Raw genomic sequence first — 57671 nt, forward strand, 5'->3', positions numbered from 1 at the left:
ACCATTTTTAAGAATAATGGACGAGGAACTCCAACGAGTCGTTTAAATTCCCCATCATTAAATCGAGTTAAATTTTCATATTTCATGGGGCTAGTATAAACAATTTTTTACTTTCGCAAGAGATCTACTGATCCCATTTGAAGTTTAATTTGCCCACATGCTTTATGTTCTAGTATCTGAGAATGTGCATCATATAAATCAGAAGAAAGTCTCCAGCACCCTGAGCGATTCAAACTCTTGGCAAAAAGTTGAGTATCAGGTCTTTTGATTTCAACAAAAGTAGTAAATTTTTTATCGCCAAGCAAGAAGTCTGCTAATACTGCATTTGTTTGATCTAAACAAGGCGTATTTAGATGTACTTCCCTTTGAAGAATTGCTTGAAATTTATAATCTAAGCCATATCCAAATATCCATTCATTGGTTTCAAAAAAATGTTGCCAAACTTTTTCTAAATTCGATTTGTCTAAATTATTATCCCTCTTATAAATTTGGATATACTCTTTATCATTCAAAAGTTTTTCAAATTTTTGCAATGCTAATTTACGATAGCCTGTATTTACTAAATCGCGATCTGAGATTAAACCTTCTTCTAAGAAATTTTGGATTAATTCTGCTTGATCTGTAGAAATCAAACTTTTAGTGATTAGATTGGTAATAGATGTTTTGGGGTTATTGTCTGAATCTAATTTTAAAGAAATTTTACGTTGACTGAGTTCAGCAATATTGAGTGCTTTTAGTATCTCTAGAAATTCAATGATATGGCTTAAAGTAAAAGAGGAAAGGAGTATTTCACCTTTTTTCAATCCATTATTATAGGTAGTTAAAGTTAAACCTTTTACGTCATTTTTACAGTAAGCAAGTTTTAGTCGTATCCGGGGACTTATTTGAAACATTAAATCTTCTGAATTTTTTTCGGGAAAAATTATACTTAAAAGTTTACCTGTTTGATTTGTAAGATTTGCTTGATATAAGGTAAATAAATCTGAGCTATGTACATATTCTTCATCAGTGGTTTTTAGTGAGCTCATAAATGGTTCATATTTCATAAATTCATCTCATTTATTTGATTTATATAAAAATATTTTTTTAATTTGAATCACAATAAAAAAGGGAGGGATAAACCCTCCCTTTTTTTAGAAATAAATCTAAAAAAACCTTACCAGCTTAACGCACCACCAGTTTGGTAATCTGTTACACGCGTCTCGAAGAAATTCTTCTCTTTACGCAAGTCCATCATCTCTGACATCCACTGGAACGGGTTGTTCACACCAGCGAACTGTTCAGGCAAGCCTAACTGCGCCAGACGACGGTTGGCAATAAACTTCAGATATTCTTCCATCATGCCCGCATTCATACCCAATACACCACGTGGCATCGTGTCACGTGCATATTCGATTTCCAGCATTGTGCCTTCAAGAATCATCTGAATGATTTCTTCCTGGAACTCGGTTGTCCATAGACCCGGGTTTTCGATCTTGATCTGGTTAATCATATCAATACCGAAGTTCAGGTGCATGGATTCATCACGCAAAATGTACTGGAATTGCTCGGCAACACCATTCATCTTGTTACGCCGGCCCATCGACAGGATCTGGCTGAAACCGCAGTAGAAGAAAATCCCTTCAAGTACACAGTAGAATGCGATCAGGTTGCGCAGCAGGATTTGATCATTTTCAGGTGTACCGGTTTTGAAAGTAGGATCACTTAAAGACTGGGTATATTTCAGACCCCACGCTGCTTTACGTGCCACTGACGGAACTTCGCGGTACATGTTGAAGACTTCGCCTTCATCCATACCGAGCGATTCGATACAATACTGGTAAGCGTGTGTATGAATCGCTTCTTCAAATGCCTGACGCAAGATGTACTGACGGCATTCAGGGTTGGTAATGTGACGGTAAATCGCCAGTACCAGGTTGTTTGCAACCAGTGAATCGGCAGTCGAGAAGAAACCGAGTGAACGCATGACAATGGTACGTTCATCTTCAGTCAGGCCGTTTTCAGATTTCCAAAGTGCGATGTCATGGTTCATGTTGACTTCTTGCGGCATCCAGTGGTTTGCACATCCATCAAGATACTTCTGCCAAGCCCATTCGTATTTGAACGGAACAAGCTGGTTCAAGTCGGCACGACAGTTGATCATCGCCTTGTCGTCAACCTGTACACGCTGTGCACCCATTTCAAGCTCTTCCAGACCTGGGGCAACATCAAGCTGCTCTAGGGAAGCAGATGCTCTTGCCAGCGAATCGGTTGGATTTGATCCTCGGTTTTGAGTGGCTCTAAGGGGTTGTGCAGTTGCCACATCCGGCGATGCGTTGCCTGCATCAGATACCATCTGTGAATTAGTCGCTTTTTGCGGCTCGACGGGCGCAGGCTGCTGTTCAGGAGCAGCCGGTTTTTGCGAATCATCTTCGAAATCGTCCCAACTTAGGATAGACATATCAATTCTCTCTACGTTGCTTCATATCTTTTATGAGACATTCAGCTTGGCTGAGATGTCTTACTATACGCTTAATTTGTGTAAGCAAAATTAAGTTTTGTCGATGAATGCTGTGAATTTATACAGCAGCACTATCCCCACTACTTATTTTGTTTACGCTGCTGGCGTAGTTTGAACCAGAAATAAGCAAGTGGTGCGTAAAAGGTAATAGCAAAGGAAATCAGCAATGCCGCAAGTCCTAACATGTAGTTGTGGGTCATATGGGGCATTGAGGTTTCCTTTGTTTGTTATTTTAATCTCCCTAAATCCCTCTTTTAAAAAGAGGGACTTTCACATGTCAGATGACTGAGCTGTGATCCCCCTCCTTTTAGGAGGGGTTAGGGGAGGTCAAGCGAAGCTTATTGACAAGCTTCACAATCAGGATTGTCAATTGAACATGCCATTGGCACTGGAGCTGCTTGCGCAAAACCTTCTTCCTCTACAGAAGCCTCAGGTTTTTGTGCTTCAACGACAGGAGCTGCTGCTACAACAGGAGCAGCAACCGTGGTTGCTTTAACCGCATTCAAGGCGCCAGTATTAATAGTCGATTTCTCAGCAGAAGTCGCACCCAATGCACGTAGGTAATAAGTCGTCTTAAGACCACGTAACCAGGCCATCTTGTAAGTGATGTCCAGTTTTTTACCATTTGCACCAGCGATGTAAAGGTTCAGAGACTGAGCCTGATCGATCCATTTTTGACGACGTGACGCAGCATCTACGATCCAACGTGTATCTACTTCAAACGCAGTCGCGAAGATGGCTTTAAGCTCTTCAGGAATACGGGAAATCTTCTGTACAGAACCTTCGAAATGTTTCAGGTCATTGACCATTACTGCATCCCAAAGGTCACGTTCTTTCAACGCACGTACTAGGTACGGGTTGATTACAGTGAACTCACCAGACAGGTTAGATTTCACATACAAGTTCTGGAATGTAGGCTCAATCGATTGAGACACGCCACAAATGTTTGAAATCGTTGCAGTCGGAGCAATCGCCATCACGTTCGAGTTACGCATACCGTCTTTTTGAACTTTGGCACGTAAAGTGTCCCAGTCCAGACGTTGTGTGCGATCCACTTCGAACATACGTTCTGGACGAGTTTTCGCAACCAGATCCAGTGAGTCGATTGGTAAAATACCCTGATCCCACAATGAACCTTTAAATGTCTCATAGGTACCACGTTCAACAGCCAAATCACTTGAAGTTGAAATCGCGTAGTACGAAATCACTTCCATTGATTCATCAGCAAACTCAACCGCAGCATCAGAACCATACGCCAGGTTCATTTCGTATAAAGCATCCTGGAAGCCCATGATACCCATACCGACTGGACGATGTTTCAGGTTTGAATTACGTGCTTGTGGAACAGCGTAGTAGTTGATGTCAATCACGTTGTCGAGCATACGCACAGCAGTTTTTACTGTACGTGCCAGTTTTTCGCGATCCAGTACACCGCCTTGCACGTGTTGAACCAGGTTAATCGAACCTAAGTTACATACCGCGATTTCTTCTTTGCTGGTGTTCAACGTAATTTCGGTACACAAGTTAGAAGAGTGCACTACACCTACGTGTTGCTGTGGTGAACGTAAGTTACATACGTCTTTGAATGTGATCCACGGGTGACCAGTTTCAAACAACATCGACAGCATTTTGCGCCACAAATCTTTTGCACGGATTTTCTTGTGCAGCATGTTTGTTTCTTTGGCAATGCCTTCGTAGTAAGCATAACGCTCAGCGAATTCTGCACCGGTCAAATCATGTAGATCTGGGGTTTCAGAAGGTGTGAACAATGTCCATTCCGCATCTTCGAATACACGTTGCATGAACAGGTCAGGAACCCAGTTCGCTGTGTTCATGTCGTGGGTACGACGACGGTCATCACCGGTGTTTTTACGAAGTTCCAGGAATTCTTCAATGTCCAGGTGCCAGGTTTCAAGATATGCACAAACTGCACCTTTACGCTTGCCACCTTGGTTGACCGCAACAGCCGTATCGTTCGCGACTTTAAGGAATGGAACTACACCTTGCGACTTACCATTGGTGCCTTTGATGTAAGAGTTTAAAGCACGCACTGGTGTCCAGTCGTTACCCAAACCGCCTGCCCATTTAGACAGCATGGCGTTATCACGCATTGCGCCATAAATATCATACAGGTCATCATCAATGGTGGTTAAGTAGCAGCTCGACAATTGTGGACGAAGCGTACCTGAGTTAAACAGGGTAGGCGTCGATGCCATATAGTCGAAGCTAGACAACAAGTTATAGAACTCGATGGCACGTTCTTCACGGTTTTCTTCATTGAGCGACAAGCCCATAGATACACGCATAAAGAACAATTGCGGCAATTCGAAACGTACGCCATCGGAATGGATGAAGTAGCGGTCAAATAAAGTCTGTAGACCTAGGTAGGTAAACTGGTTTGAGCGTTCTGGTTGAATCGCTGCTGCCAGTTTCGCCAGATCAAAGTTAAGCAGTTCTGGTGAAATAAGCTCAAGCTCAATCCCTTTTTTCAGGAAAGTTTCAAGTGCTTCACCTTCATGCGTATCCGTAGGCAGACCCAGGAATTTCAAACCAGTCGCCACCAGATCATCACGCAACAAACGTGCGGTCACATAGGTGTAGTTCGGCTCTTGCTCGATCCGGGTACGGGTCGCCATCATCATAGTGGTGGAGATGTCAGACTCTTTTACACCGTTGTACAGGTTTTTCACGGTCTCATCGACAATGGCTTGTACATCAATTCCTTCAAGGCCTTCTGCTGCTTTAGTAACATGCGCAGTTAAAGCACTTAAATCAAGTGGCTTAAGTTGGCCTTCAGCATCGGTAATTTGCAGGGTCGGATGATGGTGTGCACCTAACTGTTTACGTGCTTCAGAACGTTGTTCACGGTAAATGACATAAGAGCGTGCAACTTTCTGTTCGCCCGTACGCATTAGCGCAAGTTCAACTTGGTCTTGAATTTCTTCGATATGAATCGTTCCGCCAGAAGGTAAACGACGTTTAAAGGTATTCAGTACCATTTCCGTCAGTTGCTCGATACGATCATGGATTCGGCTCGAGTCAGCGCTTTGCTGGCCTTCAACCGCCAAAAACGCTTTACCAATTGCGACAGAAATTTTTTCTGCATCAAAAGCGGCAACATCACCGGTGCGTTTAATCACCTGAAGTTGACCAGGAGTTGAAGTGATTACGCTCATGTTAGCATAGCTCCATTGTCATCTATTTTTATGTTTATGGACCGTTTGAACTGGGCAAGTTTCATGCACAGTGTTTGAGGAATAAACACAAGACCTAGTGGTTTTAAAATTAATTGAACACAAGATACGGGAAAATTTAGGGTAGATCAATATTGACATTTAGCTAAATATTTTTCTTAAGTTTTGCTTTAATCCTTGTAAAAATATCGCTATTTTTATTGATTTTTGTATAAGCCTTATCAGGCAAGGCATAGCATAACAAAGTCCCGGGAAAGTGCTTATAGATAACATTGTGGATAACTAAAAAGTGCTGAATCAAGCAGTCATATTTTGTTCATGTAATAGTTGTGTAAATCACAAATCAGATCTAAAACACTGTTTCAAGCATAGTTGCCCAAAAAATGCACGATAAAATATTACAAAATGCTATCTTGATGTATCAGTTTGGTGAACGCTATCTTGTTTACAATGTAAACGTGTGTATATTGCAAGCATATTAAAAACGTATCTATTGGATTTCAAAAGGATACGCCTATAGCGTAGATCCACCAAATAAGGGGCAATACATGAGCCAAGAAGAAAAGTTACCCAAGATTTTAATTGTTGAAGATGATGAGCGTCTTGCTCGTTTAACGCAGGAATACCTCATTCGTAATGGACTTGAGGTTGGGGTGGAGCCAGATGGTAACCGGGCCATTCGCCGGATTATCGCTGAGCAGCCAGATATGGTGGTGCTGGATGTGATGTTACCAGGAGCGGATGGTTTGACCATTTGTCGTGAAGTGCGCCCGCATTATCATCAACCGATCTTGATGTTGACTGCGCGTACTGAGGACATGGATCAGGTCTTGGGTCTGGAAATGGGTGCCGATGACTATGTCGCTAAACCGGTACAACCACGTGTATTGCTGGCACGTATTCGTGCATTACTGCGTCGTACGGACAAGGTGCCTGAAGATGAAGTGGCACAGCGTATCGAATTTGATGATCTGGTCATCGACAATGGTGGTCGTTCAGTCACTTTAAATGGTGATCTGGTTGATTTTACCAGTGCGGAATATGACCTGTTGTGGTTGCTTGCATCAAATGCTGGCCGTATTCTTTCTCGCGAAGATATTTTCGAGCGTTTACGTGGCATCGAATATGATGGTCAGGATCGTTCAATCGATGTGCGTATTTCGCGTATCCGTCCAAAAATTGGTGACGATCCAGAGAATCCGAAGCGTATTAAAACCGTGCGTAGTAAAGGTTATCTATTCGTTAAAGAAACTAATGGTATTTAAGCAAATGTACGTTGTTGCTTGAACGAGCGGGATAAACTATAGGTGTTTAAACACAGTATATTTTTACGTATATACGCAGGACTCGTCATCCTTGTTGTGTTGGTGGCTGTGTTCGGCTATCTGTTGGTACAGATTATCAACTATCAGCGTGCGCAAGAATATCGTGAGTCTCTGACTGATGGTATGGCCTATATCATCAGTGAGGGTGTCGCGCGCCAGCCAAATCTTCAGCAAAAGATGGATTGGGTTTCCGATGCTTCTGATTTGCTGGAATTGCCAATTCACTATGTAGAAGCCAGTAAGGTGGATATCACCCGTGCTGAAGGTCGCCGTATTGCAGATCGTAAAGCCGTGGTGCGCTGGGATGCCAAAACCGGCATTGCCTATATTGTGGTGGGGCTGCGCGATGACCCGAATCATTACCTGTATATAAAGGCCGACAGTATTACCGAGCGCCAGATGAAGGCGCTTCCGGTCTTTATTCTGGATTATCTGGTCTATTATCCGGGTCAGGAAAAAGAATATCTGTCCGCTATTCAGGATCATTTTTCTTATCCGGTATCGATTGAAAACGTACAGAGCTTACCTTTAGATTCCGAGCAGATCGGGCGCTTGCGTCTTGATCACAGTATTATCCTGTATCGGGATAGTGCCTCAATCCGTGGCACCACCATTTCAATTATTTCGCCAATTCCAGGTTCGACCTCACAAGTCTTGGTGATGGGACCGGTGCCATTGTTTAACTGGATGCCATTCCAGTTAGCGACTGGTATTACCTTATTGAGCCTGTTTGTGCTGAGTCTGGGGGTGTATGGTTTGCTGGTGCCAATGCAGCGCAAGTTGCGTGAAGTCAGCTATGCCTTAAACAAAATGAAAACCGGTAATATGTCATTGCGTCTTCCTGTAGAAGGAAGTGACGAAATGGCAACGCTGGCCTCTAGCTTTAACAATATGTCTGATCATATTCAGCGCCTGATTGAAGCCCAACGTGAATTGATGCGTGCGGTGTCGCATGAACTTCGTACACCAGTGGCGCGGATTCGTTTTGGTGTGGAAATGATGGCAGATGAAGATGATTACGATTATCGTCTGCAACAGGTCGAACAGATTGATAAAGATATTGAGGCGCTGAATACCCTGATTGACGAGATCATGACCTATGCCAAGCTAGAACAGGGCATGCCTTCGATCGAGTTTGAAAAGGTCAATCTGTTTGAAGTGCTGAATCAGGTAGCTCTGGAGACTGAAGCATTAAAAACCCAGAAAATCATTGAGCTACATTCAATGCCTGATGTGGTGGTTGAGGCAGAACGCCGTTATCTGCATCGCGTAATTCAGAATCTGGTCGGCAATGCGGTGCGTTATTGCGATAATAAGGTGCTGATCAGTGGTGGTCTGGATCAGGATGGTCAGGCCTATGTCTCTGTTGAAGATGATGGCCCGGGAATTCCGGAAGTGGATCGTGCCCGGGTCTTTGAAGCCTTTGCCCGGCTGGATGACAGCCGCACCCGTGCTTCGGGTGGTTATGGTTTGGGTTTATCCATTGTCAGCCGGATTGCGTACTGGTTTGGTGGCAAGATTCACGTGGATCAAAGTCCGAGCTTGGGTGGTGCGCGCTTTATCATGAGCTGGCCTGCACAGCGTTATGTAAAGAAGAGCAAGCGCAAGTTGGCAGAAAAGACTGAGGAAATCAGTGATCATTCAGCTTGATGTTATATAAATGCTTTTGAGTTATAAAAAAACGATGCCTGAGCATCGTTTTTTTTATTGGGGAAGAATTTTATTCCTGAATGGTGGCATCCGGCTCAATCAATGGTTTGCCTTCTTTTAGGCCATGCAGGGCTTCAGGATTGAAGTCGATCATTAGCTTGGTATTTTTTCCATCAATGCTATAGCGCTGGATCAGCCTCTGATCACCAGATAAAGTTTCGACTTTATATTCATCGGCAATATTCATGATGCCATCCAGATTAATGCTGGAAGAGGCATGATCCTCTTGAAACAGTGCATGGATATCGCGCAAGTCAAAAGCGACCTGACTCATATTGGGGTGTTTCTGAACATAATCTTGGATATGTCGCACCAGTAACTGGGCAAATAAAAAATAATTTGGCTTATGCGAGAAGCGTAGAGACATGCAAGGACTCCTTATTGTTACTTTATTAATGTCATTATGTGGCTTAGAAATACAAATAACATATTCTGAATCAGTCTGTTGGGTGTGTTGCAAAAAGATACAATTGCTTGCCTTGAGTGAGGCTGGGCTTAAAGTGCTGTAATCCAAGTTAAAATGTGAAAATCATGTTAAATATCAAATTAAATCAAAAGCTTTATCCGCTGAAAGTTATGGATAGAATAAGTTTTTGTCTGATTTTTCTTTGCTTTGGTCGTGAAAGGGGCTATATCTAAGCCAGAGGCCAAGCAAGAATGATCTGAAATGGATTTATTTTTCAGGAATACTGTTTATAGAAAAATTAATAGAAAATTAAAACTTAATCCAATAAAACGATTAAATCGGATGTTGAGAGATCAAACGCAAATTAAATGCTGAAATGCCTAAAAAATCATCCCAAAGACTAAGGCTTATAAACTAGCAAGTGAAATCCAAAATCAGGTACAATTGGCGGGATTAATTTTGTGTTTGGTGTATTTGAAGGCCAATACATACATTCTTTGTTAACAAATAGGCCTGCCAGGAGTTATCCCCGCATGAGTGCTATTACTCCATACGAATGGGCAATTATTGCCTTCGTGATCGGCGTTACATTTTTATGCGTCTTTATGCTGACCGTCCCATTACTCCTCGGGGGTAAATCATGGGGCCGTGCCAAGCAGGAGCAGTTTGAGTCAGGTGTTGTTGGTGCAGGTGGGGCTCGTATCCGCTTGTCTGCAAAGTTCTATTTAGTTGCAATTTTCTTCGTGGTGTTTGATTTAGAAGCACTTTATCTATATGCATGGGCGGTTTCTGTTCGTGAAGTAGGTTGGATTGGTTTTGCAACTGCAGCTATCTTTATTTTAGTTTTACTTGTTGGTTTGGTTTACGAATTATCCACAGGCGCACTCAACTGGGCACCTTCAGACAAACGTAAAGCCGCAGGAATTAAAGCTAAGATTGGTTCGCCAAATATGGATCTAGCAGAAATTACGCGCTTTAACTCAATTGAAGAATTGGTAATCGACCCTACAGGTCAAATCCCAGCTCAATCCTCTGGTCGTGTGAAAAGCTCACCGGCTAAATCATCTGATAAGGAGTAAGACGGGATGAAATATACATTAACCCGTGCGAATCCGGATGCTGATCAATATCCACTTCAAGAGCGTATCCTTGTAGAAGATCCGTTACTTGAAGAAGAAGTGAATAAGAATGTATTCATGACTCGTTTAGAGGATGTGGTACATACAGCAGTCAACTGGGGTCGTAAAAACTCAGTTTGGCCGTTTAACTTTGGTACATCATGCTGCTATGTAGAGTATGCGACGACCTTAACCGGTGTGCATGACTTGTCACGTTTTGGTGCCGAGGTGATTCGTGCTTCACCGCGTCAGGCGGATTTAATGATTGTGGCGGGTACCTGCTTTGTGAAAATGGCGCCTGTCATTCAACGTTTGTATGAACAGATGCTTGAACCGAAATGGGTCATTTCAATGGGGGCATGTGCCAACTCAGGTGGGATGTACGACATTTATTCAGTGGTACAAGGTGTGGATAAAATCATCCCGGTCGATGTTTATGTTCCCGGCTGCCCACCACGTCCTGAAGCTTTGATTCAGGCATTAATGCTGTTGCAAGACCAGATTCAACTCGAGCGTCGTCCGCTTTCTGCGGTGATCGGTGATGATCTTAAGCCAGTGTATAAGCCAAAGATGATGCCGGAACGTGACCGTAAGAAAGATCAGCGTGTTGCTGTGAAGAACTTGCGCTCTATGGATGAAATTAAATAATTTAAACGACTGGTCTTTTTTGCTGCACCCGCTATGGGTGTAATTGTCGTTTAGGTTGACTGAATTTGTATTAAATAGGAAGCCAAGCCAATGGCTGAAACTGACATTGCTATGCCAGAATCAACACCAGTTGATTCACGCCCAGCATTTGCCATCATTGAAGAACTCAAAACCAAATTTGGTGAGAACTTCTATGTGCAAACGACTTTCGAGGATTTCCCGACAGTCTGGGTTGAGCGCGCACGTGTACAAGAAGTTTTAATGTTCTTGCGTACAGTATCACGTCCTTACGTGATGTTGTTCGACTTGTCTGCGGTAGATGAGCGTCTGCGTACGCACCGCGACGGTTTACCTGCGTCTGACTTCACAGTGTTCTACCACTTGTTGTCGCTCGAGCGTAATACTGACATTCGTATTAAGGTTGCCTTAGCTGAAAGTGATCTGAATCTTCCGACGGCAACCAACATCTGGCCAAATGCCAACTGGTACGAACGTGAAGCTTACGATATGTTTGGGATCAATTTCGAAGGGCATCCAATGCTCCGTCGTATCTTGTTGCCAACCTATTGGGAAGGTCATCCGCTACGTAAAGAATATTCTGCACGTGCGACTGAATATACCCCGTATTTGCAAGACAAGGCCAAGCAGGACTACGAACAGGAACATCTGCGTTTCGTGCCTGAAGATTGGGGTATGAAGCGCGGTAATGCCGATGAAGACTTCATGTTCCTGAACTTGGGGCCTAACCATCCATCTGCGCACGGTGCATTCCGTGTGATTTTGCAGCTGGACGGCGAAGAAGTGAAAGACTGTGTGCCTGATATCGGTTATCACCACCGTGGTGTGGAAAAGATGGCTGAACGTCAAACCTGGCATTCATTCATTCCGTATACAGACCGTGTCGACTACTTGGGTGGTTGTGCACAAAACATGCCTTATGTGATGGGCGTGGAGCAAATGGCGGGCATTACTGTACCGGACCGTGCGCAATGTATCCGTGTGATGATGTCGGAATTGTTCCGTATCAATAACCACTTGTTATTTATTGGTACTGCAATTCAGGATGCCGGCGGTATGACCCCAGTATTCTATATGTTCGCTGACCGTCAAAAGATTTATGACGCGATTGAAGCGATCACGGGTTACCGTATGCACCCAGCTTGGTTCCGTATTGGCGGTACTGCGCACGACCTTCCAAACAACTGGCAGCACCTCATTCGCGAAATCCTGGACTGGATGCCGAAGCGTATGAATGAATACTACACAGCTGCATTACGCAACTCTGTATTCATGGGTCGTACCCAAGGTGTAGCGCAATATGACGCTAAATCTGCATTGGCTTGGGGAGTAACCGGTACAGGTCTACGTGCTACAGGCATTGATTTTGACGTTCGTAAATATCGTCCATACAGTGGCTACGAAAATTACGATTTCGAGGTTCCTTTAGAGTACGAAGGCGATGCTTATGCACGTGTCATGGTTCACTTCCGTGAAATCGAAGAATCACTGAAAATCGTCAAGCAATGTCTAGACAACATGCCGTCTGGTGCGTACAAAGCAGACCATCCACTGGCTGTTCCACCACCAAAAGACAAGACATTACAAGATATTGAAACCTTGATTACGCACTTCTTAAGCGTATCTTGGGGTCCTGTAATGCCGGCAGGTGAAGCATCTGTGATGGCGGAAGTGGTGAAAGGTGCGTCGAACTACTACTTGACTTCAGACAAGTCAACCATGAGTTACCGTACCCGTATTCGTACACCAACCTTCACGCATTTACAGCAAATGCCTTCTGTGATTAACGGCAGCCTCATGTCTGACTTAATCATTTATTTAGCGACCATTGACGTCGTAATGGCTGACGTGGATCGCTAAGGGGTAAACGCATTATGATGATTTTGACTGATAAAAAGCCACGTGTGAACGTTGAAGGAATTTTGACTGCGGACGAAATTCACGATATCGAACATCACATGGGGCACTATCCATACCCACGTGCGGCGTGTCTGGACGCGCTAAAGTGTGTACAACGCCGTAATGGCTGGGTAGATGATGCGCAAATGAATGCCATCGCGCAAATGCTGAACATGAGCGTTGCAGATCTGGAAGGTGTGGCAACCTTCTATAACCGTATTTACCGTCAGCCGGTCGGGCGTCACGTAATTTTGTTATGTGATTCGATTGCGTGCTTCTTGATGGGTGCGGAAACTTTGGCAGAAGCATTCCAGCGCGAATTAGGCATTCAGTTTGGTCAAACGACTGCAGATGGTCGCTTTACCTTGTTGCCAATTTGCTGTCTGGGCAACTGTGACAAAGGCCCAACCTTAATGATTGATGAAGACACGCACGGTCTGGTTGAAGTGACTTCGGTGAAACAGCTGTTGGAGAAGTATGTATGAATACTGAACCAAAACCAATTTATGGCGACGGTAACCCGGAAACGCATCCACTCACATGGCGTTTAAGCAAACAAGCGAACGTACGTAATGCAGATGATTACGAAGCGCTCGAAGGTTATGCAGGCTTTAAAAAAGCCCTGTCGATGTCGCCTAAAGATGTATTGGACGTGGTGAAGGCAGCGACTGTTAAAGGTCGTGGTGGTGCAGGCTTCCCGGCAGGCATCAAATGGTCACTAATGGCGCCAAATGACAATTCAGGTCCACGTTACCTGATTTGTAATGCCGATGAGATGGAACCAGGTACCTTCAAAGACCGTTTGTTGATGGAAGATCTTCCACATCAACTGATCGAAGGGATGCTGATCGCGGGTTATACGCTTGAAGCAACCCATGGTTATATCTTTATCCGTGGCGAGTACATCGAAGCGGCTCAGTACTTAAATGAAGCGCTTGAGCAAGTTCGTGCCAAAGGTTACTTAGGGGATAACATCCTGGGTACCGGCTGGAACTTCGAGTTACACGTGCATACCGGTGCAGGTCGTTATATCTGTGGTGAAGAAACTGCATTGATTAACTCGCTTGAAGGCCGTCGTGCCAACCCGCGTACCAAACCGCCATTCCCGCAAGTTGCAGGTGCTTGGGGTCGTCCTACGATTGTCAACAACGTAGAGACCTACAACAACTTACCCGCCATCATGCTGCGTGGCCCTGAATGGTATATCGGCTTGTCTGCGGGCAAATCGAAAGATCCAGGTACGAAAATCTATGGTGCATCAGGTAAAGTGAAATTCCCAGGTCTATGGGAATTGCCTTTTGGTACGACTGCGCGTGAAGTGATTGAAGATCACGCGGGTGGTATGCGCGATGGTTTAACGCTGAAAGCATGGTTACCGGGTGGTGCATCAACGGACTTCCTGGCGGCCGAGCATATCGATCTTCCGATGGATGCGGAAAGCATCATGAAAGCAGGTTCTCGTTTGGGAACATGTCTGCTCATGGTGGTTGATGAAACCCAATGTATGGTTTCAGCAACACGTAACCTAGAAGAATTCTTTGCACGCGAATCATGTGGTTTCTGTACCCCTTGCCGTGATGGCTTGCCTTGGGCAGTGAAAGCGTTAAAAGCGCTGGAAAATGGCACAGGTAAACAGGAAGATATCGATCACTTACAAGAGTTAACGCGTAAGCTTTGGATCGGTAAAACTTTCTGTGCCCACGCACCGGGTGCAATGGAACCGCTCATGGGCGCACTCAAACATTTCCGTGGCGAATTTGAAGCGAAGGTGGTGAATGCCGCTGCTCAAGTTAGCTCCGTAGAACAAGCTTAAGGAATTCGACTATGGCTACAATTCATGTCGATGGCAAATCGTATGAAGTCAACGGCTCGGAAAACTTGCTACAAGCATGTTTGAGTCTTGGCATTGATATCCCATACTTTTGTTGGCATCCGTCCTTAGGTTCTGTCGGTTCTTGCCGTCAATGTGCCGTGACTCAATACGCGAATCCGGAAGATACCCGTGGTCGTTTGGTCATGTCATGTATGACGCCTGCATCTGACAATACCTACATTTCGATTGAAGACAAAGAAGCAAAAGATTTCCGTGCTTCGATTGTTGAATTCTTGATGACCAACCACCCGCACGACTGTCCGGTCTGTGAAGAGGGTGGTCACTGTCATTTACAAGATATGACCGTAATGACGCAGCATGACCGTCGTCGCTACCGTTTCACCAAACGTACCCATTACAACCAAGAGCTTGGCTCATTCATTTCTCACGAAATGAACCGTTGTATCGCCTGTTACCGTTGTGTGCGTTATTACAAAGACTATGCAGGTGGTACGGACTTCGGCGTGTATGCCAACGCATCACGTGTGTATTTCGGTCGTCCGGAATCAGGCACTTTAGAATCTGAATTCTCGGGTAACCTGACTGAAGTTTGTCCAACAGGTGTATTTACCGATAAAACTCATTCGGCACGTTATAACCGTAAATGGGACATGCAATATGCGCCAAGCGTATGCCAAGGCTGTTCTTCAGGTTGTAACATCTCTCCGGGTGAGCGTTATGGTGAACTTCGCCGTGTCGAAAACCGTTTCAATGGTGAAGTTAACCAATACTTCCTATGCGATAAAGGCCGTTTCGGTACAGGTTATGTGAACCGCGAAGACCGTCCGCGTCAGCCACAATTCCGTAAAGGTGCGACTGTAGAAACTGTTTCAGTAGATGCAGCACTTGATACGGTCATTGCAAATATCCAGGACAAAAAAGTTTTGGGGATTGGTTCACCGCGTGCATCACTTGAATCAAACTTCGCGCTGCGTGAGTTGGTGGGTCAAGAGAACTTCTCAACAGGTTTATCTCAAAAAGAGCAAAATCTGGTTGAACTTGCAGCTTCAATCATGCAAACCGAGGGTGTTTACAACCCGAATATGCGTGAAATTGAAAGCTATGATGCAGTTCTGATCTTAGGTGAAGATTTAACCCAAACTGCGCCTCGTATGGCTTTATCTGTTCGCCAAGCTGCGAAAAATAAAGGCAAAGAGATGGCAGCGGAACGTCGTACCCAGGAATGGCTGGCTGAGCCGGTACAACGTATTGCTCAAGATGCGAAATCTCCGATTTACATCCTGGCTGCGACACAAACCCGTTTGTCTGACGTAGCGGAAGGCGAAGTGGTTGCTTCTCCAAACGACATCGCGCGTTTAGGTTTTGCTGTTGCTGCGGGCGTGAAGGGTGAAGCAATTCTCGGTTTAGATGACGATGCGAAAGCATTTGCACAAACGATTGCCGACACCTTAAAAGCTGCGAAAAAACCATTGATCATCTCGGGTACCAGCTTACAAGATGCATCAATCATGGAAGCTGCTGCACAAGTTGCACAAAATCTGGGTAATGCAGGCTTGACCTTGACAGTTCCTGAAGTGAACTCGATGGGTATGGCAATCTTCGGTGGTCAAAGCTTAGAGCAAGCCTTTGCACAAGATTATGATGCAGTGATCGTGGTTGAAAACGATCTGTATCGTCGTCTACCTGCTGCACAAGTGGATGCTGCACTGGCAGGCAAAGACCTGATCGTACTGGATCACTCTGAAACTGAAACAGTGAAAAAAGCCGACATCGTGCTTTCTGCTGCAAGCTTTGCTGAAGGTGATGGTACGGTGGTATCGCAAGAAGGCCGTGCACAACGTTTCTACCAAGTGTATGACCCGAGCTACTACAATCCTGAATTGGCAATCAAAGAATCTTGGCGCTGGTTACACGCTTTGGAAACAGGCGTGAAAGGCAAAGCGATTTCTTGGACGTTGCTGGATGATGTGATCGAGTCAGTTGCGAAAAACGTACCTGCACTTGAAGGCATTCTGGATGTTGCGCCTGATGCGGGCTTCCGTGTCCATGGTCTTAAAGTAGCACGTGAACCACGTCGTTACTCAGGTCGTACTTCGATGCGCGCGCCATTGTCTGTCCATGAGCCAAAACAGCCAGTGGACAAAGACTCTGCATTAACCTTCTCGATGGAAGGTTATGTCGGAACTCAAACACCTTCAGCACTGGTACCATTTGCATGGTCTGCCGGCTGGAACTCGCCGCAAGCCTGGAACAAATTCCAGGACAATGTCGGCGGTCATTTGAAAGGTGGTGATTCAGGCGTTCGTTTATTCGACCGTTTGGCAAAACTTCCGGCACGTACCTTTGTTGCACCGGCACCTGTTTTGGTTAATGCTGAAAGCTTCCGCCTAGTTCCAATGCACCATATCTTTGGTTCAGGTGAATTCACCGTAAAAACACCGGCAATGGAAACACGTATTCCTGAAGCGGTATTTGCGGTCGGTGAACAGGATGCAGCCCGCTTGAATGTTCAAGATGGTCAAACAATGACAGTAAAAGCAGGCGAGACCTCTATTGTTCTGCCTGTACAAGTCATTGAATACTTACCGACAGGTTATATTGGCTACCCAATCGGTCTTGCACCGACGGTATCTCTGGCAGAGCCTGTTTCAGTCGCGGTTGGAGTGTAATTCATGGAACAAGAATTAATCCGTCAAACGCCGTTGTGGGCTGAAAACTGGCCAATCGCCTATTCAGTCATTCAAGCGATCGTGATCTTACTGGTTGTGGTATTGATCGCTGCGTTGATGTCTTTTATTGAACGCCGTTTACTCGGCTTGTGGCAAGACCGTTACGGTCCGAACCGTGTCGGTCCGGGCGGTATGTTCCAGATTGTTGCCGACATGCTGAAAATCATGTTCAAGGAAGACTGGACACCAAAATTTGCTGACAAACTGACTTTTCGTATGGCGCCAGCAGTTGCGATGGCAACTGCTGTGCTGTCGTTCATGGTTATTCCTGTTTCACCTTATCTAGGTGTGGCAGACATGAGCATCGGCCTGTTGTTCTTTATGGCAATGGCAGGTATTGCAGTCTATGCAGTACTGTTCGGTGGCTGGTCATCCAACAACAAATACGCCTTACTCGGTGGTTTACGTTCTGCGGCTCAGACCATTTCTTATGAAGTGTTCCTGGGGATCTCGCTGATGGGTGTGGTGGCAATTGCCGGCTCATTCAACATGCGTGAAATCGTTGAAGCACAACGTGATGTCTGGTTCGTGGTGCCTCAGTTCCTTGGCTTCCTGATCTTCGTGGTTGCGGGTGTTGCGGTGACGCATCGTCATCCATTTGACCAACCAGAAGCAGAACAAGAACTGGCTGAAGGTTACCATGTCGAATACGGCGGCATGAAGTGGGGGATGTTCTTCGTTGCGGAATACGTCAACGTAGTACTAATCTCTGCTTTAATCGTGACGTTATTCTTCGGTGGCTGGCTCGCGCCATTCAACCTTGAAATTCCGTTCCTTCCAGCAGCATTCTGGTTCATTATCAAAACAGCATTCTTTGTAATGATGTTCGTGTTGGCACGTGGTTCATTAATGCGTCCACGTTATGACCAGGTAATGAATTTTGGTTGGAAAATTTGCTTGCCATTAGCTCTAGTCAACCTGTTGGTGACTGGTGCCGTGATCTTGTGGTAAGGGCAGGGAGAACAAAATGTTTAAATTTCTAGCTGGATTTGGATCGATTGTTCGTTCGCTTTGGATGGTGTTTAGCCATGTAACGCGTAAACGTGACACGATTTTATATCCAGAAGTGCCGGCCGAAGAAATCGTGCCACCACGTTTCCGTGGTCGTATTGTATTAACGCGTGACCCTGATGGCGAAGAGCGTTGTGTCGCATGTAACCTGTGTGCGGTTGCCTGTCCGGTAGGCTGTATCTCATTACAAAAAGCAGAACGTGAAGATGGTCGCTGGTATCCGGAGTTTTTCCGTATCAACTTCTCACGTTGTATTTTCTGCGGTATGTGTGAAGAAGCCTGTCCAACCACAGCCATTCAAATGACCCCGGATTTCGAACTCGGTGAATATGTTCGTCAAGACCTGGTCTATGAAAAAGAACACTTGCTGATTTCAGGTCCTGGTAAATATCCTGACTATAACTTCTACCGTGTCACCGGTATGGCAGTTGCAGGCAAGGACAAAGGTCAAGCACAGCGTGAAAGTGCACCTGTTGATGTACGGAGTCTATTACCATGATGTGGCCATTTTATTTAATGGCCCTTGTGGCCATTGTCTCTACGGTTCGCGTGGTGACTAACGCGAATCCGGTACATGCTTTATTAAGCCTGATTGTATCCTTGCTTGCTGTTGCAGGCATGTTCATGATCGTTGGTGCGCCGTTCGCGGCTGCCCTCGAAATTATTGTCTATGCTGGCGCGATCATGGTGTTGTTCGTGTTCGTGGTGATGATGCTGAATCTGGGTGAACAAACCGTTGAACAAGAACGTAAATGGTTAACTTCATCGGCGTGGGCTTATCCGGCGCTGATGAGCTTCCTGATCGGTCTGGTACTGGTATGGGTATTAAACTCTGATTACGCACAGCCTTCACTGGTAATGGGTGTGGAAATGGTGGGCCCGAAAGCCGTGGGTCAAGCACTCTTTACGCAGTACTTGTTGTTGGTTGAAGTTGCCGCGATGTTATTGCTTGCTGCATTAGTAGCTGCATTCCATTTGGGTAAACGTGAGCCAGATGCAGAAGAGGAAAAAGAATAATGGGCAACATCCCTTTAGAGCATGGTTTGATCGTTGCATCTATTCTCTTTGCACTGGGTTTTTACGGTGTAATGGTGCGACGCAACCTACTATTTATTTTAATGAGCCTTGAAATCATGATGAACGCTGCTGCTTTGGCGTTCGTCCTGGCGGGCAGTGCATGGGCACAGCCAGATGGTCAGATCATGTTTATCCTGATCCTGACGCTTGCTGCGGCAGAGGCTTGTATTGGTCTTGCGATCGTCCTTCAGTTCTATCATCGCTTCCATCACCTGGATGTGGATGCTGCTAGTGAGATGCGCGGATGAGTTATTTATATCTAACAATTTTATTTCCGCTCATTGGTTTTGTCCTGTTAGCGGCGGGGCGCAACAAGCTTCCTGAAAATGTTGCAGCGATAATTGGTGTCGGTGCTGTTGGTTTATCGGCACTGTTTGCACTGATTGCAGGTCTGGACTTTGTTAACAATGGTAAAGAACTCTATGTTCAGCACCTGTGGACCTGGTTCAATGTCGGTGGTTTTGCACCGGGCATCAGCTTGCAGCTCGACGGTTTGTCTTTACTAATGCTGGGCATGGTGACAGGTGTGGGTTTCTTAATTCACATCTTTGCTTCATGGTACATGCGCGGTGAAGAAGACTTTGCACGTTTCTTCTCTTACTTCAACCTGTTCGTTGCAAGCATGTTGCTTCTCGTGCTTGGCGATAACTTGGCGTTATTGTTCTTAGGTTGGGAAGGTGTAGGTCTGTGTTCATACCTGCTGATTGGTTATTACTACCAGAACCCTGCAAATGGTCTGGCGGCAATCAAGGCGTTTACTGTTACCCGTATCGGTGACGTATTCCTGCTGATTGCCATGTTCCTGATCTTCCAGCAATTCGGTACTTTGAACATTCAGTACATCGTTGAAAATGCAGCGACTGTAATGACGCAAAGTTCTTCGCTGACCATCTGGACAGCATTGTTATTGTTCTTGGGTGCGGCAGGTAAATCTGCACAGATCCCATTACAAACATGGTTGGCCGATGCAATGGCAGGTCCAACACCTGTTTCTGCATTGATCCATGCTGCAACCATGGTAACGGCGGGTGTTTACCTGTGCTGCCGTCTGTTTGCAGTCTTTGAACTTGCGCCAGAAGTGATGGTGTTTATTTCGATCACAGGTGCGGTGACCTTGCTTGTGGCTGGTTTTGCTGCATTGGTTCAGACCGACATCAAACGTATTCTGGCTTACTCAACCATGAGTCAGCTCGGTTATATGTTTATGGCAGTAGGTGCTGAAGCATACCAGGCGGGTTTATTCCACATGCTGACTCACGCATTCTTCAAGGCACTCTTGTTCTTGTCGTCTGGTGCGGTGATTTTGGCTTACCATCACGAACAAAACATCTTCAAGATGGGCGGTTTGTTCTACAAGAACAAATTCCTGTTTGCATGTTTCGCGATTGGTGGCGGTGCCTTGGCAGCGATTCCATTCCTGACCATTGGTTTCTTCTCAAAAGACGCAATTCTTGCTGCAGTCTGGACGCAAAGTCATATTGCTGGTTTACCAGTGTATAACACGCTGTACTGGGTCGGTGTTGCAGGTGCTTTCTTAACCTCGATTTATACATTCCGTCTAATCTGGGTGGTATTCTTCGGCAAAGAAAACACGCCTTATCATGAAATCAAAGGTGCAACTTACTGGGCGCCACTGGCGATTCTTGCTGTCCTTTCGACAGGTCTGGCAATCGTACTGAAAGCACCCGTGATGAGCATTCTGGATGCAGCCCAAATTCCAGCCTTCATTATTCCTGAAGCGCTTGAAGCAGGTGCACATGGTGCTGAATACATCGCCATTGCTGTTGCATTGACGGGTCTTGTGGTCGGTGTGGTGCTGTTCGCTTTTGCTTACAATGCAGTCAAACGTTTTGCTGCCACTTCTGTGGGTGCGGGTCTGGTCAATATCTGCCGTAATGCATTAGGTTTCGACAAGCTTTATGACCTGATTTTCGTCAAGCCATATTTGCTGTTCGCTAAACTGTTCGGTCGTGATCCAATTGATGGCTTATGGCTGGTACTTCCTGCACTGGTCAAAAGTGGTCACAGCTTTACAAGTTCACGTCAAACCGGTTCACTGCGTGAATATGCATCTAGTATGGGGCTCGGTGTCGTTGTCCTACTGATGATCTTGATCGTGATTCAGGTCGTGGGGAAATAAAATGGAAGCTCCAAACAATATTATTTTGCCGGCTCTGATCCTCATTCCGTTCATTGCAGGTTTCATATGCTGGTTGGTCGATAAACTCGACCAACACTTGCCGCGTTATATCGCGCTAATCGGTATGCTGGTGACTTTGGTTTTGACCATCGTCCTTTGGCAGACTGGTACCTATAACTATGAATTAGGCGCTGCGACACCTTCGTGGGCTGCCGAATTCAAACTGCCTTGGATTCAGACCCTTGGCATTAACATTCACTTAGCCGTGGATGGTTTATCACTTCTTATGGTTGGTTTGACTGCACTCCTGGGTGTGCTGGCAGTCGGCTGTTCATGGGGTGAGATTCAAAAGAACGTTGGTTTCTTCCACTTGAACCTTTTATGGTCTTTGGGTGGTGTGATCGGTGTATTCCTGGCGATTGACCTGTTCCTGTTCTTCTTCTTCTGGGAGATGATGCTGGTGCCGATCTACTTCCTGATTGCCCTTTGGGGTCATAAAGGGGCAGAAGGCAAGTCACGTGTTTATGCAGCAAACAAGTTCTTCATTTACACGCAGGTTGCCGGTTTGGTGATGCTGATTGGTATCCTGGGTCTGGTGACTGTAGGCTATACCATGACTGGCGAAATCCGTTTCGACTACAACTATTTATTAGGTGTGGCGAATACGCTTGACGCTCAGGTTCCAGCGCTTGCTTATGCATTCATGATCTGTTTATTCATCGGTTTTGCGGTAAAACTTCCAGTTTTCCCATTACACGGCTGGTTACCAGATGCGCATGCGCAAGCACCAACCGCGGGTTCTGTTGACCTTGCAGGTATCTTGATTAAAACTGCGGCGTACGGTTTATTGCGTTTCGTGATTCCGTTCTTCCCGGCAGCTTCGGCTCAGTTTGCAGATATCGCGATCATTCTGGGTTTAATCGGTATCTTCTACGGTGCTTGGTGTGCTTTCCAGCAAACCGACATGAAACGCTTACTGGCGTATACATCTATTTCCCACATGGGCTTTGTTTTACTTGCGATTTACGCAGGTAACATCCTGACCTTCCAGGGTCTGATGATCATGATGTTGGCACATGGTATTTCCTCTGCTGCACTGTTCATTATGTGTGGTCAGGTATATGAGCGTGTGCATACGCGTGACATGCGTTTGATGGGGGGTATGCGTGGTCAGTTCCCGTATCTTGCATTCTTCCTGATGTTCTTTGTCGCGGCGCTTGTCGGTATTCCAGGTCTGGGTAACTTCATTGGTGAGTTCCTGATCTTGATGGGTGCTTATGCACAATTCCCGGCGTTCACTATTCTTGCGGCAATCAGTCTGGTCTTTGCAGGTCTGTATGGTCTGATCCTGATTCACAAAGCCCTGTTTGGTGTGCCAAACGAAGCGCAAAAACAGCACTATACACATCCGTTAAAAGATCTAAATGCACGTGAAATCGCATTATTGTTGCTGTGTGCATTTGGTCTACTTTGGCTTGGTCTATATCCACAAAGCTTCCTTGACGTTTCTAACTCAAGCATGGCGTGGTTAGCGAATAGCTACATTCCAGTTCAAGAAGTGGTTGAAGTTGCTGATCAGGTAACGACTCAACTTGAAAATGTGGAGATCCAATAAGCCATGAACTTCACAATGTCTTTTTCTGAGCTTATGCCTCTAGCACCTGTGATGATCGTGTCATTAACTGCGATCGTCGTGATGTTGCTGACCGCAATCAAGCGTAACCATAACCTGGTGGCTACCACCACGGTAATTGGTTTAAACCTTGCTGCGTTTTATATCATTTTCGTTCTGTTGGCAGGCACATTTGCACCTGCCAATGTGATGAATCTGTTCATCGTAGATCCATTTACGATGTTGTACCAGTTTGTGATTCTGATTGCTGCACTTGCCTGTAGCACCTTGTCACACGCGTATATCGAAACTTATAAAGATAACCGTGAAGAGCTGTATATCTTGATGTTGATATCCGTCGCGGGTGCAATGTTAATGGTGGCAAGCTCGCACTATGCATCATTCTTTATTAGCCTTGAGTTGATGTCGATTCCTGTATACGGCCTGTTGGCATATACACATCAACGTTCTCAATCGCTTGAAGCAGGTGTGAAATATCTGGTGCTTTCAGCAACTGCGTCTGCAATGCTGCTGATGGGTATGGCATATATTTATGCCTATACCGGTACTTTAAGTTTCGTTGCTGAACCGGGCAAACTATTTACTGTATTCAGTCAGCCAGCTGTGGTAATTGGTCTGGCCTTAATTGTATTTGCTGTGGCATTTAAATTATCGTTGGCACCATTCCACAAATGGACACCAGACGTCTACGCAGGTGCACCAGCACCAATCGCGACTTTCCTTGCAACTGTGGCAAAAGTGGCGATGATTGGTCTGTTTGTTCGTTATGTTTTGTCTTCAGGTTTGATCCTGGCAGACAGCTTCGTAACGATCATTTCGATTATTGCAGTATTGTCGATTCTTGCAGGTAACTTGCTGGCTGTTCGCCAAGTGAACCTGAAACGTATTCTGGCATACTCTTCAATTGCGCACTTTGGTTATTTGCTGGTTGCCATCGTCAGTTCACGTAATACCGATTTCTTACAGGTTCAAGGTTTTGTGACTTTTGAAAGTGTAAACGTGTATGTGATTACTTATGTATTAACCACGATTGGTGCTTTCGGTGTTGTGACGCTGATGTCGAGTCCGTATAACAATACGGATGAAGCGGGTAGTCTGGCTGAATACCGTGGTCTGTTCTGGCGTCGTCCAGTCCTGACTGCTGTATTAACTGTAATGATGCTGTCTCTTGCTGGTATTCCTTTAACTGCCGGCTTTATCGGTAAGTTCCTGGTGATTAAAACTGCAGTTGCAGGCGAGGCTTGGTTCCTGACTGCAATGGTTATTCTGGGTTCAGGTATTGGTTTGTATTACTACCTGCGCGTGATGGTCGTGCTGTACATGACACCACCTGAAACACCACGTCTAGATGCGGTGAATCATTGGGGTCAAAAAGTCGGTGGTATCATGGTATTACTTGCTGCACTTGCGGTACTTGTGATTGGTGTTTATCCAGATCCAGTGATTGCGATTTCTAAATATGCGTTCTTCGCAATATCACCTGAATTACAGCAATTCATTTTCACTTTGGTTCAAAGTGGTTTTAACTAATATCTGTGAAGATTGACGTTATTACAAAAAAGCCTCCATGATTGGGGGCTTTTTTATTTATACAAATCAATAAAAGCCTTTATAATAGCGGAAATTTATCTTTAACCTTTTAGGTGTTCTCCTGTGGCAATTCATGAAATCCGTCATCCGCTCATCCGACATAAGCTCGGCTTACTCCGTCGTGCAGATATCAGTACCAAAAACTTCCGCGAGTTAGCTCAAGAAGTGACCATGCTTCTGACTTATGAAGCGACTAAAGACCTGCCAATGGTTGAACATGATATTGATGGCTGGAATGGTGCTGTCACAGTTGACCGTATTGCCGGTAAAAAAATCACGGTTGTGCCGATTCTACGTGCCGGTATTGGCATGCTGGATGGTTTCTTAAATCTGATTCCAAGTGCAAAAGTATCTGTACTCGGTTTAGAGCGTGATGAAGAAACCCTGGAAGCCCGTACTTATTATAAAAAACTGGTTCCAGACGTACAAAACCGTATCGCGATGATCATTGATCCGATGTTGGCGACAGGTTCTTCTCTTGTAGCTGCAATTGATGTACTCAAAGCCAGTGGCTGTAAAGACATTCGTGTTATGGTTCTGGTTGCCGCACCGGAAGGTATTAAGCGTGTAGAGGCTGCACATCCTGATGTGATCATGTTCACTGCATCAATCGACAGCGGTTTAAATGAAAATGGTTATATCGTTCCGGGTCTTGGTGATGCTGGCGATAAAATCTTTGGTTCAGTTCAGAAAGACTAATTTTTGAACAGGACGAAAAAAGGGGCTACTACAGCCTCTTTTTTATATAATGTAGATCGGGCATTTTCAGCATAGGACAACAGCATGAAAGATGAATTATATCAGGGCAAAATCAAACAGTACGACCCTGCAAAAGGTTTTGGTTTTATTGGTTCAGCTGAGGGAGATGTGTTCTTCCATATTTCAGACTTTCCTGCGGCAGAAGGCGAGCCAAAACGCAATGAACGTGTGAAATTTAATGTGGTAGAAAATGGCGATAAGTATAAAGCCATTAAGATTGAACGTGTTGAGGATACTTCAAAGAAAGCTAAAAAATCTAAGGTCGCTGCACATAACCAGTCAATTACTTCCGCATTACTATCAAATCTCAAGCGTTAATTAACCGTGAATTTGACTAAATGAAGAGGCGTTTTCGCCTCTTTTTTTATCTAAAAATTCATGAACTATAGTCTTACCTCAGGTTTTGTAACTTAAAGCTTATACTTCGTTACGCAAACAATAAAACGTCTACCAAAGCGCTACAATCATCTCTATTTCTTCTCACTTAAAATACTATCTGTTGATTTATAGGGATAAATGTCATGTTTAGGAATGGAAAAATTAAAACTTATGATTCCGAACGTGGTACAGGCAGCATTGAGTTAGCAGATGACGCTCAAGAACTAAGTTTTAGGCTACAGGATTTACCTTCACCTGAAATTGATCCTCAAATTGGAGAACTGCTTAAATTTAGAATGATTCCTCATCAGGAAACCATAATATTGGACAATATGGTACGCCTAGATGTCAAAGTACAGGACGAGTTTGTAGCGGAAGTTGTGGCATTACCATCTTTGGCACCCACAATATCTGTTCCGTTAAAGCGTTCAATTCTTTTTAGCCCAACGCTATGGTTGGCACTGGTATCCGCAGTTGGTTTTATAATTTTGGGTGAAGTATAAATTTAAACCAGAAATTTTTAATTTTCTATTTTTAACTCGGTATTTCTCTATTCTTCAATTTAAAAAAGCGCCTATAAGTGCTTTTTTGGTTTTTCTATTAAAGAATTTCATAAAAGCTTTTCGATGTTTTTTTATTACAATTATTAAAAATATCAAAGACAAGAGTGAATTATGTTTCAAGAGGGGAAAATCAAAACCTATCACGAAGCGCGTGGTTTTGGTTTTATTCAAATCGAAGGGGAATCTAAAGACTTATTTTTTCACATTAAAGACTTTCCCAATCAAAATATTCCACTAAAAATTGGGGAAAAATTAAAGTTTTTAATGGTTGAAGATAATGGAAAGTTTAAGGCAGACCATATTGTCCGGCTGGATATTAAATCAAAATTGGTTATTAAGCAGAATAATGATTTATATGAAGATCCTGAAGCACATGTTTCTCCACGTTATGAAAAGACAAAATTATCAACTCGATCCAAACTAATCACAATATCGGGATTAATTATTATTGCGATTCTTGTTGGGCTTGTTTATAACAAATACCAAAGCTACCAAGTTCAAAAACAGCAAAAGCTTGAAGGACTGATGGTAGAGCAGCAACGAATTGTCGCTGAGCAGCGAGCAGCGCAAGGCGATCTGCCAATACAAGGATTATCGGAGCAGGGCCGGAAGAACTTGGAAAATCACGGGACTGATCTACGAAGTCAAGTCAACTCCGTCAATCTGAAAACTTCAGAAATGACTTCGCCATCTGTTTCTCAATTTAAATGCGATGGTCGAGAACACTGTAGTCAGATGGGTTCTTACGAAGAGGCTTTATTTTTTATCCGGAACTGTCCAAATACTAAAATGGATGGCGACGGCGATGGTATTCCATGTGAAAGTCAGTTTTAATGAGTCATAAAAAAAAGCACCTTCAGGTGCTTTTTTTATTGTTAGCTTTCACAAAAATTCATAAAGGCTCTCAGGCCTGGCCCCTGATATTTCTGGCGATGTACCAGCATAAACAATGGACGCGTTAGAGACCAGAACGGAGTATTGAGAATCACCAGTTGACCTTTCTCGCGTAAAGGCTCAATCGCAAGTTTGGAAATACAGGACATGCCGATTCCGCCGGCTACGATTTTCAAAATTGCTTCATTATGGCCAAGTGTCAGACGGATATTGGCATCCGGCACATCTTTCAAAATGGCATTATCAAAGACTTCACGAGTACCTGAACCTTCTTCGCGCAGAATCCACTCTACAGATTTGAAATCTTCCGCGGTCAGCTCACGGTTCAATTGCGCTAGGGGATGATCCGGTGCACAGCACACCGCCAGCTCATCATCGCGCCAATGGATACATTGCAGTTGTGGCAGATGACAGGAGCCTTCGATCAAGGCCAGATCCAGCTGGAACTGATTCACCGCTTCAATCATTTGACGGGTATTACCAACTTGCAGCTGTAAATGCGCTTGAGGCTGAATTTTTAGAAAATCGGCCATCAGGTCAGGAATCAGGTAATCTGAAATGGTCAGGGTTGCACCTAAACGTAAATCGATACTTTGAAGCTCACCTTTCGCAACCTGTTCAAAAGATTCGCATCGACCTAAAATTTCCAGCGCTTGAGGGAGAAGAAAGCGCCCCAAGTCATTGAGCTGTAAACGTTTGCCTAGACGGTCAAATAATGGAGCACCCAGACCATCTTCCAGATCTGCTAAAGCCATACTAGCCGCACTTTGAGTAAGTTTGACGGCATCGCTAGCCTTCGTTACGGTACCCTCTTGTGCCACTGCTACAAAAACAGCCAATTGGCGTAAAGTCATGCGCATGAGTAGAGCCTTAACATTTAAAAAATATTAATAAATTATATTGCCATGCTACCATGAGCACAGTCTTTCATGCCACGTTGAAATCATGTCAATTGAAAAATTTAGCCTAGAAAAAGTTTTATCTGTACACCGCTGGACCAATACATTATTCAGTTTCACCATGACACGCCCGGCACACTTCAAATTCACTGCGGGGCAATTTGCGCGTATTGGCCTGCAGGTGGGAGATGAACTGGTGGTTCGTGCCTATTCGGTGGTGTCATCTCCTTTTGATGAAACTCTGGAGTTTTTTTCGATTGTGGTTCCAGAAGGTAAATTTACCTCCAATTTACAGCACCTTAAAGTAGGGGATGAGCTGTTTCTGGAAAAAATTCCCTATGGTTATCTGACGCTGGCCCGTTATCAGTTGCCCTTACCCAAAGACTTGTGGTTATTGGGCACTGGAACTGGTCTGGCACCTTTTCTGTGTATGTTGCAAGACTTTGAAACCTGGAGCAAATACGAAAAAATCAATCTGGTATATAGCGTGCGTAGCCGGGCTGAACTCGCTTATGTGGAACGGATTCAGGAAATTGCCGAAACCTTTGGCGAAGGACATAGCGGATTTAAATTTATTCCGATTATTACCCGTGAGCCTGATGCACCTTTGCACGATCGTTTACCGGTGCTGATTGCCAATGGTGAACTGGAAAAAGCCGTAGGTATGCAGCTCAATCCGCAAACCACCCATGTCATGCTTTGCGGTAATCCGGAAATGGTCGATGATACCAAAGAAGCCTTAAAAGCCCGTGGCCTGATCATGAACCGGCGTGGCGAAGGCAATATTGCAGTAGAGAATTATTGGTAAGTCTGAATTGCAGATAAAAAAGCTCATCCTTGGATGAGCTTTTTTATCTGCAAGGTGAATAATGACAGCTTAGTGCAGAATCTTGTTCAGGAATTGCTGGGCACGCTCACCACGCGCTGTATTAAAGAAATCATCTTTACTGCAATCTTCCACAATTTTTCCCTGATCCATAAAGATGACCCGGTTGGCAACCTGTCGGGCAAAGCCCATTTCGTGGGTGACACACATCATGGTCATGCCTTCTTTGGCCAGACCGACCATGACATCGAGCACCTCATTAATCATTTCAGGGTCAAGCGCAGAAGTTGGTTCATCAAACAACATGGCAATCGGATCCATGCTCAGCGCACGGGCAATCGCGACACGTTGCTGTTGTCCGCCAGAAAGTTGTGCCGGGAATTTATTGGCCTGTGCACTTAAGCCGACACGATCCAGATAGGCAAGTCCTTTCTGTTTGGCTTCGGCTTCAGAACGACCCAATACCTTGATCTGGGCAATGCTCAGATTTTCAGTAATACTGAGATGCGGGAACAATTCAAAATGCTGAAACACCATGCCCACGCGACTTCTTAGTTTATTTAAATTGGTTTTCGGATCATTAATTTTAATTCCATCGACCAGAATACTGCCTTGCTGAACAGGTTCCAGACCATTGACAGTTTTAATCAGGGTGGATTTTCCTGAACCAGAAGGACCACAAACCACCACCACTTCACCTTGCCGAATCTGGGTGGTGCAGTCGGTCAGTACCTGAAAATCTTTATACCATTTACTGACATGCTGGAGGTCAATCATGACTTTGGCTTCGTTCATACAGTTAACCTCTGCTGTAATTTTTTAACAATATAGGTGGCGATCATACTGATGGTGAAATAGACCAAACCGGCAAAAAGAATATATTGGGTGAGTAAGCCCATCAGGTCACCACGTACATAATTGCTGCGGAAAAAGTCCAACAGGCCAATTGCATACACCATGGTGGAATCCTGAAACAAAATAATGGTCTGTTGTAATAATAGCGGTGTCATTTTGCGAAAGGCCTGAGGCAGTACAATCAGGCGCATGGACTGGCCATAGCTCATGCCGAGGGCAGAGGCCGCATCTGTTTGTCCCTTAGGAATAGACTGGATTCCGGCACGGACAATTTCGGAAAAATAGGCGGCTTCAAACAGCATAAAAGCCACAATACTGGACACCAGTGCCGTATCCATGGTCAGATATTTTCCAGTCACCCCAGTATAGATAAAAGGCACAGCGAAGTAGAACCACATCAGTACCAGCAGCAGGGGAATCGAACGGAACAGATTGACATAACCCTTGGCAATCCAGTTCAACACCTTGATTGAAGACAGCCGCATCAATGCCAGTAAGGTGCCAATAAAGACCCCGCCAATGGTGGCAAAAAATAAGACTTTTAAAGTAATACTCAGACCATGCCATAGAGCAGGTGCGGATAATTGTAAATCCTGAAAAAATGCAGTGAACCATTCCATTATTTAGTCCCCACAATCAGACCGGGCACCTGAAGGCGCTTTTCCAGAAAGTTCATCAAGCCAATCAGGCAGACATTGATCAGGATAAAAATCAGGGTGACATAGGTGTAAATCTCAATGGTATTTTGCGTATATTCGCTGATGGTTTTCATCTGAGAAATGAGTTCCGCAACCCCGACCAGTGAGGCCACCGAGGTGTTCTTGACACAGTTGGTCAGCTCAGAACTTAAGGGAGGTAAGATCATGCGAAAAGACTGCGGTAAAATCACATATCGATATAATTGTGTGGTGCTAAACCCCATAGCATAGCCGGCATTGATCTGCCCGGGTGGAATGGCTTCAATCCCGGTACGCACCTGCTCACAAACCCGCGCTGCGGTAAACAGTCCCAAACCAATACTGGCTGAAATCAGCGCCGTGGTATTGGCTCCCAGATCATTGATCCACCAGCTTTGAATGCTGTTCGGCAGAAAATTCGGAACCACATAGAACCAGATAAATAACTGGATCAGTAAAGGCACATTCCGAAAAATGGTGACATAAGCGCTACCAATCGCCCGGGCCGTTGGGCTGGGCAAGGTGCGCATGATGCCCAGCAGGCTACCCAAGAGCATGGCAATCGACCAGGCTACAATCGCAATGACCGCTAACCAGCCGAGGCCAGTCATGATCCAGTTGAGATAGGTGCTATCACCAATCCCGGTCGGTTGTAATAAGACACCCCAATTCCAGCTGTAATTCATGATCACTCCAAAATGGGCTTAAACAGGTGATGCTTAAGCAGATGAATAAGATTCAGAATCTATTGATCGCGATCATGCGGGGTGCTGATCAGGGCCTTCAAGTCATCAGACATGGCAAAGTTCAGGTTGATATTTTTCGGTGGAATTGGCGACTGGAACCATTTCTGGTACATGCTATTGATTTCACCGGAGCTATATGTGGCTTTAATCGCGTCATCTACCACCTGCTTAAATTCGGGGTCTCCCTTACGTAACATACAGCCATAGATTTCATTGATGGGCGCTGTACCTACAATGTGCCATTGTTGCGGATTTTTAGCCTTGGATTTTTCTCCCGCCAGTAAAATGTCATCCATCATAAAGGCAGCAGCACGGCCACTTTGCAGCATTAAAAAGGATTCTGCATGGTCTTTGGCCGAAATAATTTCACCAATGCCCAATTCTTTTTCATGCTGACGAATATAGCGTTCCGATGTGGTGCCGGCAGTGGTCACCAGTTTTTTGCCTTTCAGATCGCTAAAATCTTGAATACCAGAATTGGTTGTGGTTAATAGACGGGAACCTACTTGAAAAAAGCCGACAGAGAAATCGACCTGTTGCTGGCGTTCCTTATTATTCGTCGTTGAACCACATTCCAGATCAACCGTACCGTTGGAGACCAGTGGAATCCGGTTCTGGCTGGTCACCAGGTTGTAGCGGATTTTTAAATCAGGAAGATTCAGCTTTTGTTTGACGGCTTCGACCACTTTTAATTGCAGGTCATGGGCATAGCCGACTGGCTGATTCGGATTGTCAGCGATATAAGAAAATGGAATCGAGGAGTCACGATAACCTAATACAATCGTGCCGGACTGTTTGATCTTATTGAGCGTGCCAGAAGTATTCTCGCTGCCTTGCTGATTGCTTGGTGCCTGATTATCACTACAGGCACTCAGTCCCAAGGTCAGGGCACTGGCACACAGCAGCGTAGCGAATTGAGTCTTTGTTTTCATCGTGAAACTCCATTTTTCATTTTCAATTATTATGAGTACGCCCGTTTTCAGGCGCTGCTAAGACAATATTCTGATTATTGCTATAAAGTCTAAGTATTCGTTTATATTCATCTTAGTTGATGATTCAAGCATGACTCAAGCTGAATTTATTGCTGAAATGTTACTGAATCAGAAAAGGAAATCTGCGAGATGCTCAAAGGAATGCAAATAAATAAAGAGATTGAACTACAAGCATAAGAAAGAAAAAGTCATAAAAAAACCTCCAAACTGGAGGTTTTTTTATCGGTTCAAGCTTAATGCACAAACATATCCATCGATTCACGAATTTCTTGAATGGCCGTTTCGACATCGGAACTGAGCCAGGTCGGTTCAAAGAATCCAGCGTAGTGCTCAAGACGATCCGCAGGGACGACTAAGCGTACCGGACAATCCTCTTCCAATAAACGCCATGGAATAATTGGCACTTCATTGTCAAGCCATGCTGTTACATCTCGGATATCGATAATCATTGCGTTGACACAGTCCGGGAAAGGCATCACGGAAAACTCTTCAGTACGACGACGGAAATACTCCAAGTCTTGCCAGCGCAGTGCAAAACTCGGTTTACTGAATTCGATAATCCCGATCAGATGCTGATCGCGAGTATGATGCAAAGTGCATTGGTGGGTGACATCAGTGTCAAGATCCAACGATACACTTTGTTGACGATACGCCATAGAGCTCGATGAAATAAAAAAATGAGGGACACATTATAGCCCATTTTATAGAAACTGAGCAGTGCTATTGTTTAGCGCAAATTTTAGTGTTGGTTCTGCCCTGAGGTCGCGTACTGAAGCTCTTGAATTTCAAAGGACTGCATACCACTCAGGCAACTCAAGCAAACTGGGATTGGAAAAGAATGGAGAAGCTAAACCTCATTATCAGATTGATTATAAAGCCTTTTTCTTTTCTGATACGCTTTATATCGCTCTATAAGAAGGTTTAAGCGAATAGTGTTGCAATTATTCAAGCGATTAGATGTGTTGATCTGCCAGTAATTTTCTATGTCATTCACATGAGGGGAAAATGAATAGCAGGATAATACTGAGTTAAACCCATTCACCATCAACCAGTAGCGATCAGTGAATTAAAAATGAGCACGATTGCTTAAAGATTATTCTAAATATTATTCATACATATAACTTACATCCCGTCACCATCTCACCATGTTTTGTCACAGAAGCTGTTTTAACTGCTTGTTATGCTAAAAATCTACTTATGAATAACAAAGAGTGAGGATGGTTATGGTCGATGATTTCAATAAAAAACCACCTTTAGATCATCAGACAGCAGTGACGCAAAAAAAGCGTATTCCTGTTTATATCTTGATTTTGGTAGGTATCTTTTTACTGGCATTACTGTTCTATATGTTTGCTGACATGAATCCAGACGCAAATGATGCACCTGCTGGACATCCGAACCCTAATGTGCAACCTGCGACACCAAACAATACGACTCCAGTCGGTGAACCTACAGAAGCTACTGCAACGCTAGGTGATGGAACAGAAGCAACAGCAACTGCGACAGATGATGCACAGGCGGCTCGATAACTCAGACATATATCAAAAGCTCTAGTGAAACCACTGGGGCTTTTTTGCAATATATTGTGATGTTTAAGCTAATGATAGCTAGCTGGCTCAAGTCTAAAAACATCAAATCTGAAGGTGAATCCGAAAGAAGAAGGGGCTGAATGTTTCAAGGATAGGCTCCCGATTTCAGATAAATAGCTTAATAACAAAGAGGGTAAAACAACATGAATGATTATATGAGAAGTCCGCGTGGCGGCTTCGACGCCATGTATTATTGGGATCAGTTTCATCCCATTCTGAGTGCAATTGCCATATTAGTCATTGGTTGGATCATTGCATTACTGGTTTCGGCAGCAGTCAAGAAAGTCTTGCAAAAACTTGGAACCAATACACATTTAAATACGGCGACAGGCCATCGCTCTAATATCGAAAGTATTATTGCCCGGGTGGTGTTCTGGATTATTCTGATTATTGCCGTAATTGGTTCACTGAATGTACTCAACCTGACCAGTATCAGTGGTCCTTTCAGTAATATGATTCAGCAATTCCTGTTATTTATCCCGCAGTTACTAGGTGCAATTGCAGTCGGATTCATAGGGTGGATTGTCGCCAACCTGGTGAAAATAGGGCTACAAAAGCTACTTGACCGAACCCAACTAGACGAAAAACTCAGTGCTGAAGTGGGTGTCAGTCCCATTAGTCAGAACATCAGTGAAATTGCTTACTGGTTAATTTTATTACTGTTCTTGCCAATCGTACTGTCTATTCTGGGACTCAACGGTCTGTTGTTACCAGTTCAGAATATGCTGACTGATGTCGTAAGCTACTTACCAAATATCTTTATTGCTGCAGTGATCATTTTTGTCGGTTATATTCTGGCAAAAATTGTTCGCGGTATTGTTGAAGGCCTATTAAACAGTCTGAATGTACAACAACAAGCTGAAAAAGTAGGTATTTTCAAAAATTCCAATGTGGCACAGGTGATTGGTTCATTCATCTTCGCTGTCGTGATCATTACTGCATTGATTATTGCTTTTGAAGCATTGGGTGTCGAAGCGATTTCTCAGCCTGCCACGGCGATGCTGTATGAAATCATGAATGCCATTCCGAATATTATTGCTGCTGCCTTAATTCTGATTCTGGCTTATGTGGTCTCTAAACTGGTCGCACGTCTGGTGGTTGAAGTGGTATCGGGTACAGGTGTTGATGAAATTCCTGCCAAACTGGATGTACAGCGTTTTTTAGGCACCACTAAACTTTCGAGTGTGGTCGGTTATCTGATCGTATTGTTCACCATGTTATTTGCAGTGTCCGAAGCAGCAGACCGTCTCGGCTTTGAACAGGTGAGCGGCCTGATTGCGATGTTTATTTACTTCGGCGCCAACATCTTGCTCGGTGCCGTGATTCTGGTGATCGGTTTCTGGCTGGCAAATATTGTCGCGAACATCGTACAACGCGGTGAATATAACAGCTCACGCTGGTTAGCGAATCTGGTGCGTGTCCTGATTATGGGCTTGGTCGTTGCCATGGGTCTACGTGCCATGGGTATTGCCGACTCGATTGTGAACCTGGCATTTGGTTTAACGCTGGGTGCTGTCGCAGTAGCATTTGCTCTGGCTTTTGGTCTGGGTGGTCGTCAGCCTGCGGAGCGAGTTTTAACAGATCTGATTGATAAAGCAAAACGCGAAGCCAAAGAACCGAATCCAGTCAAAGATCAAGCTGAAAACAGCATATTTTCAGGATTAGGTACTCAGAGTACTTCAAGTACAACGGACATGGCAGGCACGACAGGTGCAGCGATGGGGATGGGTTCTACAGATACATCAATGGGACAATACTCCGACCGTTCACAAAACATGACCGGTACTACTGATTCTTCAACCACTACGCCAGGAGCAGGTATTGTGCCAAATCAGGATTCAGACAAGAATACGCCTATGGGTACGGATTTATCCCATACTACTCCGGCAATCCTTACAACTGCACCGCAGGATGATGAATCATTGGGTATTGATCCAGTCAATCCGGATGCGGATCAAGCCGTACCGGATTCACTAAAAGTCGATCCGACTCATCCGCCAGTCAATAATCCATTTGGTTCAACTGGAGAAAAAGAGCCGGATGTCGATATTGATCGTTCTACTCAGAAAAAAGATGACCTGAAATAACCTGTTATCTTTAAGCAAAATCGACCACGCTCATGTGGTCGATTTTGTTCAGTCATAAGGAAAAATGAATGAATACCAAGAAACCTAACAAAGTTCTGGCTCCTTTAGTCATTGCAGGAATTACGATTGGCTTTTTTACCGCTGCCTATCGATTTATTTTTGTGAAGAGCAAACAGGACGAGCAGTCTGAGCGAGAGCTGGATAAGAAAATACCAGAGACAGACGAATTTAACTGAGAATAAAATTTTTCTGAGTACGAAAAATAGAATTTTCTTTTTAAAAAATATAGAATATTCAAATGAATACTAAAATGATTTTGGTATTTTTCTTGCATTAAAAATATAAAGAAAAGGAGATCAACACGATGTGGAAAGCACTGCAACATAAATTCATGGCATCTTCAGCAGATGACTTACCGCTATGTCTGCGAGAAGCTAAAAAAATGCAGCTGGCGATTGACCGTCTAACAAATACGGCCAATCTTAACCTGTTTAAAACAGATTATCTGGAATGAGTTAAGTAGCAATCCAGATTATCTATTGATTAAATATATTCCGATGCGGCATGTGCCGATGACCATGCCCATTGGAAATTATAGCCGCCCAAATGTCCGGTAACATCCAGCACTTCACCAATAAAATACAAGCCTTTCTGCTTTTTACTTTCCATGGTTTTTGAGGATACTTCCGTGGTATCTACACCACCCAAAGTCACTTCCGCTGTACGGTAGCCTTCTGTTCCTGAAGGTTTCACTTCAAAGCCATGCAAACGTGCCGCAATCTGTTCCAGCTTGTCATCGCTGATATTACCAATGGCAGTTTCAGCGCTTTCAGTCCAGATCAGACTTTGTAATTCAGCCACCACACTTTTCGGTAAATATTCATTGAGTAGTGTACGTAATAAGACTTTGGGCTGGCTTTGTTTTTTTGCTTTAAAGAAATCCAGTAAGTCTACGCTCGGTAAGAAATCGACCTCAAAGCTTTGACCGACATTCCAGTAGTTGGAAAGTTGTAAGGAGCTTGGCCCACTCAAACCGCGATGGGTAAACAATAACGCTTCGGTAAAGCTATTGAGTTCATTCGAGAGTGTTGCTTCTACGGCATTGCCGCTTAAGCGCGTGGTGACTTCTTTAAATCCGTCAGAGAAGGTAAATGGAACCAGGCCGGCACGGGTTGGATAGACGTGATGTCCAAACTGTTTTGCAATCTCATAGCCAATGCCTGAACCGCCAAGCGTAGGAATAGATAAACCACCAGATGCCACGACGACAGATTCAACTTCAAAATATCCCAGTGAGGTCGCCACCTGAAAGCCTTGATCATCGACTGGATTCACTGCTTTCACTTCACAACTGGTCTTAATATCGACCAGACCGGTTTTATCACATTCTGCCAGCAGCATCGACAAGATATCTTTTGCACCATTTAAGGTAAACAGCTGTCCATTTTTGCGCTCTTCATAAGCAATACCATATTCACAGACCAGGCCAATAAAGTCCCAATTGCTATAACGCGTTAATGCTGAAATGACGAAATGTGGATTATGCGAAATATAATGGCTTGGTTCGACCTCCAGATTGGTAAAATTACATTTACCGCCGCCAGACATCAGGATTTTTTTGCCAACTTTATTGGCTTTTTCCACCACTACGACTTTACGCCCACGTTGTGCAGCCATATACGCCGTCATTAAACCTGAAGCACCGGCACCTATGACGAGAACATCGTATTGCTTGGAAGACATAAAACACTCGAGGGAGAACAAAAGGAAAGCATTATAGACAATTTTATTTCCGCTTTCTCTATTCCTGAACAATCAACAGGCTGATTGCCAATCCGTATTAGAGTTTAAACATAAAATATTTGTAAGTCGGCTTAAAATCATGCATAGTTTTTGTACAGTTTTACAAAAGTCACAATAATAAGGCAGGGCTTATGGAAACGTCAGAGGATCTAAAACAATACAACCTGATCAATTATATTCTTTATATTCTGGGGTTTTTTCTGGGTGTGACCCCATTTATAGCCATTATCATGAACTATATTAAACGTGATGAAATGCGCGGCACCTGGCTGGAAAGTCATGTGGACTGGCAAATTAAAACCTTCTGGGTCAGTTTGCTGGGTTATATTGTTGGTGGCTTATTAACTATGATCTTGATCGGATTTCTAATCATATTTTTGGTCTTTATCTGGCATATCTACCGCTTGGTCAAAGGGATGATTGCGCTGAATAATAATCAACCGATTCAGGCTTAAGCAATTGTAGAAGTAGTATCCATGTTACGGCCTTGCAACCCACCGCTATGAATCACCAGCAGTCTAGATCCTGCTGGGAAATAATCTTTTTCAATCAAATCAAAGATGCCCATCAACATTTTAGCGGTATAGACCTGCTCTAGTGGAATGGCAAATTCGATTTCAAAATCCCAAATAAACTGCATGAGGGCTGTGCTGGTTTTGGCATAGCCGCCACAGCAATAATCATCCAGAATAGTCCAGTTGGTTTTGCTGGTTAGTTGCGCGACTTCATCTTTTAAAAAAGAGCCTTGCAGCGCTGAAAATCCTAAAACCTGCTGATGCGCCTGACTGGCTTCGATCAGACCGGTGATGGTTCCACCAGTGCCTACTGCGCAGCAAACCACATCAAATTGAGTATCTTGCGGGCTCAAAATTTCCTGACAGCCCCGAATGGCCAAAGCGTTGGTTCCACCTTCAGGAATGAAATAATGCTCAGGAAATTGTTGTGCGAGTTCGGCCAGATACTCAGGCTGTTGCTTGCGACGATAGTGTTCACGACTGACAAAATGTAGCTGCATCCCCAACTGCCGTGCGGTGGCTAAAGTCGGATTGAGTGGCCGATGGGCCAGCTCCTCACCCCGAATAATCCCCACACTCTGAAGACCAAACTGCTGTGCGGCAAATGCAGTGGCCGCAATATGATTGGAATACGCACCACCAAAGCTGAGAATCTGCCGATAACCCTGTCTTTGTGCTTCCAGAAAATTGTATTTCAGTTTAAAAAACTTGTTGCCTGAAATTTGCGGATGTACCAGATCCAGACGACGTATTGTTAAAATAATATCGTGAAAATTAATCTGTTGATCGGGAATATTTTGGGCAATCTCTGCAAACATAAAAATTAACACAGTCAGTTATTCGGCCATTATAGCGAAAGCAGTAAAGATCAGGGATTGAGAATAAGTCATTTTTAGGCATGAGATAAAAATTGACGCAGAATGTCACAAATATTCTGCTGATTATTTAAGCAGGGATGCTAATCTAAATACAGGAAACCCTGAGGAGGGTAGAATAATGAAAATATTGTCCTATGCTGTTTTGGTTGGTGTAATGCTCAGTTTGTCGGGCTGTGATGATGCGATGAATAAACCTAAAACAGAGACCCGTACCATGATTATTGGTGGTGTACCGGTACATGATCAGGATTACCAACTGTTAGACACGCAATTCATTGCTCAGGATCAGTTAAAACAGTAGGCCATTACAGTAACTAAAATTCCTGACCAATACTGAAATTTTTAAAGCAAATGATTCGGTTTTTGCTTAAAATAATCCTTCAATTTTTAAGTCAGGTTATCTCGTGGAATCATTCTGGATTTTAAGCTCAATTGCTGTTGCCCTGATGTTAGGTGCGATGAGTCCCGGGCCGACTTCTATTTATGTGGCAAAAAATTCAATTGCGATTTCACGTAAACATGGTTTATTTACGGCACTGGGGACTGGTCTAGGTGCAGCAATTTTCGGTTTGCTGGCAGTACTGGGTTTGCAGGCATTTTTGCTGGCTGTGCCGTCGGCTTATCTGGCCTTAAAAATTTGTGGGGGGCTATATTTACTTTGGCTGGCTTTTAAAATTATTAAGCATGCCAAAGATCCGATTGAGGCAGATTCGAGCATTACCAAACAGATGTCTTTACGTCGCGCTTTTACCACAGGTTTAATCACGCAGTTGTCGAATCCAAAAATTGCGATTGTGCTGGCCAGTATTTTTACCGCCTTATTACCAAAAGAAATTCCGAACTATTTCTATTTTGCTTTGCCCATTTTATGTTTTTTTATTGATGCTGGCTGGTGCTCACTGGTGGCCATTGCACTTTCTGCTGAAAAGCCGCGCCGTGTGTATTTAAAGTTTAAGGCATTGTTTGATCGGGCAGCAGGTGCGGTGATGACCGTGCTCGGATTAAAACTTATTTTCGGGATGAAATAGTTTCAACACTTGAAGTCATCATCCTTGGAAAGTGATCATTCTTATTAGCTTTCCAAGGGACAGCTGATCATTTGAACTTAATCTTTAAAATGCACGGGAATCCATTGATAGCTTTTAGCATCTTTAGAATAAACATGCCCAATTCCCGGAAATGGTAAATGTGGTGCTGCCACCGTCTGGCCATTCTTTGCATATTCCGCAAAATACTTTAAGCGGGTTTCAACCGCTTTTTTCGGATCGATATCAAAATCTATAGCGGTCTGTGGACGGTCAAACTGAATGGTATGGGAGTGTACAATATCCCCAATAAATATCATCTCCTGACCCTTGGATTTTAAGCTAAATCCAAAATGCCCCGGTGTATGCCCCGCTGAACTGATCACATCAAAACCATGGATTTTATCGCCAGCTTTAAAGGTCTTTAACTGACCTTTGGCCTGATAAGGTGCGATGGCTTTCTTGATTTTATCGACTGTACCCAAAAAACCGGCCTGTTTTGCTTTTGGTAATTTTTCTACACTTTTAGGATTCATCCAGAAATCCAGTTCGGCTCGCGATACATAAATATTTGCATTGGCAAAATTGGCGACGCCGTTATTACTGATGCCGCAAACATGATCAGGATGTAAATGCGTTAATAAGATCGTATTGACTTGCTCAGGCTTTTGTCCAGATGCCTGTAAATTTGAATAAATAGACCCAAAGTTTGGCCCATTACAGCTAGAAGCACCGCTATCCACCAAGACCAGTTCTTTGCCTGTATTTACCAGGAAAGCATTGACGGAGGTCTGGATGCCTTTGCTTTGGTCAACATAATATTTTTTTAAAATCTGATTCACTTCTGCTTCAGGAATATCCTTAAACAAGGCTTTGGCTAAATAATTGGTGCCATCCAGCAGGGCAGTAATCTGGTAATCTTCAAAGCTGTATTGATAATATCCGGGAACCTGTTTTTGTTGTTCTAAAGTGGAAGGCGTTTGTGCGTGTGTTGGGGAAATACCTGCCAATGAACCTAAAGCAAGGAGTGATCCGACAAGAGAAGAGCTGAGGTATTTCATGGCTATTCTTATGTAATTAAAGTCAACTCTATGTATTAGCATGGATATTGATAAAAAAGAATATGAATATATTTACTATTTTTTTAAATCGAAATGGCGATTTAGCATCTGTACTAAAAATTCAGTGTGAATCTGTATATTGATTTTTTGAAAGTAAAGAATGTGTTTTTTGTAAAAATATTATTATAAATAAAATGCTTAGATGTATTTCACTTTTTATTAAAAGCTCGTTAACATAGGGTATTACGAACAAGCTTTGGGTGTCGCGATGAGTTTTTGGAAAAGAAAAAACAATGCCAGCTTTGTATTTTTCATTATTACCTTATATTCACTACTTGGTTTTGGACTGGGCTATGTGATTTGGGAATTTGTGTTGCAAGGCTAAGTGACCCAGCAATAAAAAAGCCTCTAGAGATAGAGGCTTTTTTATGTATTGATTAAGCCTTTAAACATGGATGGGTTTAAGTAGTTTGTATCATCGAGTAGGATGGTGATTTGGGTGTTGCCGATTTGGTGATGGTAGTAGCCAGCGACTTGTTTTTGAGGTTGGATAATTGTTGGTTCAGTTGCTTGGGTGGTAAGGGCTGCTTAGAGCTAGCGTTAGGAATAATGGTTTTATAGTTTTCATAGATTTCTTTTAGGTTCTAAAGGATTGTTTCTTTTTTATCATATTAGTAAATTTGATTAAAATCTTTCTTATGTATTGTAATACTCATTGCGTTTACGTGATCTTTAGGTTGTGTTTGGCGTAAATCTTCAACAATTGCGAACACAGTCGAAAAAATAGCAGATCTAGTAAATTGAAGTAAATTCTGAAGACTACTTTCAAAATCGCTGATTTTTACATAAGTATGTGTCGAATCATTTGAGAACTCAAATGAATCAGGTACTAAAAATAAAATATGATGCTCTAGCGAGTTTCGCCAAATTTTATAAAATCCAAATTGCCCATTTTTTTCATTTAGATCGTATATAAGACTATTAATTGCAATCAAAGCAAAATTTTCTTTTTCTTCAAGTTTTAATTTATTTGTATGCCAAAAATTATTAAAAGCGGTATTTTTATTAATTGTTAATCCGAAATATTGGCAAAGAAAAATTGCTAATTTATCTAGTATAGAAAAGCATAGTCTAAAACACGTCCTTAATTTCTCTGACCCAATATTTATAATTTCTTGTTCATGCAGTTCCGAATAACAACTTTCAAAATCAAATATAGAACTATCAGTAAATTTTGCTTCATAGTATAAAGTTCTGACTAGGGAAAATTCAGCTTTAATGCGGTTCAAATACTGCTCGTGTTGAAGAATTTTGTTTGAAAAAATAATCCCTTCTAATAATGTTAAATTATCTCGTTCATTAGCTATACATGAACAGTACATGCCATGAACATTAAGTGTTAAATTTTCCTTAATACACCATTGTCTAAATTTAGACATTTGCAATAGTTCTTCTTTATTTTTTTTAATATCAGTGTCTTCATCAAAATTATTAATCTGTGATTGTAAAAAATGAATTTTTTCTAAGTAACCTTGCTTATATGCATTGGGTGAAAATGGGGGAAAATATGCAAAGGTATAACCTTTTATAATTTCTTGAATCATTTTTTCACTACGATGATTTAGAAATTTATCAAACATTTCTAAGCATGTAGTTCTATTGATAAAGGCTTCAGGATAATCTAATTTTGTTCGGACTATTTTCTCATACAGATGCATCGCTTCGGAAAATCGATACTGCTGTTTTAGAGTATTAGCCAAATTAATTATATTTTGATAATAGAGAGAAGATTCCGCATCTTTATCGGCTTTGTTGCATAAAGCCAGCATGGAAGGCTTATTCAGCAATATAATTTCCAAATGAATAAGCCTGCTTCTAAAATCTACCGTACAACCAATTGGTCATCCTATAACCGAGCTTTAATCAACCGAGGTAATATTTCCATTTGGTTTGATCCAAAGACTCAGTGGTATGCACAATCACAAGGCAAGCAAGGTCGAAATCAAACCTACTCTGATACAGCGATTCAATGCTGCTTAATGATCAAATCGCTATTCCGACTCTCTTTACGCATGGTCACAGGTTTTGTTCAAAGCTTGATTAAACTCTCTGGATTAGATTGGACAGCTCCGGATTATTCCACCCTTTGTCGTAGACAAAAGCATATTGATATTGCGATTAGCTATCAAAAAAGTAGTAATGGGCTACATCTACTCGTAGATTCTACTGGCTTGAAGTTTATTGGTGAAGGTGAATGGAAATGCAAGAAACATGGGGCTGAATATCGTCGCCAATGGCGTAAGCTTCACATTGGTATAGATGCTAAAACCCTGCAAATACGTGCAGTACAACTCACCACAAATGATGTCAGCGACTCACAAGTACTCGAAGATTTACTTGCTCAAATTCCCTTGGATGAAAAAATTGATTCTGTTTATACAGATGGTGCTTATGACACAAAGCACTGCCGAGAAGTCATTTTAGATCGAGATGCATATGCGATCATTCCACCTAGGAAGAATGCAAAGCCTTGGAAAGATCAACAAGCGAGGTCTCTAGAGCGGAACGAATTATTAAAGACAGTCAAACGGCTAGGTAGGTCCCTTTGGAAAAAGTGGTCTGATTATCACCGTCGAAGTTTGGTGGAAACCAAAATGCATTGCATTAAATTATTAGGCGATAAATTAACAGCAAGGAGCTTTCCGAGTCAGGTAAATGAGATCCACGCACGCGTAGCGGTTTTGAATAAATTCACAGAATTAGGTCGCCCGCATACCCAAGTTGTCTCTTAAATTTGGATTACTTAGAGGAGTTCAGCCTTTCAAACCTTTATACAACAAAGCCATCTTTATCTATAGTTTTAAAAACTTGCCAATAGAGATTTTTGGCTTCACTATATAAAATACTTTCTTCATAACTAACAAGATCATTTTTATATCCGCAATCATTTGCAATGGATAACTTAGCATTTGCTAAATTATAAAAATAGCTAACATTAAATTTCATTGCATAAAATTCTGAATCTTCTTCTAAAATTTGTATTCCTTTAGAAATAGAATCTTTATTTTTTAGAAAAAAACCTGAATCAATGAATAATCCTGCTAAATTAAAACGAAGTTGCAAAACTATTTCTGATTTCGCAAATTTTTTTAGAGAGTCGAAAATGATTTCACTTCTTAGAGCAGCTTCTTGCCAAGCACCTTGATCAATAGAATTAGAAATAGCATTTATTGATTCATTAATTTCTTTTAGTTCTAGATTCATTAAAATAACTTATATAAAAAAGCCCCACTAGAATATAGCAGGGCTTTTTATAAGTGTCTAAATCTTAAGAAACCTTATCACCCGGTTGAGCACCAGATTCAGGTAAAATCACCCAAACACCGTCGCCATTACCCGCTGCCAACACCATACCGTTAGAAATACCAAAACGCATTTTACGTGGTGCAAGGTTTGCCACCATCACCACCAATTTGCCTTTTAGGTCTTCAGGTTGGTAGAACTCACGAATACCGCTAAATACATTACGTGGTTCAGCTTCGCCTACATTTAAAGTCAATTGAAGAAGTTTGTCAGAACCTTCAACCGTTGCAGCTTCCAAAACTTCAGCCACACGCAGGTCAACTTTCATAAAATCATCAATATTAATAATTTCAGCTTCGCCGACTTTAGCTTCAGGCTTCGTCGATGCTTTCTTCTCTTTTTTCTTTTCCGTTTTTGCTGTTTCAGCAGGGGCAGCCAAAGAATCTTTAGACGCATCGACCATTGCGGCAACCGCTTTTGGATCTACACGTTGCATCAATGGTTGGAACAATGCAATTTCATGACCCAGCAGAATCGTTTCACGAGAAGCGAAGTTGAAAGATTCTAATTGCAAGAAATCTTGAACTTGTTGCGCCAGTATTGGCAACACCGGAGCCAAATAAACAGCCAATTGACGGAACAGGTTAATACCGACAGAACATACGTCATGTACTTGTTGTTCCTGGCCTTCCTGCTTCGCCAGCGCCCAAGGCTTTTTCTCATCGATATATTGATTGGCTTTATCTGCAAGTGCCATGATTTCACGAATCGCAGCAGAGAACTCACGTGACTCATATTGCGCTGCGATTGAATCACCCGCATCAATGAAGCTTTGAACCAATTCAGGCTCTGCACAAGTTGCAGATAATTTATTGTCAAATTTAGTATTGATGAACTTCGCACAACGGCTGGCAATGTTGACCACTTTACCAACCAAGTCAGAATTTACTTTCTGCACAAAATCATCCAGATTCAAGTCAGAATCTTCAACTTTATCCGAAAGTTTCGACGCGAAGTAGTAGCGTAAATATTCAGGGTTTAAATGTTCTAAATAGGTTTCCGCTTTAATAAATGTGCCGCGAGATTTCGACATCTTCTGACCATTGACAGTCAAGAAACCGTTTACAAATAAACCTGATGGCGTACGGTAGTTAGCACCTTCTAGCATTGCCGGCCAGAACAGCGCATGGAAATACACAATGTCTTTACCAATGAAGTGATACACCTCATTTTTAGAATCTTTTTTCCAGTAGTCATCAAAGCTTAAATCAGGACGTTTGGTTTTGATATAGTTTTCAAAACTCGACATGTAGCCAATTGGCGCATCGACCCACACGTAAAAGTATTTGTTGGGTGCGTCTGGAATTTCAAAACCGAAATATGGCGCATCACGCGAGATATCCCAATCGTTCAGGCCATTTTCAAACCATTCATCTAATTTGTTGGCAATCGAGACCGGTAAGCGGCCTTCATCACGTGTCCATTTTTGCAGGTATTCACCAAAATTCGGCAACTTAAAGAAGTAATGGTCAGATGATTTTTCGACAGGTGTTGCACCGCTTAAAGTCGAATGTGGGTTCAATAATTCGGTTGCATTATAAGTTGCACCGCAAACTTCACATGAATCGCCATATTGATCTTCTACTTTACATTTCGGGCAGGTGCCTTTAATGAAACGGTCGGAGAGGAACATGCCTTTTTCAGGATCGAAAAGCTGGGTGACAGGACGAACCGCGATATTGCCGGCATCACGGTTTTTGAGATAGATTTCAGATGCACGTGCACGGTTGGTATCGCTATGGGTAGAATCATAATGATCGAAGTGCACCGCAAAACCGTCAAAATCACGGATATGTTCTTTTTGCACGTTGGCAATTTGTGCTTCCGGTGAAATTCCGTTGGCTTCAGCACGTAACATGATGGCTGTGCCGTGAGCATCGTCCGCGCAGACATAAGTCACATCATGACCCATTGCACGCATCGCACGTACCCAAATATCAGCTTGGATATAACCGAGTAGGTGACCCATATGAATCGGGCCATTGGCGTATGGAAGGGCGTTAGTGACTAAGATATTACGCACGGATATGACTCTCTCATTCGTATATTATGCAAGGTGGATGATTTTACCTGATGCAGGTCCGAATACAAAGCAATCCTTTAAGCGAATCAATTCCATTTCACCGCGAATTCGTGTCGAAAGGTCTTTGTATTTACAGAATGTCTTGGAAATGTAGATTTCCCTATATTGCGTTGCCAATAACAGTGATAATAGGCCATTGATCTAAAAGCTTTGAGCTAGAAAACCATGATTGACGAAGATGATTTTGATTTTGACCAACCTGTCACGCGTATTAAACAAAATGCAGCGAGTCAAAAACAGTTGGGCAGTCAGATTTTAAAAGATGCAGAAGCTTATCTTGAAGACATCTCGGCAGATGAACATACACTTTTAATCAAAAACTTATCAGGTTTAGTCGCGCAAGATGCTTATTTCCAAGTACTGGCAGATCAGCTCGATCAACCGATTGGCGCGAAGTTTGCCAATGATGCTTTAAATTTGATGCATTTTTGGCCGGCCATTCACCAGCTTGAAGATATTGAGCAATTTAAGCTACTCGATATGATCAATAGCGAATATTTCCAGACTGAAATGCTGAAAGCCTTTGATGCCTTAGAGATTGATGAAGACATCAAAGCCAAGCGCCGTTTGGTGCTGCTTGAAAGCTTGAAAATGTACAAACTTGGCTTTTACAGCGGTTGTATTCCAAATGTTTATGCGCAGCTCGAAGGTATTTTGACAGATATCCTGATCAAAGCAGGTTTCCTCAAGCAAAATGGCACCAAGTTTGTCGATGTCTATAAAATCGTACCGGGTTTAAAAGGCAATGAAATTAAAAGCCTGTGGCATAAGTCTAAAATTGCGATTGAACTGAATCCGTATTTTGCTGAACTTGCTGCCTATAAAATGGATTCAAGCTCGAATGTGACCATGAGCCGTCATAACATGCTACATGGCACAGATGTCGACAACTTCAATCAAGCACGCAGCTTCATTCTGTTGATCTGGTTGTTCTCTGCGCTCAGCTTTATGAGCACCTTGCGTGTCTGACTTGAAATAATATCTCCTGATGCATTTGCATCCTATAAACATCTGCTGTGAATTGGCAACACTGATTCTTTGGCTTTGGAAACTATGCTATAACGGCATTTGAATGAGAAGCCAAAGAAAATGTGCTGACAGGCTTTGTCGAAACCTCAAGTAATCGATGGACTTGAATCGCCAGAATCCAAAAGAGTTGGATTATTCATCTTTGCAATCCTGATTGGGCGCAGCTCATGCTACAGACTGCAAACAATAGCAACAACATGTACAGGCTTTGTTGCAGTTTGCTTACTGCGCCCGATTTGCTCCACACTTTGTGCTAAAAAATGGCTGATTGTTTATATGATATGCCTAAGGAGGGTACCTCATGACTCAGCAGAACCAGAGCAATAGTTCAAAGCAAAATCAAGACAAAGAACAACATGAGAAACAATTAAATCAGAAAGCCAAAGAAGAGCAAAAGCAAAACCAGAATGACCAGAAGCACAATCAGTCGCATGATACACAAGACACAAAGCCACACCAGACTGATGAAAATTCTGATAGCAAACAAAACTCTAAAGATACAGGCGCTGACTCGGAATCGAAGGATGAAGCCTCTAAAGAGCAGCCATCTGATCAAAAAGATAATTCGAAAAATGAGCAATCAGATAACAAAACTGAAAGCTTTAAGATGGATGATTTAAAAGCGAAGGCCATTGCGATTGGTGAGGAGCTATTACAAAAAGGCGAAAAACTTCTGAATGAGCTAAAACATGGCAAGTCCAACGGTCAGAAAAATGATGATCAAGGTTCAGATGACGCAAAAAAGGCAAAAGCTGATCATAGCACTGAAGATAAATCATCGAATCAGTCAGATAAACAAAATGCTAAAGAAGCTCAGACCGATCAACAGGCAAGCATGGCCAATTTAAAAGATGAGGCTGTACATAAGTTTGAAGATACAAAACAGAAGATTACTGAGTTAGTCAGTGAAGCCTCTACCAAGCTGGGTGAGCTGAAACAGATGGCAACTGATAGCATGAATAAAATGAAAGAAAATCAATCTCAGGGCAATGATTCTGATCAGCAAAAAGATGCCAAAGCTCAAAATTCAGACTCGAAATCAGGTCAGTCTGACAAGAGTGAATCTAAAGAAGATCAGGATAAAAATGCCAAGGATCAGCAGCACAAGTCTGAAAATAATAAAAATCATAAATAGACTGTGATTATTGTAGAGCCACTTTAATCAAAGAGGGTTAAAGTGGCTTGCTACACCTAAAATCAATAAAAATCCTTCTACATCAATTTTCACATCAAAAAGAATCCAGTTGGCTTTACTTTGATTGATTCACTTTTAGCATGCCTATCCGCTACAATCCAACAAAACCAAGTAAAATGGTTGGAAATTGCAGATATCTCCTCGATCTTCTCGGCAGAGTGCTTAACCTTAAGCGAAAACCCCGTTAAACTATGCCATTCGGATATCTATCTATAGTTTTGGAGTAACCTATGTCGTGGCTTTCTTCGCTCAAATCGGTCTTTTCACCTTCGCAGGAGGTGAACGAAGAAGCTGTGCAAAAAGTATTGCAAAACTATCTGTTGCCAAATTCAAATGATCCGCTCAAACAGCGTATTACTCAGGTCAATGTTCAAGCTGAGATCCTACAAATCACCTTAAATACTTATCCTGAAGAAAAACAAGATCTGCAACAAATCCATGATGAACTGGCGCAAGCTTTGCAAAAATGTGGTATTCAAGAACTGAATATGCATGTGATTCAGCAAAAAACTGGGCCTAAAAGTCATAAATCGGATGGCTGCGGGCATAAGCATGCCAAAGGTGAAAGCTGTTCCAGTCAGCCTAAAGCAGAAGCAAAACCCAATCTTCCCCCTGTGGTGGATGCCTCCGCCCAGCCTGCAAAACAAGAAGAAGCTGATCCCAATAATCCACCGATTCAAAAAGCTGCACCTCAGCAACGTGATGTACCAAAACATCCACGTATTCAAAATGTGATTCTGGTGTCATCCGGCAAGGGCGGTGTAGGTAAATCGACGACTACAGTGAATCTGGCACTGGCTCTGCAAAAATTAGGCTTAAAGGTCGGTGTGCTGGATGCCGATATTTATGGTCCGAGTATTCCGACCATGCTCGGTAATGCGGGCAAAACGCCGATGATCGAAGCGGAACAGTTTGTCCCTATCGAAGCCTATGGAATGGCAGTGTTATCGATTGGCCATTTAACTGGTGATCACAATACTCCAGTGGCTTGGCGTGGACCGAAAGCCACCGGTGCATTGATGCAATTATTTAACCAGACCTTATGGCCAGATCTTGATGTTCTGATGATTGATATGCCACCCGGTACAGGGGATATCCAGTTGACGTTGGCACAGCGCATTCCGGTAACCGGGGCAGTGATTGTCACCACACCACAAAACGTGGCCCTACTCGATGCGACCAAAGGCATTGAACTGTTTAACCGTGTGCAAATTCCGATCATGGGCGTGATTGAAAATATGTCGACCCATATCTGTTCAAATTGTGGTTTTGAAGAACAGATTTTTGGCACAGGCGGTGGAGATAAACTGTCTGAGCAATATCATATTCCATTATTGGGTCGCTTACCTTTAGATGCTGAAATTCGTGAAAATGCCGATGCTGGCACACCTTCAGTCATTGCCGGAGATGATGCAGCCGAAAGCTATATGCTGATTGCAGAAAAAATTGCAGCGCAGCTACCTAAGGCCGAAAAAGATCAGAGCCGAATTTTCTAATTGACCCATTAAATAGAGAGTTCACATATTTAAGCCCTAATTCAAGTTAGGGCTTTTTTATTAATAATTCACGGAAATAAACAGCTTTAAATTAAGAAAATTGACTGAAATGACTGTTGCGTATTGGTTCCCAAAATGGTTTCAAGTGATTGAATTAAATTGATTTAATTCAGTGTGAATTCTGATTATATGTTCTCTTACAATTATTTTTTTGCAGCATTGACCGAACTATTCTATGCTACGCGGATTAGAGCGAGGTCAAACTATGATTTCATGGTTTTTTATTGGTTTAGTGGCAACCATTCTTTTAACACCAGGCCCAACCAATACCTTATTGGCATCTTCAGGCATACAGGTCGGATTTAAAAAAACATTTCGTTTAATTCCTGCTGAAGCCTTTGGCTATCTGATTGCCATTAGCTTTTGGGGCATTCTGATCGGAAAAATTTCCGTTCATCTTCCGCTTTTGCCGACCATTCTCAAACTGTTTAGTGCCGGCTATATCCTTTTTCTGGCTGTGAAATTATGGCGCACGGCAGAACTCAGTGAAAATTTTGAAAATGTCTCGATTCGTGCACGAGAACTATTTCTGGCAACCTTGCTAAATCCTAAAGCACTTTTATTTGCTTCAGCGATCTTTCCGGTGATTGTCTGGAAAAGCAGTCAGCACTATGTGACTCATATGTTGGTATTTCTGGTTTTGCTGATTCCGATTGCATTCTTCTGGACTTTCCTCGGCTCAATACTGGCCAGAAAAAACAGTCGCTGGCTCAATCAAAAAAACCTGCAAAAAACCGCATCACTGGTGTTAATGAGCTTTTCGATTCCTTTAAGCTATTCTGCACTTTTAAGTTTATAAGCTGATATCCATCAGCAATTTTTTATCCACTTTGGCTGCAAGCACTTCACTTATTTTCATTGAGGGCAATTTCAGTTAAAGTACGTCGCAATAACTTGTTCTTAAGATTTTTGGATTATATCAATGGCAATTAAGTCTGATCGTTGGATTCGCGAAATGAGCGAAAAACACGGCATGATTGAACCGTATGCAGAAAACCAGGTACGTTTGGATGAAAATGGTCAAAAGCTGATTTCGTATGGCGTATCGAGCTATGGTTATGACGTGCGTTGTGCACGGGAATTTAAAGTATTTACCAATGTGCATTCTGCAATTGTCGATCCGAAGAACTTTGATGAACGCAGCTTTATTGATATTGAATCGGATGTTTGTATTATTCCACCGAACTCATTTGCATTGGCCCGTACCATCGAGTATTTCCGTATTCCACGTAATGTACTGACGGTTTGCCTGGGCAAGTCGACTTATGCGCGTTGCGGTATCATTGTCAACGTCACTCCGCTTGAGCCAGAGTGGGAAGGTCATGTAACTTTAGAGTTCTCAAATACCACCAACCTTCCTGCGCGTATTTATGCAGGGGAAGGTGTCGCACAAATGCTATTTTTTGAGTCTGATGAAGTGTGTGAAACGTCATATAAAGATCGTGGCGGAAAATATCAAGGCCAAACTGGCGTTACTTTGCCGAAGACCTAAGCAGTTTAAAATATTGAATAACGGGACTATATGTCCCGTTTATTTTTTTGAGATTTTCATTCATCGGAAACTCAGGTTTTTACTTCAATTGACTTTGGCATCTGTATTAAAAGTCAGCATAATAGATTCCGAATAACCATAAAAAAGATGCAATGCATCATAAAAAACAAAATGTAGCGGCTGGGAAGCTGAAACATAAAGATGCGGAGCATCGGATAAAAAGGAAAGAGTGAGATGACTCAGATAAAAGATCTATTTAAATTTCGCAAAAATTATTTAGCAATGACAATTGGTTTAATCCTGTTGCCTTCTGCGCATGCGATGCAGGAATTATCAGATTCTTCTCTTTCTGACACCACGGGTGAGGGGGTTGCGCTCGTACTTGATGATTTTAAAATGGTGTTTCAAGGCCCTAAAGATATTTCTGCTGGTTCCAGTTATGCCAGAGGTATTGAAAATCCGGGACAGGCGGATACGGGTTTTATTCGCATTATTCCAACTGGTGAAAACTATGAAAAGCTAGGGGAGCGTTTATACGATAAAGTTTATAGCAATACTTACCATAATGCTTATCTAGCTGAACGTGCGAGAATCTATAACCATGTATATGGAGATACGTATGCATCAAGCCGAGATGCTTATATTACAGACAATCGCACCCGCGTAGCGAGTGAAATTACAGCTGAATATGCTGCTAGCTATCGTGGTAGTCTAGTCCAACAATATCTCGATTCACCAATTATGAAACAGTATTATGATCAGCGTTATGCTGATTATTATAATGGTAGTTCAGCTGGCTTGAATTTTGTAAATGATGGTACAACAAAAGAGTCAATTACCCCATGGTTAACTGATCGGTCGAAAGCAGCTGCACTTAAAAATACTCTGGAAATGATTGAATTGTTATACGGAAATAATTATGCAGCGAATCTTCCAAATTCACCTTTTTACCAAAGTTTTAAACAGCAGTTTCCAAGCTATGTTCGTGCAAATGTCATTAAAAATACAGTAGATAGTCAGCTTGCAGCCAAGACCACTGAAATGCTAAATCAGTTGGCTGCAGATTATGCGAAAGAACAGGCAACAACAGCCAGTAATACCGTGCATGATGAAGTTGTACGAAATGCAATAAATATGGCAAAAGCTGCTGCACAAAATGCCAATATTGGAAGCCTGCGTACCAAGGCAGATGTTTTCATTTATGGTCTGGCATTATCAAAAAGTGATGACTCGCTGAGCACGCGATACAGTAATCAGGGTTTTAGTTGGGGATCTGCAGATAATCCTTGGTTATTCCGGGCAGGAACTGAAAGCGTCAAACAGTTTAAGGACGCTGCTAAAGATGTAGGCTATATTGCTCTAGAAGCGCCTCTTGCCAAGATTGCTCCAGATGAAAGTGATAATAATATTAAATTGGGGTTTTGGAGTGATATTTTTGCACGTGAGCTTAATTCCTCTAATGTTGTCGATCCTATAACAGGTGGGCCCACTTCAGGGCTTGATACAAATTACCGATTAAGAACGCAATTTGTTGCCAATGGTCTCAGTTTAAATGGTTCGCAAGTTCGGTTATTCCAAACCTTGGAATCGGATAATAAGGACTATAATCAAACTTTAGGAATGGCAAGTATCGTTCGTTTAAATACCAATGATCGGCCAGAAACTCTAAGCAGTAGCGATAGCAATCTTAACAGTAAAGGTATTCGTCTAAGTACCGCAGCAAAAACAGATGCACTTGATGGTAATGTCCCGACCCCAGCCTTAAACGGAAGTGCTGCTCCCATATTTCATGATTCTGAGGGTTTATATTTATATAGTCCAAATATTAACCTGGTGCTCGGTAATATGTATCAGCCTTTTGTGGTCGGTTCAGAAGGCAATAATATTATTTTAGAAGTGACACGTATTCCAAATATTCCTGCTATCTATAATCAAATTTATCAGAATTATGGGGGTGGACTAGGAGAATCTGATTTAAAAGGTTCAACCTGTAATGTCTATAGTTGTGGTACGCCGATTAAAAATAATGCTTCAGATGCGACCGTGCTTTATCAAGGCCGTAACGCCACTCACAGTAGTATTTCAATAGGGACTACAGAGCGTATCCCAGGAACAAATTTGCTGCGCGCCAAAGATGGCCCCAACTCCACGGGAGTCGTATTCAAGAGTACTGATGGTATAAGTAAGAATTTTGGGTCTGCAGTCATTGATGGCGTACTGATTCAGCATTTAAAAATTAGAACAACTGGTCTGTAAGGGAGTATAAAAATGTCCAAATTATTGACCCTCTGCGCATTGATATGTACCTCTATGCTCAGTCAAGCCGGATTGGAAGTCCTTAATCAGCAAGAGTTAACTGAGACAGTAGGACAGGGCGGAGCAGACCTTAACTGGACTTTATCCTTAAATCATATTTACGCCACAGATTTAACCAAAGATACAATTTCTCGACTTGATGGAAATGATAATCCACTAGAAGTATTTTATGTTTTAGATCCGACAACATGTGGTGCAACAAAACAGTTTTGCCGTTTGGCAATAGCCCCAAATAATCATGTCGATGCCAATGGGAATAAAAAATGGTTAGTATTTAAAGGTATTCAGGGCACGATTCAGATTGATAAGTTTTCAATTGATGGTACAACCATTATTAATCACCGTAATGAACCACAGACGGCGATGCAAATTACCTTTTATGATAACCAGCCTTTAAAGATCCGGAATTTGGGTTTTAATACGGTTTCGATTGAAACGGGCACAGGTGCTGGAGCTTTAGAAGGTTATGCCAATACTGGTGTTTATAGTACGTATACAGGGCGTACCTATAATGCCGACGGAACTTATACGACCGCGCCCCAAGATGTTCCTTCGTTTGATAAGGGGGCTGAAAAAGGTTTTATGGGATTGAATGTTCATGGAAATCTGCATATGTCCGGTAATTTGAAAATATTTGGTTATAACTGTACAGGTGGGGCACAAAGTCGTTGTTAATCGCAGCGTCAAGTACAGCATAAGGATATAAAAATGAAAAAAACAACAATAAAGTTGAAATTGCTAACGGTATGCATGTGTCTTATACAGCAAGCTTATGCACTTGAAACCATTGAAGAGCAGGAATTGAGCGAAGTCACTGGACAAGATGGTATGGTGATTACTCATGAAATTTCTAAAGCCAGCATTGCTCAAGTCAATTGGTATGATCCCAATCCAACTGCCAGTATTAAAATGGGTTTAGGTCTACATAATGTTGAAATTATTGGAAAAGATAATAAGCCAATTATTAGTCAACTTGAAATAGATGTAGGTGCTACTTCACAAGGGGCAGGACTTCGGCTTGCTGCAAGTGTTTCACCATTTCAAGCCACTGCAGATTTAAAACTGGTAAAGACAGCCTGTACGACCAATCCATGTAGCCAGTCTGCGAATAGTATTCGGACTGCTGGCGTACAATCTAGTCAAAGTCTAGGTGCATTAGGGATTAGTACCTCTACGCCGCTTAGTGTTCTATTACAAACTACTGCAGGTTTATTTAATAAAGAGGCAATTGCCAGTATCGATTTTCAACTTAAAAATGCCACCATTAGTCATAAACTGGGTGAAAATAGCCTGATTTTAAATGACTTTAACTTTAATTTTTCGGGTCAGGGCTATATGTACATTGACCCCAATGAAGGTGTTGTACTCACTACCCGAAATGGCAATCAAGACCATTACGTGGATTTAAAACGTGTTGAAGATACCACTGATATTGCTATTGGCCGGGTTAATCCGACCAATCCTGGCGTTAATATTGACTTGCGTTATAACACGCCAAATAACGAACGTAAAAATATTATGCGTCTTGGGGCTTCAGGTGCGGTGACCAATGCCAGATTATCCATGAATGCCGATCAAACCCAGATTGGTACTTTTGATGTAAGTAACAAGTTAAATGGTGTTTTACAGCGTCAAGACAAAACTGCAGCAGGATATAGCGATCTGGTGGGTGAAGGGGGGTTGCATCTGGGCTTATCTGCCGACTTTACTGGTGCTGCTAGTGGTCACCCAAGCAACATCGCGCCTACCGTGCTTGAAATTGGTCATACTGGCCATGGAAGCTATGCAGTCCAATTCTCCAATATTAGGCCCCTGACAACACGGAATGCTGATGAAAATTTACATGGTAAAAATGCCTATATCGATTTTGGTGATATTTATATAAATACTATTATGGCTAAAAGTCTCGATTTTATCATCAATGAAAATATGCGAAAAACCTTGGGGTATAGTAGTGATGTACTGAAACAGACACTGAGTACAGCAGGAGATGGAGAGGATTTTGCTTTTATTGCAGTACGAGGAATGGACTTTCAGGCAATTGCTGCGAAAGCACGTTTTATTTCAGATAACTCCTTGACAGAACTTGGTGGGGATGGCGGTTCATGGGGGATTGGTATTCCTATTTATAATTTAAATGCCAATGTCGCGTTGTCTGGAACAACTTATGGAACAGATAATAAGCAGGCAATTGCTTATAACATCATGGCCTCTACTGAAGGATACGGGGTCGACAAGAAAACCGGTTTGCCAAGTACAACTTCAATTATATTGATTGATGGTCAGGACGGTGTACAGGGTGAAGCTGTTAACTATTATGCAGGCTTTAGAAATATCGATGCTTTAATTAAATCTGAAGGGATTATTGGCTATGAAGATGAAGGGATTTATATTCGTGCCGATAAATTACTGATTGCAGCAAAAGCAGAGCTCGCAATGGGGCAATTACCAGGATCTAAATATAACTGTAGCACTGCATCAGTCAGTAAATGCGGAGGCTATGTGCCTCACGATAATTTTTCTAAACGTGATGATGTACTGACCAATATTGCCTTTAAGCTCGATGGAAATGGTGAGCTTCTGATTATTCCTGGGGTAGATCCAACCGCAAGTTCACCAGATACCAACTTTTTGTCATTTGATGCAAACTTTAAATTTAGGCCACTCACATCAGAAGAAAGTGCAGATAAAGCTAATCTGGGTAGCTACTTTAGTATCTCCAATGAAGATATTGATTTAACAACAGGAGCATTAAACGTTTCTTCGATCAACTTTAACCGGATGGAAGGTCATTTGGGTGTTAATGGGAAAGTTCGTGTCAGTGCTGATACCGTAACGTTGGATAATCAGGTCAAACTCAATTATGAAAATAATATCGCGACACCATTTAAAACCAATTTTGCGATGGCGACCAATGGCAATATGCAAAACATGGCAAGTATTGCACTGACTGGTGGCACTATTCGTAGCACGCTGGGAATCACACCACGCTAAATTCAGGATGAGAAAAATGAAAAAAATAATATTAAAGAGTCTAGCTGCGGCGATGGTGGGATTGAGTGGTCATGTATCTGCATTAACCTCATTAGAAGATCAGGAGCTTTCAAATATTAATGGACAAGCTTTATTGTCAATGGAGGTTCAGGCCGGATTTAACCAAGTTGATAATTTGGGAGAGGCATATGACCAGAGAAATATCTCATTTTATAAATTGGGTCTAGAAGCTGAAATGGAAATTAATGCCAATATTAAAAAACT

The 57671-nt window shown here is 42.8% G+C and carries 55 protein-coding genes and 1 pseudogene (1 of these 56 running past the window's edge); 38 read left to right on the forward strand and 18 right to left on the reverse strand.

Going from position 1 to position 57671, the window contains the following annotated elements; genetic code table 11:
• The 5 genes and pseudogenes from FTU90_RS00005 to FTU90_RS00020 all read right to left on the reverse strand — a co-directional run.
• Positions 1–86, reverse strand: a pseudogene (locus FTU90_RS00005) (IS5/IS1182 family transposase); the annotation flags it as partial.
• 21 nt (positions 87–107) lie between these two features.
• A complete protein-coding gene (locus tag FTU90_RS00010) occupies positions 108–1046 on the reverse strand; it encodes a Shedu anti-phage system protein SduA domain-containing protein (protein WP_180071780.1) in 939 nt (312 codons plus the stop codon).
• Positions 1047–1156: 110 nt separating this feature from the next.
• Positions 1157–2440 (reverse strand): ribonucleotide-diphosphate reductase subunit beta, encoded by a 1284-nt coding sequence (locus FTU90_RS00015; protein WP_005169603.1) that lies wholly within the window; start codon positions 2438–2440, stop codon positions 1157–1159.
• 140 nt (positions 2441–2580) lie between these two features.
• The gene (locus FTU90_RS16275; protein ID WP_005169615.1) at positions 2581–2709 is read right to left on the reverse strand and encodes a hypothetical protein; all 129 of its coding nucleotides are present in this window, start codon (positions 2707–2709) and stop codon (positions 2581–2583) included.
• 129 nt (positions 2710–2838) lie between these two features.
• On the reverse strand, positions 2839–5676 hold the full coding sequence (locus FTU90_RS00020) for a ribonucleoside-diphosphate reductase subunit alpha (protein ID WP_159138671.1): 2838 nt from the start codon (positions 5674–5676) through the stop codon (positions 2839–2841).
• Positions 5677–6242: 566 nt separating this feature from the next.
• Between FTU90_RS00020 and bfmR the strand changes: the two genes are divergently transcribed.
• Together bfmR and bfmS are read left to right on the forward strand one after the other, a co-directional pair.
• Positions 6243–6959 carry a response regulator transcription factor BfmR gene (bfmR, locus tag FTU90_RS00025; protein WP_005097931.1) on the forward strand — a complete coding sequence of 239 codons (717 nt, stop codon included), beginning with the start codon at positions 6243–6245 and terminating at the stop codon, positions 6957–6959.
• A 42-nt stretch (positions 6960–7001) separates the two neighbouring features.
• A complete protein-coding gene (gene bfmS / locus FTU90_RS00030) occupies positions 7002–8669 on the forward strand; it encodes a sensor histidine kinase BfmS (protein ID WP_005097929.1) in 1668 nt (555 codons plus the stop codon).
• Positions 8670–8739: 70 nt separating this feature from the next.
• Here the strand turns inward: bfmS and FTU90_RS00035 are convergent, their stop codons facing one another.
• Positions 8740–9096, reverse strand: coding sequence for a hypothetical protein (locus FTU90_RS00035; protein WP_005097927.1), 357 nt, complete (start codon positions 9094–9096; stop codon positions 8740–8742).
• A gap of 572 nt (positions 9097–9668) precedes the next feature.
• On the opposite strand from FTU90_RS00035, the gene ndhC reads away from it, so the two are divergent.
• From ndhC to FTU90_RS00120, 17 genes are all read left to right on the forward strand, one after another.
• Positions 9669–10214, forward strand: a complete 546-nt coding sequence (gene ndhC / locus FTU90_RS00040; protein WP_005097926.1) for an NADH-quinone oxidoreductase subunit A — start codon at positions 9669–9671, stop codon at positions 10212–10214.
• Positions 10215–10220: 6 nt separating this feature from the next.
• Positions 10221–10901 (forward strand): NADH-quinone oxidoreductase subunit B family protein, encoded by a 681-nt coding sequence (locus FTU90_RS00045; RefSeq protein ID WP_005097925.1) that lies wholly within the window; start codon positions 10221–10223, stop codon positions 10899–10901.
• Between the two features lie 90 nt (positions 10902–10991).
• A complete protein-coding gene (gene nuoC, locus FTU90_RS00050) occupies positions 10992–12779 on the forward strand; it encodes an NADH-quinone oxidoreductase subunit C/D (RefSeq protein WP_005097924.1) in 1788 nt (595 codons plus the stop codon).
• 14 nt (positions 12780–12793) lie between these two features.
• Positions 12794–13303: an NADH-quinone oxidoreductase subunit NuoE gene (gene nuoE, locus FTU90_RS00055; protein ID WP_100358017.1), complete on the forward strand. Its 510-nt coding sequence runs from the start codon at positions 12794–12796 to the stop codon at positions 13301–13303.
• Complete coding sequence (gene nuoF, locus FTU90_RS00060) at positions 13300–14631, forward strand: NADH-quinone oxidoreductase subunit NuoF (RefSeq protein ID WP_005097923.1); 1332 nt, start codon at positions 13300–13302, stop codon at positions 14629–14631. The genes nuoE and nuoF overlap by 4 nt, the downstream gene beginning before the upstream one ends.
• An 11-nt stretch (positions 14632–14642) precedes the next feature.
• Positions 14643–17321: an NADH-quinone oxidoreductase subunit NuoG gene (nuoG, locus tag FTU90_RS00065; RefSeq protein WP_005169625.1), complete on the forward strand. Its 2679-nt coding sequence runs from the start codon at positions 14643–14645 to the stop codon at positions 17319–17321.
• A 3-nt stretch (positions 17322–17324) separates the two neighbouring features.
• On the forward strand, positions 17325–18332 hold the full coding sequence (gene nuoH / locus FTU90_RS00070) for an NADH-quinone oxidoreductase subunit NuoH (protein WP_005097920.1): 1008 nt from the start codon (positions 17325–17327) through the stop codon (positions 18330–18332).
• A gap of 16 nt (positions 18333–18348) precedes the next feature.
• Positions 18349–18891 (forward strand): NADH-quinone oxidoreductase subunit NuoI, encoded by a 543-nt coding sequence (nuoI, locus tag FTU90_RS00075; protein ID WP_005097919.1) that lies wholly within the window; start codon positions 18349–18351, stop codon positions 18889–18891.
• The gene (gene nuoJ / locus FTU90_RS00080) at positions 18891–19409 is read left to right on the forward strand and encodes an NADH-quinone oxidoreductase subunit J (protein WP_171063341.1); all 519 of its coding nucleotides are present in this window, start codon (positions 18891–18893) and stop codon (positions 19407–19409) included. Before nuoI ends, nuoJ begins: the two co-directional genes overlap by 1 nt.
• The gene (nuoK, locus tag FTU90_RS00085; protein ID WP_004280769.1) at positions 19409–19717 is read left to right on the forward strand and encodes an NADH-quinone oxidoreductase subunit NuoK; all 309 of its coding nucleotides are present in this window, start codon (positions 19409–19411) and stop codon (positions 19715–19717) included. Before nuoJ ends, nuoK begins: the two co-directional genes overlap by 1 nt.
• Entirely contained in the window at positions 19714–21609 is a 1896-nt protein-coding gene (nuoL, locus tag FTU90_RS00090) for an NADH-quinone oxidoreductase subunit L (protein ID WP_005097915.1), read from the forward strand. The genes nuoK and nuoL overlap by 4 nt, the downstream gene beginning before the upstream one ends.
• A gap of 1 nt (position 21610) precedes the next feature.
• Complete coding sequence (gene nuoM, locus FTU90_RS00095; RefSeq protein ID WP_180071781.1) at positions 21611–23224, forward strand: NADH-quinone oxidoreductase subunit M; 1614 nt, start codon at positions 21611–21613, stop codon at positions 23222–23224.
• 3 nt (positions 23225–23227) lie between these two features.
• A complete protein-coding gene (gene nuoN / locus FTU90_RS00100) occupies positions 23228–24772 on the forward strand; it encodes an NADH-quinone oxidoreductase subunit NuoN (RefSeq protein WP_180071782.1) in 1545 nt (514 codons plus the stop codon).
• A gap of 123 nt (positions 24773–24895) precedes the next feature.
• Complete coding sequence (gene upp / locus FTU90_RS00105) at positions 24896–25531, forward strand: uracil phosphoribosyltransferase (protein WP_005097912.1); 636 nt, start codon at positions 24896–24898, stop codon at positions 25529–25531.
• 84 nt (positions 25532–25615) lie between these two features.
• Complete coding sequence (locus FTU90_RS00110; protein ID WP_005097911.1) at positions 25616–25909, forward strand: cold shock domain-containing protein; 294 nt, start codon at positions 25616–25618, stop codon at positions 25907–25909.
• 203 nt (positions 25910–26112) lie between these two features.
• The gene (locus tag FTU90_RS00115) at positions 26113–26472 is read left to right on the forward strand and encodes a hypothetical protein (RefSeq protein ID WP_005097909.1); all 360 of its coding nucleotides are present in this window, start codon (positions 26113–26115) and stop codon (positions 26470–26472) included.
• Positions 26473–26643: 171 nt separating this feature from the next.
• On the forward strand, positions 26644–27366 hold the full coding sequence (locus FTU90_RS00120; protein WP_180071783.1) for a cold shock domain-containing protein: 723 nt from the start codon (positions 26644–26646) through the stop codon (positions 27364–27366).
• A gap of 41 nt (positions 27367–27407) precedes the next feature.
• On the opposite strand, the gene gigC is transcribed toward FTU90_RS00120, so the two are convergent.
• Positions 27408–28286 (reverse strand): LysR family transcriptional regulator GigC, encoded by an 879-nt coding sequence (gene gigC, locus FTU90_RS00125; protein WP_159516141.1) that lies wholly within the window; start codon positions 28284–28286, stop codon positions 27408–27410.
• An 85-nt stretch (positions 28287–28371) separates the two neighbouring features.
• Between gigC and FTU90_RS00130 the strand changes: the two genes are divergently transcribed.
• Entirely contained in the window at positions 28372–29133 is a 762-nt protein-coding gene (locus FTU90_RS00130; RefSeq protein WP_100355586.1) for a ferredoxin--NADP reductase, read from the forward strand.
• A 69-nt stretch (positions 29134–29202) separates the two neighbouring features.
• Here the strand turns inward: FTU90_RS00130 and FTU90_RS00135 are convergent, their stop codons facing one another.
• The 5 genes from FTU90_RS00135 to FTU90_RS00155 form a co-directional block, all read right to left on the reverse strand.
• The gene (locus tag FTU90_RS00135; protein WP_171063342.1) at positions 29203–29928 is read right to left on the reverse strand and encodes an amino acid ABC transporter ATP-binding protein; all 726 of its coding nucleotides are present in this window, start codon (positions 29926–29928) and stop codon (positions 29203–29205) included.
• A gap of 14 nt (positions 29929–29942) precedes the next feature.
• Positions 29943–30626: an ABC transporter permease subunit gene (locus FTU90_RS00140; protein ID WP_074383458.1), complete on the reverse strand. Its 684-nt coding sequence runs from the start codon at positions 30624–30626 to the stop codon at positions 29943–29945.
• Entirely contained in the window at positions 30626–31369 is a 744-nt protein-coding gene (locus FTU90_RS00145) for an amino acid ABC transporter permease (protein WP_005169643.1), read from the reverse strand. Before FTU90_RS00145 ends, FTU90_RS00140 begins: the two co-directional genes overlap by 1 nt.
• Positions 31370–31428: 59 nt before the next feature.
• The gene (locus tag FTU90_RS00150; protein WP_180071784.1) at positions 31429–32361 is read right to left on the reverse strand and encodes a transporter substrate-binding domain-containing protein; all 933 of its coding nucleotides are present in this window, start codon (positions 32359–32361) and stop codon (positions 31429–31431) included.
• A gap of 293 nt (positions 32362–32654) precedes the next feature.
• Entirely contained in the window at positions 32655–33077 is a 423-nt protein-coding gene (locus tag FTU90_RS00155) for a hypothetical protein (RefSeq protein WP_005097893.1), read from the reverse strand.
• Between the two features lie 567 nt (positions 33078–33644).
• On the opposite strand from FTU90_RS00155, the gene FTU90_RS00160 reads away from it, so the two are divergent.
• The 4 genes from FTU90_RS00160 (at position 33645) to FTU90_RS00175 (ending at position 36611) form a co-directional block, all read left to right on the forward strand.
• Positions 33645–33950 (forward strand): hypothetical protein, encoded by a 306-nt coding sequence (locus tag FTU90_RS00160; protein ID WP_005097890.1) that lies wholly within the window; start codon positions 33645–33647, stop codon positions 33948–33950.
• A 203-nt stretch (positions 33951–34153) separates the two neighbouring features.
• Positions 34154–36097 carry a mechanosensitive ion channel gene (locus FTU90_RS00165; protein WP_159138942.1) on the forward strand — a complete coding sequence of 648 codons (1944 nt, stop codon included), beginning with the start codon at positions 34154–34156 and terminating at the stop codon, positions 36095–36097.
• Between the two features lie 68 nt (positions 36098–36165).
• Positions 36166–36333: a hypothetical protein gene (locus FTU90_RS00170; RefSeq protein ID WP_171509134.1), complete on the forward strand. Its 168-nt coding sequence runs from the start codon at positions 36166–36168 to the stop codon at positions 36331–36333.
• A gap of 128 nt (positions 36334–36461) precedes the next feature.
• On the forward strand, positions 36462–36611 hold the full coding sequence (locus FTU90_RS00175; RefSeq protein ID WP_005263580.1) for a hypothetical protein: 150 nt from the start codon (positions 36462–36464) through the stop codon (positions 36609–36611).
• Positions 36612–36640: 29 nt separating this feature from the next.
• On the opposite strand, the gene FTU90_RS00180 is transcribed toward FTU90_RS00175, so the two are convergent.
• Positions 36641–37840 (reverse strand): NAD(P)/FAD-dependent oxidoreductase, encoded by a 1200-nt coding sequence (locus tag FTU90_RS00180; protein ID WP_159138941.1) that lies wholly within the window; start codon positions 37838–37840, stop codon positions 36641–36643.
• A 191-nt stretch (positions 37841–38031) separates the two neighbouring features.
• Between FTU90_RS00180 and FTU90_RS00185 the strand changes: the two genes are divergently transcribed.
• Positions 38032–38355, forward strand: a complete 324-nt coding sequence (locus tag FTU90_RS00185) for a hypothetical protein (RefSeq protein ID WP_159138940.1) — start codon at positions 38032–38034, stop codon at positions 38353–38355.
• On the opposite strand, the gene FTU90_RS00190 is transcribed toward FTU90_RS00185, so the two are convergent.
• Positions 38352–39233, reverse strand: coding sequence for a 1-aminocyclopropane-1-carboxylate deaminase/D-cysteine desulfhydrase (locus FTU90_RS00190; RefSeq protein ID WP_159138939.1), 882 nt, complete (start codon positions 39231–39233; stop codon positions 38352–38354). The two genes, FTU90_RS00185 and FTU90_RS00190, sit on opposite strands and share 4 nt — an antisense overlap.
• Positions 39234–39411: 178 nt before the next feature.
• Here FTU90_RS00190 and FTU90_RS00195 point away from each other — a divergent pair, with 178 nt between their 5' ends.
• Both FTU90_RS00195 and FTU90_RS00200 read left to right on the forward strand, forming a co-directional pair.
• Positions 39412–39594, forward strand: a complete 183-nt coding sequence (locus FTU90_RS00195; RefSeq protein WP_005169654.1) for an NF038215 family lipoprotein — start codon at positions 39412–39414, stop codon at positions 39592–39594.
• Positions 39595–39697: 103 nt separating this feature from the next.
• Positions 39698–40321 carry a LysE family translocator gene (locus tag FTU90_RS00200; RefSeq protein WP_159138937.1) on the forward strand — a complete coding sequence of 208 codons (624 nt, stop codon included), beginning with the start codon at positions 39698–39700 and terminating at the stop codon, positions 40319–40321.
• A gap of 77 nt (positions 40322–40398) precedes the next feature.
• Here FTU90_RS00200 and FTU90_RS00205 read toward each other — a convergent pair whose 3' ends face one another.
• Positions 40399–41379, reverse strand: a complete 981-nt coding sequence (locus tag FTU90_RS00205; protein WP_159138936.1) for an MBL fold metallo-hydrolase — start codon at positions 41377–41379, stop codon at positions 40399–40401.
• A 268-nt stretch (positions 41380–41647) separates the two neighbouring features.
• Between FTU90_RS00205 and FTU90_RS16280 the strand changes: the two genes are divergently transcribed.
• Complete coding sequence (locus FTU90_RS16280) at positions 41648–41764, forward strand: hypothetical protein (protein ID WP_086044934.1); 117 nt, start codon at positions 41648–41650, stop codon at positions 41762–41764.
• A gap of 286 nt (positions 41765–42050) precedes the next feature.
• On the opposite strand, the gene FTU90_RS00210 is transcribed toward FTU90_RS16280, so the two are convergent.
• The gene (locus tag FTU90_RS00210; protein WP_252766864.1) at positions 42051–43226 is read right to left on the reverse strand and encodes an LA2681 family HEPN domain-containing protein; all 1176 of its coding nucleotides are present in this window, start codon (positions 43224–43226) and stop codon (positions 42051–42053) included.
• A gap of 12 nt (positions 43227–43238) precedes the next feature.
• Here FTU90_RS00210 and FTU90_RS00215 point away from each other — a divergent pair, with 12 nt between their 5' ends.
• On the forward strand, positions 43239–44171 hold the full coding sequence (locus tag FTU90_RS00215; protein ID WP_180051326.1) for an IS5 family transposase: 933 nt from the start codon (positions 43239–43241) through the stop codon (positions 44169–44171).
• Positions 44172–44208: 37 nt separating this feature from the next.
• On the opposite strand, the gene FTU90_RS00220 is transcribed toward FTU90_RS00215, so the two are convergent.
• Both FTU90_RS00220 and metG read right to left on the reverse strand, forming a co-directional pair.
• Complete coding sequence (locus FTU90_RS00220) at positions 44209–44643, reverse strand: hypothetical protein (RefSeq protein ID WP_159138285.1); 435 nt, start codon at positions 44641–44643, stop codon at positions 44209–44211.
• Between the two features lie 64 nt (positions 44644–44707).
• Positions 44708–46765 carry a methionine--tRNA ligase gene (gene metG, locus FTU90_RS00225; RefSeq protein WP_159138284.1) on the reverse strand — a complete coding sequence of 686 codons (2058 nt, stop codon included), beginning with the start codon at positions 46763–46765 and terminating at the stop codon, positions 44708–44710.
• Positions 46766–46990: 225 nt separating this feature from the next.
• Here metG and FTU90_RS00230 point away from each other — a divergent pair, with 225 nt between their 5' ends.
• The 9 genes from FTU90_RS00230 to FTU90_RS00270 all read left to right on the forward strand — a co-directional run.
• Positions 46991–47794 carry a hypothetical protein gene (locus tag FTU90_RS00230; protein WP_100358209.1) on the forward strand — a complete coding sequence of 268 codons (804 nt, stop codon included), beginning with the start codon at positions 46991–46993 and terminating at the stop codon, positions 47792–47794.
• Positions 47795–48155: 361 nt separating this feature from the next.
• The gene (locus FTU90_RS00235; protein WP_159138283.1) at positions 48156–48989 is read left to right on the forward strand and encodes a hypothetical protein; all 834 of its coding nucleotides are present in this window, start codon (positions 48156–48158) and stop codon (positions 48987–48989) included.
• A 290-nt stretch (positions 48990–49279) separates the two neighbouring features.
• Positions 49280–50545, forward strand: coding sequence for an iron-sulfur cluster carrier protein ApbC (gene apbC / locus FTU90_RS00240; protein ID WP_074383443.1), 1266 nt, complete (start codon positions 49280–49282; stop codon positions 50543–50545).
• Positions 50546–50810: 265 nt separating this feature from the next.
• The gene (locus tag FTU90_RS00245; RefSeq protein WP_100329137.1) at positions 50811–51404 is read left to right on the forward strand and encodes a LysE family translocator; all 594 of its coding nucleotides are present in this window, start codon (positions 50811–50813) and stop codon (positions 51402–51404) included.
• Positions 51405–51527: 123 nt separating this feature from the next.
• Complete coding sequence (gene dcd, locus FTU90_RS00250; protein ID WP_004280726.1) at positions 51528–52097, forward strand: dCTP deaminase; 570 nt, start codon at positions 51528–51530, stop codon at positions 52095–52097.
• Positions 52098–52331: 234 nt separating this feature from the next.
• The gene (locus FTU90_RS00255) at positions 52332–54353 is read left to right on the forward strand and encodes a hypothetical protein (RefSeq protein ID WP_159138282.1); all 2022 of its coding nucleotides are present in this window, start codon (positions 52332–52334) and stop codon (positions 54351–54353) included.
• Positions 54354–54365: 12 nt separating this feature from the next.
• Complete coding sequence (locus FTU90_RS00260) at positions 54366–55088, forward strand: hypothetical protein (protein ID WP_159138281.1); 723 nt, start codon at positions 54366–54368, stop codon at positions 55086–55088.
• Positions 55089–55121: 33 nt separating this feature from the next.
• Complete coding sequence (locus FTU90_RS00265) at positions 55122–57407, forward strand: DUF6160 family protein (protein ID WP_180071785.1); 2286 nt, start codon at positions 55122–55124, stop codon at positions 57405–57407.
• 16 nt (positions 57408–57423) lie between these two features.
• Positions 57424–57671, forward strand: the start of a protein-coding gene (locus FTU90_RS00270) for a hypothetical protein (protein WP_159138279.1). Its footprint extends 1039 nt past the window's final position; the window shows 248 of its 1287 coding nt (coding positions 1–248); it begins with the start codon at positions 57424–57426; the stop codon falls past the right edge of the window.

Origin of the sequence: Acinetobacter sp. YH12200 (genome assembly GCF_013418175.1) — a bacterium.
Lineage (GTDB): Bacteria > Pseudomonadota > Gammaproteobacteria > Pseudomonadales > Moraxellaceae > Acinetobacter > Acinetobacter pseudolwoffii.

Excerpts from the sequence above, each read along its gene's own strand:
- FTU90_RS00010 (WP_180071780.1), bottom strand. The coding sequence starts at position 1,046 with ATGAAATATGAACCATTTATGAGCTCACTAAAAACCACTGATGAAGAA.
- FTU90_RS00015 (WP_005169603.1), bottom strand. The coding sequence starts at position 2,440 with ATGTCTATCCTAAGTTGGGACGATTTCGAAGATGATTCGCAAAAACCG.
- FTU90_RS16275 (WP_005169615.1), bottom strand. The coding sequence starts at position 2,709 with ATGCCCCATATGACCCACAACTACATGTTAGGACTTGCGGCATTGCTG.
- FTU90_RS00020 (WP_159138671.1), bottom strand. The coding sequence starts at position 5,676 with ATGAGCGTAATCACTTCAACTCCTGGTCAACTTCAGGTGATTAAACGC.
- bfmR (WP_005097931.1), top strand. The coding sequence starts at position 6,243 with ATGAGCCAAGAAGAAAAGTTACCCAAGATTTTAATTGTTGAAGATGAT.
- FTU90_RS00035 (WP_005097927.1), bottom strand. The coding sequence starts at position 9,096 with ATGTCTCTACGCTTCTCGCATAAGCCAAATTATTTTTTATTTGCCCAG.
- ndhC (WP_005097926.1), top strand. The coding sequence starts at position 9,669 with ATGAGTGCTATTACTCCATACGAATGGGCAATTATTGCCTTCGTGATC.
- FTU90_RS00045 (WP_005097925.1), top strand. The coding sequence starts at position 10,221 with ATGAAATATACATTAACCCGTGCGAATCCGGATGCTGATCAATATCCA.
- nuoC (WP_005097924.1), top strand. The coding sequence starts at position 10,992 with ATGGCTGAAACTGACATTGCTATGCCAGAATCAACACCAGTTGATTCA.
- nuoE (WP_100358017.1), top strand. The coding sequence starts at position 12,794 with ATGATGATTTTGACTGATAAAAAGCCACGTGTGAACGTTGAAGGAATT.
- nuoF (WP_005097923.1), top strand. The coding sequence starts at position 13,300 with ATGAATACTGAACCAAAACCAATTTATGGCGACGGTAACCCGGAAACG.
- nuoG (WP_005169625.1), top strand. The coding sequence starts at position 14,643 with ATGGCTACAATTCATGTCGATGGCAAATCGTATGAAGTCAACGGCTCG.
- nuoH (WP_005097920.1), top strand. The coding sequence starts at position 17,325 with ATGGAACAAGAATTAATCCGTCAAACGCCGTTGTGGGCTGAAAACTGG.
- nuoI (WP_005097919.1), top strand. The coding sequence starts at position 18,349 with ATGTTTAAATTTCTAGCTGGATTTGGATCGATTGTTCGTTCGCTTTGG.
- nuoJ (WP_171063341.1), top strand. The coding sequence starts at position 18,891 with ATGTGGCCATTTTATTTAATGGCCCTTGTGGCCATTGTCTCTACGGTT.
- nuoK (WP_004280769.1), top strand. The coding sequence starts at position 19,409 with ATGGGCAACATCCCTTTAGAGCATGGTTTGATCGTTGCATCTATTCTC.
- nuoL (WP_005097915.1), top strand. The coding sequence starts at position 19,714 with ATGAGTTATTTATATCTAACAATTTTATTTCCGCTCATTGGTTTTGTC.
- nuoM (WP_180071781.1), top strand. The coding sequence starts at position 21,611 with ATGGAAGCTCCAAACAATATTATTTTGCCGGCTCTGATCCTCATTCCG.
- nuoN (WP_180071782.1), top strand. The coding sequence starts at position 23,228 with ATGAACTTCACAATGTCTTTTTCTGAGCTTATGCCTCTAGCACCTGTG.
- FTU90_RS00110 (WP_005097911.1), top strand. The coding sequence starts at position 25,616 with ATGAAAGATGAATTATATCAGGGCAAAATCAAACAGTACGACCCTGCA.
- FTU90_RS00115 (WP_005097909.1), top strand. The coding sequence starts at position 26,113 with ATGTTTAGGAATGGAAAAATTAAAACTTATGATTCCGAACGTGGTACA.
- FTU90_RS00120 (WP_180071783.1), top strand. The coding sequence starts at position 26,644 with ATGTTTCAAGAGGGGAAAATCAAAACCTATCACGAAGCGCGTGGTTTT.
- gigC (WP_159516141.1), bottom strand. The coding sequence starts at position 28,286 with ATGCGCATGACTTTACGCCAATTGGCTGTTTTTGTAGCAGTGGCACAA.
- FTU90_RS00130 (WP_100355586.1), top strand. The coding sequence starts at position 28,372 with ATGTCAATTGAAAAATTTAGCCTAGAAAAAGTTTTATCTGTACACCGC.
- FTU90_RS00135 (WP_171063342.1), bottom strand. The coding sequence starts at position 29,928 with ATGATTGACCTCCAGCATGTCAGTAAATGGTATAAAGATTTTCAGGTA.
- FTU90_RS00140 (WP_074383458.1), bottom strand. The coding sequence starts at position 30,626 with ATGGAATGGTTCACTGCATTTTTTCAGGATTTACAATTATCCGCACCT.
- FTU90_RS00145 (WP_005169643.1), bottom strand. The coding sequence starts at position 31,369 with ATGAATTACAGCTGGAATTGGGGTGTCTTATTACAACCGACCGGGATT.
- FTU90_RS00150 (WP_180071784.1), bottom strand. The coding sequence starts at position 32,361 with ATGAAAACAAAGACTCAATTCGCTACGCTGCTGTGTGCCAGTGCCCTG.
- FTU90_RS00155 (WP_005097893.1), bottom strand. The coding sequence starts at position 33,077 with ATGGCGTATCGTCAACAAAGTGTATCGTTGGATCTTGACACTGATGTC.
- FTU90_RS00160 (WP_005097890.1), top strand. The coding sequence starts at position 33,645 with ATGGTCGATGATTTCAATAAAAAACCACCTTTAGATCATCAGACAGCA.
- FTU90_RS00165 (WP_159138942.1), top strand. The coding sequence starts at position 34,154 with ATGAATGATTATATGAGAAGTCCGCGTGGCGGCTTCGACGCCATGTAT.
- FTU90_RS00170 (WP_171509134.1), top strand. The coding sequence starts at position 36,166 with ATGAATACCAAGAAACCTAACAAAGTTCTGGCTCCTTTAGTCATTGCA.
- FTU90_RS00175 (WP_005263580.1), top strand. The coding sequence starts at position 36,462 with ATGTGGAAAGCACTGCAACATAAATTCATGGCATCTTCAGCAGATGAC.
- FTU90_RS00180 (WP_159138941.1), bottom strand. The coding sequence starts at position 37,840 with ATGTCTTCCAAGCAATACGATGTTCTCGTCATAGGTGCCGGTGCTTCA.
- FTU90_RS00185 (WP_159138940.1), top strand. The coding sequence starts at position 38,032 with ATGGAAACGTCAGAGGATCTAAAACAATACAACCTGATCAATTATATT.
- FTU90_RS00190 (WP_159138939.1), bottom strand. The coding sequence starts at position 39,233 with ATGTTTGCAGAGATTGCCCAAAATATTCCCGATCAACAGATTAATTTT.
- FTU90_RS00195 (WP_005169654.1), top strand. The coding sequence starts at position 39,412 with ATGAAAATATTGTCCTATGCTGTTTTGGTTGGTGTAATGCTCAGTTTG.
- FTU90_RS00205 (WP_159138936.1), bottom strand. The coding sequence starts at position 41,379 with ATGAAATACCTCAGCTCTTCTCTTGTCGGATCACTCCTTGCTTTAGGT.
- FTU90_RS16280 (WP_086044934.1), top strand. The coding sequence starts at position 41,648 with ATGAGTTTTTGGAAAAGAAAAAACAATGCCAGCTTTGTATTTTTCATT.
- FTU90_RS00215 (WP_180051326.1), top strand. The coding sequence starts at position 43,239 with ATGAATAAGCCTGCTTCTAAAATCTACCGTACAACCAATTGGTCATCC.
- FTU90_RS00220 (WP_159138285.1), bottom strand. The coding sequence starts at position 44,643 with ATGAATCTAGAACTAAAAGAAATTAATGAATCAATAAATGCTATTTCT.
- FTU90_RS00230 (WP_100358209.1), top strand. The coding sequence starts at position 46,991 with ATGATTGACGAAGATGATTTTGATTTTGACCAACCTGTCACGCGTATT.
- FTU90_RS00235 (WP_159138283.1), top strand. The coding sequence starts at position 48,156 with ATGACTCAGCAGAACCAGAGCAATAGTTCAAAGCAAAATCAAGACAAA.
- apbC (WP_074383443.1), top strand. The coding sequence starts at position 49,280 with ATGTCGTGGCTTTCTTCGCTCAAATCGGTCTTTTCACCTTCGCAGGAG.
- FTU90_RS00245 (WP_100329137.1), top strand. The coding sequence starts at position 50,811 with ATGATTTCATGGTTTTTTATTGGTTTAGTGGCAACCATTCTTTTAACA.
- dcd (WP_004280726.1), top strand. The coding sequence starts at position 51,528 with ATGGCAATTAAGTCTGATCGTTGGATTCGCGAAATGAGCGAAAAACAC.
- FTU90_RS00255 (WP_159138282.1), top strand. The coding sequence starts at position 52,332 with ATGACTCAGATAAAAGATCTATTTAAATTTCGCAAAAATTATTTAGCA.
- FTU90_RS00260 (WP_159138281.1), top strand. The coding sequence starts at position 54,366 with ATGTCCAAATTATTGACCCTCTGCGCATTGATATGTACCTCTATGCTC.
- FTU90_RS00265 (WP_180071785.1), top strand. The coding sequence starts at position 55,122 with ATGAAAAAAACAACAATAAAGTTGAAATTGCTAACGGTATGCATGTGT.